General features: G+C 58.6%; 51 protein-coding genes (1 of these 51 only partly in view). 21 read left to right on the forward strand and 30 right to left on the reverse strand.

Annotated elements, in window-relative coordinates:
• Positions 1 to 143: 143 nt before the first annotated feature.
• Both AC1D2Q_RS22095 and AC1D2Q_RS22100 read left to right on the forward strand, forming a co-directional pair.
• Complete coding sequence (locus AC1D2Q_RS22095; protein ID WP_477814548.1) at positions 144 to 842, forward strand: DNA-3-methyladenine glycosylase; 699 nt, start codon at positions 144 to 146, stop codon at positions 840 to 842.
• A 100-nt stretch (positions 843 to 942) separates the two neighbouring features.
• Positions 943 to 2,259, forward strand: a complete 1,317-nt coding sequence (locus AC1D2Q_RS22100) for a bifunctional DedA family/phosphatase PAP2 family protein (protein ID WP_477814549.1) — start codon at positions 943 to 945, stop codon at positions 2,257 to 2,259.
• Between the two features lie 89 nt (positions 2,260 to 2,348).
• Here the strand turns inward: AC1D2Q_RS22100 and AC1D2Q_RS22105 are convergent, their stop codons facing one another.
• From AC1D2Q_RS22105 to AC1D2Q_RS22115, 3 genes are read right to left on the reverse strand one after another with little or no spacing between them, the layout of a single operon-like run.
• Positions 2,349 to 2,939, reverse strand: a complete 591-nt coding sequence (locus tag AC1D2Q_RS22105) for an LON peptidase substrate-binding domain-containing protein (RefSeq protein WP_477814550.1) — start codon at positions 2,937 to 2,939, stop codon at positions 2,349 to 2,351.
• A 10-nt stretch (positions 2,940 to 2,949) separates the two neighbouring features.
• A complete protein-coding gene (locus AC1D2Q_RS22110; protein WP_018925746.1) occupies positions 2,950 to 3,666 on the reverse strand; it encodes an LrgB family protein in 717 nt (238 codons plus the stop codon).
• Entirely contained in the window at positions 3,663 to 4,025 is a 363-nt protein-coding gene (locus AC1D2Q_RS22115) for a CidA/LrgA family protein (RefSeq protein ID WP_477814551.1), read from the reverse strand. The genes AC1D2Q_RS22110 and AC1D2Q_RS22115 overlap by 4 nt, the downstream gene beginning before the upstream one ends.
• Positions 4,026 to 4,213: 188 nt before the next feature.
• Between AC1D2Q_RS22115 and AC1D2Q_RS22120 the strand changes: the two genes are divergently transcribed.
• The 3 genes from AC1D2Q_RS22120 (at position 4,214) to AC1D2Q_RS22130 (ending at position 7,168) form a co-directional block, all read left to right on the forward strand.
• Entirely contained in the window at positions 4,214 to 4,669 is a 456-nt protein-coding gene (locus AC1D2Q_RS22120; RefSeq protein WP_018925744.1) for a MaoC family dehydratase, read from the forward strand.
• Positions 4,670 to 4,783: 114 nt separating this feature from the next.
• Positions 4,784 to 6,499, forward strand: a complete 1,716-nt coding sequence (locus AC1D2Q_RS22125; protein ID WP_477814552.1) for a C13 family peptidase — start codon at positions 4,784 to 4,786, stop codon at positions 6,497 to 6,499.
• A 27-nt stretch (positions 6,500 to 6,526) separates the two neighbouring features.
• Positions 6,527 to 7,168: an oxidoreductase gene (locus tag AC1D2Q_RS22130; protein WP_477814553.1), complete on the forward strand. Its 642-nt coding sequence runs from the start codon at positions 6,527 to 6,529 to the stop codon at positions 7,166 to 7,168.
• 52 nt (positions 7,169 to 7,220) lie between these two features.
• Here the strand turns inward: AC1D2Q_RS22130 and AC1D2Q_RS22135 are convergent, their stop codons facing one another.
• From AC1D2Q_RS22135 to AC1D2Q_RS22150, 4 genes are all read right to left on the reverse strand, one after another.
• Complete coding sequence (locus AC1D2Q_RS22135) at positions 7,221 to 7,505, reverse strand: YceK/YidQ family lipoprotein (protein ID WP_477814554.1); 285 nt, start codon at positions 7,503 to 7,505, stop codon at positions 7,221 to 7,223.
• Positions 7,498 to 8,130, reverse strand: a complete 633-nt coding sequence (gene ubiX, locus AC1D2Q_RS22140) for a flavin prenyltransferase UbiX (protein WP_030129554.1) — start codon at positions 8,128 to 8,130, stop codon at positions 7,498 to 7,500. The genes AC1D2Q_RS22135 and ubiX overlap by 8 nt, the downstream gene beginning before the upstream one ends.
• Entirely contained in the window at positions 8,127 to 9,476 is a 1,350-nt protein-coding gene (gene mpl, locus AC1D2Q_RS22145) for a UDP-N-acetylmuramate:L-alanyl-gamma-D-glutamyl-meso-diaminopimelate ligase (RefSeq protein WP_019581356.1), read from the reverse strand. The genes ubiX and mpl overlap by 4 nt, the downstream gene beginning before the upstream one ends.
• A gap of 187 nt (positions 9,477 to 9,663) precedes the next feature.
• Complete coding sequence (locus AC1D2Q_RS22150) at positions 9,664 to 11,577, reverse strand: sigma-54-dependent Fis family transcriptional regulator (protein ID WP_477814555.1); 1,914 nt, start codon at positions 11,575 to 11,577, stop codon at positions 9,664 to 9,666.
• A gap of 363 nt (positions 11,578 to 11,940) precedes the next feature.
• On the opposite strand from AC1D2Q_RS22150, the gene exaC reads away from it, so the two are divergent.
• From exaC to AC1D2Q_RS22200, 10 genes are all read left to right on the forward strand, one after another.
• Positions 11,941 to 13,461 (forward strand): acetaldehyde dehydrogenase ExaC, encoded by a 1,521-nt coding sequence (gene exaC / locus AC1D2Q_RS22155; RefSeq protein WP_477814556.1) that lies wholly within the window; start codon positions 11,941 to 11,943, stop codon positions 13,459 to 13,461.
• Positions 13,462 to 13,745: 284 nt separating this feature from the next.
• Positions 13,746 to 15,116 (forward strand): ethanolamine permease, encoded by a 1,371-nt coding sequence (gene eat / locus AC1D2Q_RS22160; protein WP_477814557.1) that lies wholly within the window; start codon positions 13,746 to 13,748, stop codon positions 15,114 to 15,116.
• Between the two features lie 119 nt (positions 15,117 to 15,235).
• The gene (locus tag AC1D2Q_RS22165; RefSeq protein ID WP_018925735.1) at positions 15,236 to 16,630 is read left to right on the forward strand and encodes an ethanolamine ammonia-lyase subunit EutB; all 1,395 of its coding nucleotides are present in this window, start codon (positions 15,236 to 15,238) and stop codon (positions 16,628 to 16,630) included.
• A gap of 8 nt (positions 16,631 to 16,638) precedes the next feature.
• Positions 16,639 to 17,463, forward strand: a complete 825-nt coding sequence (gene eutC / locus AC1D2Q_RS22170; RefSeq protein WP_172901165.1) for an ethanolamine ammonia-lyase subunit EutC — start codon at positions 16,639 to 16,641, stop codon at positions 17,461 to 17,463.
• 113 nt (positions 17,464 to 17,576) lie between these two features.
• Complete coding sequence (locus tag AC1D2Q_RS22175) at positions 17,577 to 18,038, forward strand: GNAT family N-acetyltransferase (protein WP_477814558.1); 462 nt, start codon at positions 17,577 to 17,579, stop codon at positions 18,036 to 18,038.
• A gap of 269 nt (positions 18,039 to 18,307) precedes the next feature.
• Positions 18,308 to 18,964, forward strand: coding sequence for a DedA family protein (locus AC1D2Q_RS22180; RefSeq protein WP_477814559.1), 657 nt, complete (start codon positions 18,308 to 18,310; stop codon positions 18,962 to 18,964).
• 6 nt (positions 18,965 to 18,970) lie between these two features.
• The gene (locus AC1D2Q_RS22185; protein WP_477814560.1) at positions 18,971 to 19,783 is read left to right on the forward strand and encodes a M90 family metallopeptidase; all 813 of its coding nucleotides are present in this window, start codon (positions 18,971 to 18,973) and stop codon (positions 19,781 to 19,783) included.
• A 113-nt stretch (positions 19,784 to 19,896) separates the two neighbouring features.
• The gene (ppa, locus tag AC1D2Q_RS22190; RefSeq protein ID WP_007933577.1) at positions 19,897 to 20,424 is read left to right on the forward strand and encodes an inorganic diphosphatase; all 528 of its coding nucleotides are present in this window, start codon (positions 19,897 to 19,899) and stop codon (positions 20,422 to 20,424) included.
• Positions 20,425 to 20,652: 228 nt separating this feature from the next.
• Positions 20,653 to 21,399, forward strand: a complete 747-nt coding sequence (locus AC1D2Q_RS22195; RefSeq protein WP_305410259.1) for a S24 family peptidase — start codon at positions 20,653 to 20,655, stop codon at positions 21,397 to 21,399.
• Positions 21,400 to 21,813: 414 nt separating this feature from the next.
• Entirely contained in the window at positions 21,814 to 23,055 is a 1,242-nt protein-coding gene (locus AC1D2Q_RS22200; RefSeq protein ID WP_477814561.1) for a tyrosine-type recombinase/integrase, read from the forward strand.
• A 1,219-nt stretch (positions 23,056 to 24,274) separates the two neighbouring features.
• Here AC1D2Q_RS22200 and AC1D2Q_RS22205 read toward each other — a convergent pair.
• The 7 genes from AC1D2Q_RS22205 to AC1D2Q_RS22235 all read right to left on the reverse strand — a co-directional run bounded on the left by AC1D2Q_RS22205 (position 24,275) and on the right by AC1D2Q_RS22235 (position 33,021).
• Positions 24,275 to 25,963 (reverse strand): restriction endonuclease subunit S, encoded by a 1,689-nt coding sequence (locus AC1D2Q_RS22205; protein WP_477814562.1) that lies wholly within the window; start codon positions 25,961 to 25,963, stop codon positions 24,275 to 24,277.
• The gene (locus tag AC1D2Q_RS22210) at positions 25,960 to 27,429 is read right to left on the reverse strand and encodes a type I restriction-modification system subunit M (RefSeq protein WP_477814563.1); all 1,470 of its coding nucleotides are present in this window, start codon (positions 27,427 to 27,429) and stop codon (positions 25,960 to 25,962) included. Before AC1D2Q_RS22210 ends, AC1D2Q_RS22205 begins: the two co-directional genes overlap by 4 nt.
• Before the next feature lie 2 nt (positions 27,430 to 27,431).
• A complete protein-coding gene (locus AC1D2Q_RS22215; RefSeq protein WP_477814564.1) occupies positions 27,432 to 28,373 on the reverse strand; it encodes an HNH endonuclease in 942 nt (313 codons plus the stop codon).
• Between the two features lie 3 nt (positions 28,374 to 28,376).
• Positions 28,377 to 30,740, reverse strand: coding sequence for an EcoAI/FtnUII family type I restriction enzme subunit R (gene hsdR / locus AC1D2Q_RS22220; RefSeq protein WP_477814565.1), 2,364 nt, complete (start codon positions 30,738 to 30,740; stop codon positions 28,377 to 28,379).
• A 144-nt stretch (positions 30,741 to 30,884) separates the two neighbouring features.
• Positions 30,885 to 32,231, reverse strand: coding sequence for an N-6 DNA methylase (locus AC1D2Q_RS22225; protein WP_477814566.1), 1,347 nt, complete (start codon positions 32,229 to 32,231; stop codon positions 30,885 to 30,887).
• 17 nt (positions 32,232 to 32,248) lie between these two features.
• Entirely contained in the window at positions 32,249 to 32,839 is a 591-nt protein-coding gene (locus tag AC1D2Q_RS22230) for a restriction endonuclease subunit S (RefSeq protein ID WP_477814567.1), read from the reverse strand.
• Positions 32,839 to 33,021: a hypothetical protein gene (locus AC1D2Q_RS22235; protein ID WP_477814568.1), complete on the reverse strand. Its 183-nt coding sequence runs from the start codon at positions 33,019 to 33,021 to the stop codon at positions 32,839 to 32,841. Before AC1D2Q_RS22235 ends, AC1D2Q_RS22230 begins: the two co-directional genes overlap by 1 nt.
• 673 nt (positions 33,022 to 33,694) lie before the next feature.
• Between AC1D2Q_RS22235 and AC1D2Q_RS22240 the strand changes: the two genes are divergently transcribed.
• Genes AC1D2Q_RS22240 through darG form a run of 3 tightly spaced genes read left to right on the forward strand, consistent with a single transcriptional unit; the run spans position 33,695 to position 36,002 of the window.
• Positions 33,695 to 34,276: a DarT ssDNA thymidine ADP-ribosyltransferase family protein gene (locus AC1D2Q_RS22240; RefSeq protein WP_018925709.1), complete on the forward strand. Its 582-nt coding sequence runs from the start codon at positions 33,695 to 33,697 to the stop codon at positions 34,274 to 34,276.
• Positions 34,273 to 34,917, forward strand: a complete 645-nt coding sequence (gene darT / locus AC1D2Q_RS22245; protein ID WP_477814569.1) for a type II toxin-antitoxin system toxin DNA ADP-ribosyl transferase DarT — start codon at positions 34,273 to 34,275, stop codon at positions 34,915 to 34,917. Before AC1D2Q_RS22240 ends, darT begins: the two co-directional genes overlap by 4 nt.
• Entirely contained in the window at positions 34,914 to 36,002 is a 1,089-nt protein-coding gene (darG, locus tag AC1D2Q_RS22250) for a type II toxin-antitoxin system antitoxin DNA ADP-ribosyl glycohydrolase DarG (protein WP_477814570.1), read from the forward strand. The genes darT and darG overlap by 4 nt, the downstream gene beginning before the upstream one ends.
• Positions 36,003 to 36,280: 278 nt before the next feature.
• On the opposite strand, the gene AC1D2Q_RS22255 is transcribed toward darG, so the two are convergent.
• From AC1D2Q_RS22255 to AC1D2Q_RS22280, 6 genes are read right to left on the reverse strand one after another with little or no spacing between them, the layout of a single operon-like run.
• Positions 36,281 to 37,087, reverse strand: a complete 807-nt coding sequence (locus tag AC1D2Q_RS22255) for a YfaP family protein (RefSeq protein ID WP_477814571.1) — start codon at positions 37,085 to 37,087, stop codon at positions 36,281 to 36,283.
• Positions 37,088 to 37,090: 3 nt separating this feature from the next.
• A complete protein-coding gene (locus tag AC1D2Q_RS22260) occupies positions 37,091 to 38,710 on the reverse strand; it encodes a DUF2300 domain-containing protein (RefSeq protein WP_477814572.1) in 1,620 nt (539 codons plus the stop codon).
• 1 nt (position 38,711) lies between these two features.
• Positions 38,712 to 43,286: an alpha-2-macroglobulin family protein gene (locus AC1D2Q_RS22265; protein ID WP_477814573.1), complete on the reverse strand. Its 4,575-nt coding sequence runs from the start codon at positions 43,284 to 43,286 to the stop codon at positions 38,712 to 38,714.
• Positions 43,283 to 43,948, reverse strand: a complete 666-nt coding sequence (locus AC1D2Q_RS22270; RefSeq protein ID WP_032833720.1) for a DUF1175 domain-containing protein — start codon at positions 43,946 to 43,948, stop codon at positions 43,283 to 43,285. Before AC1D2Q_RS22270 ends, AC1D2Q_RS22265 begins: the two co-directional genes overlap by 4 nt.
• Entirely contained in the window at positions 43,918 to 45,639 is a 1,722-nt protein-coding gene (locus AC1D2Q_RS22275; RefSeq protein WP_477814574.1) for a DUF2138 domain-containing protein, read from the reverse strand. Before AC1D2Q_RS22275 ends, AC1D2Q_RS22270 begins: the two co-directional genes overlap by 31 nt.
• A 48-nt stretch (positions 45,640 to 45,687) precedes the next feature.
• The gene (locus AC1D2Q_RS22280) at positions 45,688 to 46,479 is read right to left on the reverse strand and encodes a YfaP family protein (RefSeq protein WP_018925700.1); all 792 of its coding nucleotides are present in this window, start codon (positions 46,477 to 46,479) and stop codon (positions 45,688 to 45,690) included.
• A 508-nt stretch (positions 46,480 to 46,987) separates the two neighbouring features.
• Between AC1D2Q_RS22280 and AC1D2Q_RS22285 the strand changes: the two genes are divergently transcribed.
• The 3 genes from AC1D2Q_RS22285 to dxs all read left to right on the forward strand — a co-directional run bounded on the left by AC1D2Q_RS22285 (position 46,988) and on the right by dxs (position 50,104).
• Positions 46,988 to 47,230: an exodeoxyribonuclease VII small subunit gene (locus tag AC1D2Q_RS22285; RefSeq protein ID WP_007894317.1), complete on the forward strand. Its 243-nt coding sequence runs from the start codon at positions 46,988 to 46,990 to the stop codon at positions 47,228 to 47,230.
• Entirely contained in the window at positions 47,227 to 48,114 is an 888-nt protein-coding gene (ispA, locus tag AC1D2Q_RS22290) for a (2E,6E)-farnesyl diphosphate synthase (protein ID WP_305410264.1), read from the forward strand. The genes AC1D2Q_RS22285 and ispA overlap by 4 nt, the downstream gene beginning before the upstream one ends.
• A gap of 91 nt (positions 48,115 to 48,205) precedes the next feature.
• Positions 48,206 to 50,104 (forward strand): 1-deoxy-D-xylulose-5-phosphate synthase, encoded by a 1,899-nt coding sequence (gene dxs / locus AC1D2Q_RS22295; protein WP_477814575.1) that lies wholly within the window; start codon positions 48,206 to 48,208, stop codon positions 50,102 to 50,104.
• A 127-nt stretch (positions 50,105 to 50,231) separates the two neighbouring features.
• Here the strand turns inward: dxs and AC1D2Q_RS22300 are convergent, their stop codons facing one another.
• The 10 genes from AC1D2Q_RS22300 to AC1D2Q_RS22345 all read right to left on the reverse strand — a co-directional run.
• The gene (locus tag AC1D2Q_RS22300; RefSeq protein WP_477814576.1) at positions 50,232 to 51,032 is read right to left on the reverse strand and encodes a cobalamin-binding protein; all 801 of its coding nucleotides are present in this window, start codon (positions 51,030 to 51,032) and stop codon (positions 50,232 to 50,234) included.
• Positions 51,032 to 51,451, reverse strand: coding sequence for an MFS transporter (locus tag AC1D2Q_RS22305; RefSeq protein WP_305410266.1), 420 nt, complete (start codon positions 51,449 to 51,451; stop codon positions 51,032 to 51,034). Before AC1D2Q_RS22305 ends, AC1D2Q_RS22300 begins: the two co-directional genes overlap by 1 nt.
• Positions 51,448 to 52,065, reverse strand: coding sequence for a GTP cyclohydrolase II (ribA, locus tag AC1D2Q_RS22310; protein ID WP_018925694.1), 618 nt, complete (start codon positions 52,063 to 52,065; stop codon positions 51,448 to 51,450). The genes AC1D2Q_RS22305 and ribA overlap by 4 nt, the downstream gene beginning before the upstream one ends.
• Positions 52,066 to 52,214: 149 nt before the next feature.
• The gene (locus AC1D2Q_RS22315) at positions 52,215 to 52,949 is read right to left on the reverse strand and encodes a substrate-binding periplasmic protein (RefSeq protein ID WP_477814577.1); all 735 of its coding nucleotides are present in this window, start codon (positions 52,947 to 52,949) and stop codon (positions 52,215 to 52,217) included.
• Between the two features lie 22 nt (positions 52,950 to 52,971).
• On the reverse strand, positions 52,972 to 53,475 hold the full coding sequence (locus tag AC1D2Q_RS22320) for a phosphatidylglycerophosphatase A family protein (protein WP_018925692.1): 504 nt from the start codon (positions 53,473 to 53,475) through the stop codon (positions 52,972 to 52,974).
• Entirely contained in the window at positions 53,472 to 54,437 is a 966-nt protein-coding gene (gene thiL / locus AC1D2Q_RS22325; RefSeq protein WP_477814578.1) for a thiamine-phosphate kinase, read from the reverse strand. Before thiL ends, AC1D2Q_RS22320 begins: the two co-directional genes overlap by 4 nt.
• Positions 54,438 to 54,455: 18 nt before the next feature.
• Entirely contained in the window at positions 54,456 to 54,956 is a 501-nt protein-coding gene (nusB, locus tag AC1D2Q_RS22330) for a transcription antitermination factor NusB (protein WP_007933632.1), read from the reverse strand.
• Positions 54,953 to 55,429 (reverse strand): 6,7-dimethyl-8-ribityllumazine synthase, encoded by a 477-nt coding sequence (ribH, locus tag AC1D2Q_RS22335; protein WP_003228649.1) that lies wholly within the window; start codon positions 55,427 to 55,429, stop codon positions 54,953 to 54,955. The genes nusB and ribH overlap by 4 nt, the downstream gene beginning before the upstream one ends.
• A 91-nt stretch (positions 55,430 to 55,520) precedes the next feature.
• Positions 55,521 to 56,612, reverse strand: coding sequence for a bifunctional 3,4-dihydroxy-2-butanone-4-phosphate synthase/GTP cyclohydrolase II (gene ribBA, locus AC1D2Q_RS22340; RefSeq protein ID WP_018925690.1), 1,092 nt, complete (start codon positions 56,610 to 56,612; stop codon positions 55,521 to 55,523).
• 16 nt (positions 56,613 to 56,628) lie between these two features.
• Positions 56,629 to 57,234: the 3' portion of a riboflavin synthase gene (locus AC1D2Q_RS22345; RefSeq protein ID WP_477814579.1), read on the reverse strand. 72 nt of this gene lie beyond the right edge of the window; 606 of the gene's 678 nt are visible here — the last part of the coding sequence; its start codon lies beyond the right edge, outside the window; its stop codon occupies positions 56,629 to 56,631.

Raw genomic sequence — 57,234 nt, forward strand, 5'->3', positions numbered from 1 at the left:
TTATTTGGAATGACCAAACCACGCTTCTCGCGCCTTGCCCTGCACAACAGCAGACCCGGCGCGGCGGGGAAACTCATTGAGAACGCCCCCTTAGCATATTGTTATCATCACGACTCAATCAGCCCTGATAAACGCTGTTCATCATGACCAACCTGACTGTTCGTGCGTCCGAAACCTGCCCGCCCAAGGCGCTGCCGGATGCATTTTTCGACCGCGACGCCCAAACGCTGGCCCGGGACCTGCTGGGCAAAATCATCCGTCACCGGGTCGACGACCTGTGGCTCAGCGCCCGGATTATCGAGACCGAAGCCTATTACTGCGAAGAAAAGGGTAGCCACGCCTCCCTGGGTTACACAGAAAAGCGTAAGGCTTTGTTTCTGGATGGCGGCCACATCTATATGTATTACGCCCGCGGCGGCGATTCCCTGAACTTCAGTGCCCAAGGTCCGGGCAATGCGGTGCTGATCAAATCCGCCTATCCATGGGTCGATGAACTGAGCGGGCCAGCCAGCCTGGCGCAAATGCTGCTGAACAATCCCGACGCCCAGGGCCGCCCTCGCCCCTCACAAAAGCTGTGCGCCGGGCAGACGTTGCTGTGCAAGGCGCTGGGGCTGAAGGTGCCGGTCTGGGACGCCAAGCGCTTTGACCATGAAGTGCTGCTGGTGGAAGACATCGGGCCTGCGCCCGGCCATATCATCCAGACCACACGCCTGGGCATCCCCCAGGGGCGCGACGAACATTTAATGTACCGTTTCGTCGATGCGGCTTACGCGCCGTACTGCACTCGCAATCCGATGCGTCGGGGTCAGGTCGAAGGGCGCGATTATTTTTTGCTGACTTGAAACGTGCCCGGGCAAACGGTAATCCCAGTGGTAGCGGTCCTTTAGCATTTGGGAGATTCGTCCCTTTGAGGCCAAGTGAACATTCGATGGAGTTGTTTTTATGGGCCCATGGCTCGATAGCGTGACCGGTTGGCTGACGGTCAATCCGCAGTGGCTGGCCATGGCAGTGTTCGTAGTGGCGTGTGTGGAGTGCCTGGCGATTGCCGGGCTGATCGTACCCGGTACGGTGTTGTTGTTTGCCGTGGCAGTACTGGCCGGCAGTGGCGCGCTGTCGCTGGGTGAAACATTGCTGCTGGGTTTCCTCGGCGGCGTGCTGGGCGACATCGTTTCGTATTTCCTGGGGCGACATTTCCACCAGAACATCCGGCGCCTGCCGGGATTGCGCCATCATCCGGAATGGATCGCCGGGGCCGAAGCCTATTTCCAGCGTTATGGCATTGCCAGCCTGTTAGTCGGACGCTTTATCGGCCCGTTGCGACCAATGCTGCCGATGGTCGCAGGTATGTTCGATATGCCCTTCCCCCGCTTCGCCGCCGTCAGCCTGTTGGCCGCCGCGGGCTGGAGCGTTGCCTATCTGCTGCCCGGCTGGGCCACCGGCGCGGCGATTCGCTTGCCGTTGCCCGAAGGGTTCTGGCCAGAGGCCGGGATCGTTGCCGGCAGCATCGCCGTCATGGTGGGCTTGAGCATTACCAGCAGCATGCGCCGCCATCGCAAGGCGACGGTGCTGATCACCGGCATGAGTTTTCTAATTCTGGCGGGACTGTTCATTGGTTACCCGCACCTGACCGCCCTTGATCAAGGGGTAATGACCCTGGTGCAGGAGCACCGCAGCCCGACGCTCGATGAGGTGGCGGTGGTGTTCACGCTGATCGGCGAATTCCGCAACATGTTTATGATCAGCGCCCTGTTGACGGCCCTGCTGTTGCTGAAGCGACAATGGCGGCACGCGATCTTCGCCGGCAGCACGTTGCTTTTCACCGCGCTGGGCAACACGGCAACCAAGCACTTTTTCGCCCGCATTCGCCCGGAAGTGCTGAGCGATCCACTGACCAGCTACAGCATGCCCAGCGGCCACGCCTCGGGCTCGTTCGCGCTGTTTCTGACGCTCGCGGTGCTGGCCGGTCGCGGTCAGCCGCCGCGGATGCGCCTGACCTGGTTACTGCTGGGTTGTTTGCCGGCGCTGGCGATTGCCCTGTCGCGGGTGTACCTGGGGGCGCATTGGCCGACGGATGTGCTGGCCGGTGCGATGCTGGCGGCCTGCGTGTGTGCGGCGAGCCTGTGGCTGACGCAACGCCAGGTGCCGCTCAACGCCATGCCACCCAAGGTCTGGTGGCTGGTGTTGCCGTCGTTGGTGGCGTTGTTCGGCTTCTTTGTGTTGAGGCATTTGCCGCATGCTTTGTTGCGGTACGCGTATTGAAGATCAAAAGATCGCAGCCTTCGGCAGCTCCTACGCTGGATTGCGTACACCCTGTAGGAGCTGCCGCAGGCTGCGATCTTTAGCGGACATCAGGCGAACAACTCACCCTGCAATTCATCCAGCAACGCCTGAATCGCATCCAGCCGTTGCTGCGGATCATCGAGTTGCAGCAGGTCGATCTTGTCCACTTCGGAAAACGGCAACAGATACGCCAACTGATTGGCCAGCGACTGTTGCCCCGTCGCTTCGGTGCCCATGCTCAGGGCTTCGACCATCGGGTGTTCCGCCAAGGCCTTGAGCAGCGCGACCAGGTCGGCGTCTTCATCCTGTAACGGTTGTTCAGGCTCATCTTTGAGCCACTCGACTTCGGCGATGATCAACTGGTCGCGCTGCACCTCGGTGCGCACCACGTGGAAACGCCGCCCGCCCTTTACCCGAATGCCCAACAGGCCGTTGTCCTGCTGATGAAAATCGGTGATCAGCGCCTCGCACCCCACCCGCGCGTAGCCTTCAGGAGCGATGCCGACTTCTTCGCCCTCGAGAATGCACACCACGCCGAAGCCGCTGCCCTGTTTCATGCAACGGCCGATCATGTCCAGGTAGCGCGCTTCGAAAATCTGCAAGTCGAGGATGCAGTCCGGAAACAGCACCGTGTTCAGCGGAAAAAGCGGCAGACTCATAGACATTTCCTTACACCACCATCGACACCGCCAACGGCAGGAATACCGCCGTGGCCACGCCCATCAGACTCATCGCCAGCGCCGCGAAGGCGCCGCACTCTTCACTTTCCTGCATGGCCACCGCCGTGCCGACCGCGTGGGCGGTCATGCCCAGGGCCATACCGCGGGCCTCCGGGCTGTGGACACCGAGACGGGTCAAAAGACTCGGCCCGAAGATCGCCCCGATCACTCCGGTGATCAACACGAACACCGCCGCCAGTGCCGCGACACCACCAATCTGCTCGGCCACCAGCATGGCTATCGGCGAAGTCACCGACTTGGGGGCCATGGTCATCAGGATCATGTGTTCGGCGCCGAACCACCAACCCAGCAGCACACCCATGCCCGTGGCGACCACGCCACCTATCACCAGCGTAGTAAATATCGGCCAGAACAACTGTCGAATCCGCCGCAGGTTGAGGTACAGCGGCACCGCCAGCGCAACGGTGGCCGGCCCGAGCAAGATACTGAGGATCTCGGTGCTCTTGCGGTACTCAACGTAACTCAGGCCGCAACTGACCAGCACGCCGATGACCAGCAGCATGGAGACCAGCACCGGCTGCAGAAAAATCCAGCGGGTTTTCTCGAACGCCGCCAGCACCAATTGATACGCGCCCAGCGTAATGCCGATGCCGAACAGCGGATGATGAATCACCGACGCCCAGGCGCCGTGCCAATCGAACATCATTGGCTGTCCTCGGAATGGGCGTGACGCTTGACCATGCGCTGCATCAGCACCCCGGCGAAGGCCATCGACAGCACCAGCGACAACACCAGCGCACCGGTGATCGCCCAGAAATCCGCGGCAATGTCAGTGGCGTAGACCATCACGCCCACGGCCGGCGGCACCAGCAGCAACGGCAAATAACGCAACAGGCTGCTGGCCGCAAGGTTCAGCGGTTCGCCGACTTGACCGCGGCTGATCAGATACCCCAGCAGCAACAGCAGGCCAATGATCGGCCCCGGCAGCACCGGCAAAAACAGATGATTGAGGGCTGTGCCGAGCAATTGAAACAGCACCAGCCAGGTCAGGCCACGTAACAGCATCCATCCTCTCCCGCGCTCTCCCCCACCAAGAAGGGGCCCGACATTATAAGCACGCTATGAGTCGGCATTCGCCAAAAGCATGGTCAGTTGACCGGAGCAATTTGTCATGTTGATCTAAAGTGGTTCGCAGGGAGGTCAAGCCCCCCACTCGAAAAACTATAAATCCGATGAACCCAAGGAGAGTCTCAATGCCCTATGTTCCAGTTGCAGAGCTCAAAGATTATGTCGGCAAGGAACTCGGATGTTCCCAATGGCTCACCATCGACCAGGAACGCATCAACCTGTTCGCAGAAGCCACAGGCGATTATCAGTTCATCCATGTCGACCCGGTCAAAGCCGCGCAAACGCCTTTTGGCAGCACCATCGCCCATGGTTTCCTGTCGTTGTCGCTGATCCCCAAACTGATGGAAGACATCCTCATCCTGCCCGAAGGCGCGAAGATGGTGGTCAACTATGGCCTGGACAGCGTGCGTTTCATCCAGCCTGTGAAGGTTAATTCCAGGGTTCGACTCAAGGTCGACATGAACGACGTCACCGAGAAGAAACCCGGCCAATGGCTGCTCAAGGCCACCGCCACGCTGGAAATCGAAGGATCGGACAAACCCGCCTATATCGCCGAGCCACTGTCCCTCTGCTTCGTCTGACACGTGCCTGATTGCGAAGCAGCTCACGCTGTTTCGCGCCGTCTGCTTTTCTACCCGCTGTATAAGGACACATAGCTGCGGCATACTCGGTCGCCTAATTGCCCGGATCCCGCTATGCGCTCACTTGCACTCCTTGCCCTGACCCTGATGCTCACCGCTTGCGGCGACGGCGAATCGCTGTTGCCCCCCGACGCCCGCCTGCCGGACGGCGGACGCTATCGTGGTGATCTGGTCAACGGCTTGCTGCAAGGCGAGGGCCGCATCGATTACCCGAACGGCAGCTGGTACGCCGGTCACTTCGACAAAGGTCAATGGCATGGCCAGGGCGAATGGCACGGCAGCAACGGCGAGGTCTATCGCGGGCAATTCCAGCAGGGGCTGTTCGACGGAAAGGGCACGCTGACCACCACCGGCAGCAGCTACACCGGCGGTTTCAAGGCCGGTCGACGGGACGGTGAAGGCACCCTCAAAGAAAACGCCATGACCTACCGTGGCGAATTCAAGGCCGACCAATATTCAGGGCTCGGTCGTCTGGAACTCGAAGACGGCAGCCAGTACCAGGGGCAGTTCGCCCACGGCAAACCCAACGGCGAAGGCCAGCGCAGCGATGCCAGTGGCAATCAGTTCACCGGGCATTTCGTCGACGGCCAACTGGAAGGCAACGGCACTTTCAACAGCGCCGATGGCGATATCTACGTCGGTGGGTTCAAGAACAATCAACTGCATGGCAAGGGTCGCTACGAAAACGCCGATGGCGATGTCTGGATCGGTCAGTTCAAGGAAGGCGTGCTGAACGGCAAGGGCGAGTTGATCGGCGCCGACGGCAGTCACTACATCGGTCAGTTCAGCGACTGGCGTTTTACCGGCCAGGGCCGCTTGAACCTGGCCGATGGCAGTTTCTATATCGGCCAGTTCGACGGCGACAACTATCAGGGCAAAGGCACGTTGGTGCTGACCGATGGCACGGTGCTGAGCGGCACCTGGATCAACAGCCAGCGCGTGCGCGACGCCGACGGCAAGCTGCTGCCCGACACCCTGGAACTCGGCTTGCTGGCCCAGGGCCGCTTGCTCGACGAAGCCCTGGCCAATGTGCCGGCCTCGACTCCGGCGGTCGAACTGTACACCTTGACTCTGGGCGGTGACGGCAAGCAGAGCGTGTTCCTGCGCGAATCCGACTACGTCGCCAACATGCTCGCCAGCCGTTTCGGCGCTTTCGGCCAGATTCGCCTGGTCAACCATCGCGACCACCTCGGCGACCGACCGATGGCCACCCGGGAAAACCTGCGCCGCGCCGCCCAGACCCTGGCCGAGCGCAGTGGCCCGGAAGACTTGCTGTTCATTTACCTGACCAGCCATGGCTCCAGTGAACACGAGCTGGTACTCGACCAGCCACGCATGGAACTGGCCGACCTGCCGGCCGATGAACTCGCCGCCGTTCTCGCGCCCCTGAGGAAGCGCGACAAGATTATCGTGATTTCGTCCTGTTATTCCGGCGGCTTCATCCCTGCCCTCAAGGACGAACACACCCTGATCATGACCGCCTCGCGCGCCGACCGAGTGTCTTTCGGGTGTTCGGAAGAAGCCAACTTCACTTATTTCGGCGACGCGCTGTTTGCCCAGGCGCTGAACCAGACCGACGACCTGGAGCAAGCCTTCAAACGGGCCAGCGCCACCGTGGCCGAGCGTGAGCTGGCCGACAGCTTCGAAGCTTCCGAACCACAGATCTGGGCGCCGAAAGCCGTGCTCGCCCACTGGCAATTGTTACGCAAGCAGCAGGCACGAAAGGCGCTGCAAAGTGTCTCTATCAGCAAGGATGAAAAGAGCAACTAAGCTGAATAGTATCAAGGGGGAATTATTATGTACTTGACGCCTCAGCACGTATTGCTTGCCGGAGCTACCGGGTTAACCGGTGAGCATTTGCTTGACCGTCTGCTCAATGAGCCAACGATTGCGCGAGTATTAGCCCCCTCACGCCGGCCACTGGCCGAGCATCCTCACCTGGAAAACCCGGTCGGTGACCCGACGGTGTTTCTGCCGCAATTAAACGGTCGCGTCGACGTCGCCTACTGCTGCCTCGGGACCACGATCAAGCAGGCCGGCTCCGAGGAAGCGTTTCGCGCGGTGGACCTGGACATGGTCGTGGCCTTCGCCAAACGTGCCCGGGAAATGGGCGCACGGCACCTGATCGTGATCAGTGCCTTGGGGGCCGACCGCAGATCCTCGATTTTCTACAACCGGGTTAAAGGCGAGATGGAACACGCATTGCGCGCGCAGAATTGGCCGCAACTGACCATCTGCCGGCCTTCGCTGTTGCTGGGTGATCGCGCCGAGCCGCGACTGGCCGAACGGGTTGCCGGTCCGTTGTCGAAATTGATTCCGGGCAAATACCACGGCATCGAAGCCTGCCAACTGGCCCGCGCCATGTGGCGCCTGGCGCTGGAAGAGCAGGATGGCGTGCGGATTGTCGAGTCGGATGAGTTGCGCAAGTTAGGCAAGTAAGATCAAAAGATCGCACCTGTAGGAGCTGCCGAAGGCTGCGATCTTTTGCCTTTTACAACCCGCCGGTCGCCTGAAACCCAACCCCGATGACCGTCAACAACGACAACGGCAACAGCAGCGTGTCGAGCAAGGCACTGGCCGGCAGATCAACACCGGGATAACTCGGCGCCTCTGCGCCAAATCTGTCCATGGCGCAGCAACCGCCGTTCATCGCATACAAATCCAGACGTGTCCCCGAATACACCACCGGCGCCCCAGGCTTGGCGGCATCGAGGGTGCGCGCCGTGGCGCAGCCCGCCAGTTGCACCGCCAGCAGAATGATCAGCAGCTTATTCATCACTGCTCAAATGGTGCTCGCCCCAACGCGGCAGCATGTCTTGCGGAATGTTCAGCAGATTGAGAATTCGCGCCACGACGAAGTCGATCAAGTCATCAATGGTTTGCGGCTGATGATAGAAGCCTGGCGATGCCGGCAGAATCGTCACGCCCATGTTCGACAGCTTGAGCATATTTTCCAGATGAATGCTCGAATACGGCGCCTCGCGCGGTACCAGAATCAGCTGGCGGCGCTCCTTCAACGTCACGTCCGCCGCCCGCTCGATCAAGTTGTTGCAGGCCCCGGTCGCGATAGCCGACAAGGTCCCGGTGGAACACGGCACCACCACCATCGCCGCTGGCGAGCCGGAGCCCGAAGCCACCGGCGACATCCAGTCTTCCTTGCCGTACACCCGAATCTGCCCGGCGGCGGCGCCGGTGTATTCAGTGAGGAAGGCTTGCATCATCTGCGGCTTGGACGGCAGCGAGACATCGGTCTCGGTGGCCATCACCAGCTGCGCGGCCTTGGAAATCAGGAAGTGCACCTCGCGGTCTTCACGCACCAGGCAGTCGAGCAGGCGCAAGCCGTACTGGGCGCCCGAAGCGCCGGTCATCGCCAGCGTGATGCGTTCCGGACCATTGTTCATTGCAGCGCCTCGGCCAGTTTGCCGTGCAGGCCGCCGAAGCCGCCGTTGCTCATGATTACCACGTGAGTGCCGGGCTGGGCCTGGCTCTTCACACGCTCGATGATGCCTTCCAGCGAATCGCTGACAATCGACGGCACGGTGCACAACGCCGCCGTGGCGCCCAGGTCCCAACCGAGGTTGGCCGGCGAATACCAGATCACCTGATCGGCATCGACCACGCTTTCCGGCAAGCCATCGCGGTGAGCACCGAGTTTCATGGAGTTGGAGCGCGGCTCGATGATCGCGATCAGCGGCGCATCGCCGATGCGCTTGCGCAAACCGTCGAGGGTGGTGGCGATGGCGGTCGGGTGGTGGGCGAAGTCGTCGTAAATGGTGATGCCACGGACTTCCGCGACTTTTTCCATCCGGCGCTTCACGCTTTTGAACGCGCTCAGTGCCGCGATGCCCATCGACGGCACGACGCCGACGTGACGCGCGGCGGCCAGGGTGGCCAAGGCGTTGGCGACGTTGTGCTGACCGGTCATGTCCCACTCGACCACGCCTTGAGCGACGCCTTCGAACATCACTTCGAACTTCGAGCCATCTTCACTGAGCAGTTTGACCTGCCATTGACCGCCGGCACCAGTGGTTTGCACCGGGGTCCAGCAGCCCATCTCGATCACGCGCTGCAAGGCCGGTTCGGTGGTCGGATGGATCACCAGGCCTTCGCTCGGAATGGTCCGCACCAAATGGTGGAACTGTCGCTCGATGGCCGCCAGATCAGGAAATATGTCGGCATGATCGAACTCTAGATTGTTCAGGATCGCCGTGCGCGGGCGGTAGTGAACGAACTTGGAGCGCTTGTCGAAAAATGCGCTGTCGTATTCGTCGGCCTCGATTACGAAAAACGGTGTATCGCCCAGACGCGCCGATACCGAGAAATTCTGCGGTACGCCGCCGATCAGGAAACCCGGGCTCATGCCGGCGTGTTCCAGGACCCAGGCGAGCATGCTGCTGGTAGTGGTTTTGCCATGCGTGCCGGCAACCGCCAGCACCCAGCGGCCTTGCAATACGTGATCCGCCAGCCATTGCGGGCCGGAGACATACGGCAGGCCTTTGTTCAGCACGTACTCGACGGCCGGGTTGCCGCGGGACATGGCATTGCCGATCACCACCAGGTCCGGGGCTGGATCGAGCTGCGCCGGGTCGTAACCTTGGGTCAACTCAATGCCCTGGGCTTGCAGCTGAGTGCTCATCGGCGGGTAGACGTTGGCATCGGAGCCGGTCACGCGATGGCCCAGCTCTTTGGCCAGAACCGCCATCGAACCCATGAAAGTGCCGCAAATACCAAGAATATGAATGTGCATAGTCGACCTCGTAAAACATGGCCGCAGGTTAGCGTAGGGAGGGGAAAATCGCACTCTTTAGCTGTAACCACGCTCGTTCCCACGCTCTGCGTGGGAATGCAGCAAGGGACGCTCTGCGTCCCAAAAGCGGACGCAGAGCGTCCGGGGAGGCATTCCCACGCAGAGCGTGGGAACGATCAGTCACAACCTAGCGGGCGATGCCGTGTTTGCGCAGCTTCCGGTAGAGGGTATTGCGGCTCACGCCCAACTGTTCGGCGGTATGGGTCATGTGCCAGCGCTGCTGTTCCAGTGCGTTGAGCAATGCCAGCCGCTCGGCATCGTCCAGCGGATACTCGGACGGCTCTTCAATCGTCACCACTGTCACCGGCCGGGCCTGACGAATCATCGCCGGCAAATCTTCCAGCCCGATCCGACCGCCGTCACACAACGCCGCCAGGGTCCGCAGCACATTGCGCAACTGCCGCACGTTCCCCGGCCAGGCAAAATCCAGCAAGGCCTGCCGCGCCGCTGCATCAATCAATACCGTCTCCCCACCCGCCTCTTCGGCCAGCAGAAAATCGAGCAACTGTGATTTATCCGTGCGCTCGCGCAAGGCCGGCAATGCGACTTCCAGCCCATTGAGCCGGTAATACAAATCCTCGCGGAAACTGCCGTCCTGCACCCTTTCGAGCAGGTTACGGTGAGTGGCGCTGATGATCCGCACATTGACCGATTCCGGCTCGCCGCCAATCGGCACCACCTGACGGTCTTCCAGCACCCTTAATAGCCGGGTTTGCATGCTCAGCGGCATGTCACCGATTTCATCCAGGAATAAAGTCCCTCCATCGGCCTGCTGCAACTTGCCGCGCATGCCTTCCTTGCGGGCACCGGTGAAGCTGCCGCCGCGATAACCGAACAGCTCGCTTTCGATCAGGCTTTCGGGGATCGCCGCACAATTGAGGGCGACGAACGATTTTTCCGCCCGTTGGCTGGCCTGATGCACGGCCTTGGCGAAAGCCTCCTTGCCAGAGCCGGTTTCGCCGTTGATCAGTAACGGCACGTCTCGTTCAAATACACGCAAGGCCTTGCGGAAGTCTTCCTGCAACGCGGCGTCACCCAGGCAAATACCCGACAGCCGTGGACGCTCGGCCACTGCCGAGCTTTGCACCACCGGTGCAGGAATGCTGCGCGGCTGCCCGCGCAACACCGCAAACAGCCGCCGCCCGTCGCGGGTGCGCAACGGCCAGCTGGCGCTGGCATTGGCGCTCGCGCGGCCGAGCAATTCATCCAGCGAGCAATCGAAGAACGCCTCCACCGGCTGGCCCAACAGCCCGCCGCGAACATGCCCCAGCAAATTCAACGCACTCTGGTTGACCGCACAGATCCGCCCTTCCCCGTCGAACGCCAGCAGCCCTTCGCTGAACAGTCCGACGGATTCGGCCTGCAAGTGAAAACGCAGCAACCATTGATTGTCGAAGTAACGCAGGAAATAACAGCTCTCGATCATCTTCGCCGACAGATTGACCAGGGCCATGGTGTGGAACTGGCTCTGCCGCGAAACCTCGTGACGCGCCGAAGACACGTCGAGCACCGCCAACAGTTCACCATGGGGGTCGAACACCGGGCTTGCCGAGCAGGTCAGGCCAGTGTGGCGGCCGCGAAAGTGTTCGTCCTGGTGGATGGTCAGGGACTGGCGCTCCACCAGGCAGGTGCCGATGCCGTTGGTGCCTTCGCAGGCTTCGCTCCAGTCGGCGCCAAGCCAAAGGCCGGCACGTTCGAAAATCTTCCGCTCGGCGGGCGCGGTGACGCAGTTGAGGATCACCCCGCGAGCGTCGGTCAGCAGCACCGCGTGGCCGGCGCCGGAGAGTTGCTGGTGAAGGCTGGTCATTTCGTTGCCGGCGATCTGCAACACTTGCTGCAAACGTTCGCGGCTTTCCAGGATGCGGCCATGTTCCAGCACCGTCGGCGCCATGGTCAGGGCCGGGTCGAGGTGATAGTCCTCAAGGCATCGCAACCAGGAACGGGCAATGGACGGATCGCTGCCGGGACCGTGCAGGTGGGATTTTCCCTGGGTCACGGTCAACACTTGCTGGGCATGGCGACTCAAATGGTTGTCGTGCATTTCTTATTATTCTCCCGAGCGGTTTACACCGCCCCCGTAGGAGCTGCCGAAGGCTCCTACAGGGGTTATGCAGCAGCCATCAAATCCCTGTGACTTAGTCATGCGAGCACCGAGCATCCTCCAGCCTGGCCTCCAATGCAATGCTGGCAAGACCCATCGGTCACAGGCTGTGCCACAAGCGGTACAAAGTGTCACACGGGTTGTACCGCAAGCGTCACAAGCACCGCCCAGCCGTCCGACAAAAAACACACAAGCCCTTGATTTACCTGCCCTGCAAGGCGCTGGCCCGACCTTTGCTCTACGCTTATGCAGCGCTCTGGCGCGTCCTCCCTTATAAGCACAAAAGCCAAGGAGAAACCCATCATGCGTTACGCTCACCCCGGTACTGAAGGCGCTATCGTTTCGTTCAAGAGCAAGTACGGTAACTACATCGGCGGCGAGTTCGTCGCGCCTGTCAAAGGTCAGTACTTCACCAATACTTCGCCGGTCAACGGCCAACCGATTGCCGAATTCCCGCGCTCCACGGCCGAAGACATCGAAAAAGCCCTGGACGCCGCCCATGCCGCCGCCGATGCCTGGGGCGCCACGTCCGCCCAGGCACGCTCGCTGGTGCTGCTGAAAATCGCCGATCGCATCGAACAGAACCTGGAACTGCTGGCGATCACCGAGTCCTGGGACAACGGCAAGGCCGTGCGTGAAACCCTCAACGCCGACATCCCGCTGGCCGCCGACCACTTCCGCTACTTCGCCGGTTGCATCCGCGCCCAGGAAGGCAGTGCCGCCGAGATCGACGGCAATACCGTGGCCTATCACATCCATGAACCGCTGGGCGTGGTCGGGCAGATCATCCCGTGGAACTTCCCGATTCTGATGGCCGCCTGGAAACTCGCCCCGGCGCTGGCCGCCGGTAACTGCATCGTCCTCAAACCTGCCGAGCAAACCCCGCTGGGCATTACCGTGCTGATGGAGCTGATCGGCGATCTGTTGCCACCTGGCGTGCTCAACGTGGTGCAAGGCTTCGGCAAAGAAGCTGGTGAAGCCTTGGCCACCAGCAAACGCATCGCCAAGATCGCCTTCACCGGTTCGACTCCAGTCGGCTCGCACATCATGAAATGCGCCGCCGAAAACATCATTCCGTCCACCGTGGAGCTGGGTGGCAAGTCGCCGAATATCTTCTTCGAAGACGTCATGCAGGCCGAACCGTCCTTCATCGAGAAAGCCGCTGAAGGTCTGGTGCTGGCATTCTTCAACCAGGGCGAAGTTTGCACCTGCCCGTCCCGCGCCCTGGTACAGGAGTCGATCTACGACGAGTTCATGGAAGTTGTCATGAAAAAAGTCCTGCAGATCAAGCGTGGCGACCCGCTGGACACCGACACCATGGTCGGCGCCCAGGCGTCCGAGCAGCAATTCGACAAAATCCTTTCGTACCTGGAGATCGCCAAGGGCGAAGGCGCCGAGCTGCTGACCGGTGGCAAGGTAGAAAAACTCGAGGGCAGCCTGGCGACCGGGTATTACATCCAGCCGACCCTGCTCAAGGGCACCAACAAAATGCGCGTGTTCCAGGAAGAAATCTTCGGCCCGGTAGTGAGCATCACCACCTTCAAGGACGAAGCCGAGGCCCTGGCCATCGCCAACGACACCGAGTTCGGCCTGGGTGCCGGCCTCTGGACCCGCGACATCAACCGCGCCTACCGCGTGGGCCGCGCCATCAAGGCCGGTCGCGTGTGGACCAACTGCTATCACCTGTACCCGGCACACGCCGCGTTCGGCGGTTACAAAAAGTCTGGCGTCGGCCGTGAAACCCACAAAATGATGCTCGATCACTATCAGCAGACCAAAAACCTGCTGGTGAGCTACGACATCAATCCGTTGGGCTTCTTCTAAGCCGACGGATCTGAATCTGGCGTAGGAGCTGCCGCAGGCTGCGATCTTTTGATCTTCGCTTGTCGGTAGCTCCCGTCGCCCGGTTGAAAAGATCGCAGGCTTCGCCAGCTCCTACAGGATCGCGCAATACCTGTAGGCAGCATGGCTTGCCAGCGAAGGCGCCTCCATTGACACCACCCACAGCGCCCTGCCGGTCTGGCATGGGCTTTGCGTGCCCGCTCTACACCTGAAAGCCACACCCGAAAGTCCAACAGATCAAACAATAAAAAAGACAGAGAGGACTTATGACTTCTACTACAAAGCTCAAACCCACACTCGGCACCCTGCATCTATGGGGCATTGCCGTTGGCCTGGTGATTTCCGGCGAGTATTTCGGCTGGAGTTATGGCTGGGGCACTGCAGGTACCCTGGGTTTTCTCGTCACCGCATTGATGGTGGCGACGATGTACACCTGCTTCATCTTCAGTTTCACCGAATTGACCACCGCCATTCCCCACGCTGGCGGGCCGTTTGCCTACAGCCGTCGGGCCTTCGGCGAACGAGGCGGACTGATCGCCGGCATCGCCACCCTGATCGAATTCGTCTTTGCGCCGCCGGCAATTGCCATGGCCATCGGCGCCTACCTCAACGTGCAATACCCCGAGCTGGACCCGAAGGTCGCCGCCGTTGGTGCCTATTTCGTGTTCATGACCCTGAACATCCTCGGCGTGAGCATCGCGGCCACCTTCGAACTGGTGGTCACCGTGCTCGCCGTCGCCGAATTGCTGGTGTTCATGGGTGTGGTCGCACCGGGCTTCAGCTTCAGTAACTTCGTGCTCAACGGCTGGTCGGGCGCCAACGAATTCAGCATGGCCTCGATTCCCGGCATCTTTGCGGCCATCCCGTTCGCGATCTGGTTTTTCCTCGCCATTGAAGGCGCAGCCATGGCCGCCGAAGAAGCCAAGGACCCGAAACGCACGATTCCCAAGGCTTACGTCAGCGGCATTCTGACCCTGGTGTTCCTCGCCATCGGCGTGATGGTCATGGCCGGCGGTGTCGGCGACTGGCGCCAACTGTCGAACATCAACGACCCGCTGCCTCAGGCGATGAAAGCCGTGGTCGGCAACAACTCGAGCTGGATGCACATGTTGGTGTGGATCGGTCTGTTCGGTCTGGTGGCGAGCTTCCACGGCATCATTCTGGGCTATTCGCGACAGTTCTTCGCCCTGGCTCGCGCCGGTTACCTGCCGGCCTCCCTGGCCAAACTGTCGCGCTTCCAGACCCCGCACCGGGCGATCCTGGCGGGCGGCGTGATCGGCATTGCGGCGATCTACAGCGACGGCCTGGTCAACCTGCAAGGCATGACGCTGACGGCTGCAATGATCACCATGTCGGTATTCGGCGCCATCGTGATGTACATCATCAGTATGCTGAGCCTGTTCAAACTGCGTAAAACCGAGCCAAACCTGGAACGCACCTTCCGCGCGCCGGGCTACCCGATCGTGCCAGGAATCGCGTTGTTTCTGGCGGTGGTGTGCCTGGTGGCGATGGCCTGGTTCAACGCGCTGATTGGCTGTGTGTTCCTCGGTTTCATGGTGGCCGGTTACCTGTATTTCCAACTGACCGCCAAGCAACGCGCCGATGCGCCGGCGGATGCGATGCTCGAAGGTGTCTGAATTGCACCGGCGCCGGGCTGATTCCCGGCGCCTGCCATATAGAAGTGCACCAAAACCCGCTCCCACAGGGGTTTAGTGGGGCATTTGAGATATTTATTGAATCAGGAGGACACCGCCCCATGGCCGTATTTGCCCATACCGTCGGCGCCCAGACCTACCGCTTCGACAGCCTCAAGGAGGTCATGGCCAAAGCCAGCCCGGCGCGCTCCGGGGACTTTCTGGCCGGCGTTGCAGCCCTCAACGATGGCGAGCGGGTGGCCGCGCAAATGGCCCTGGCCGACACCCCGCTGGCCCACTTCCTGGAGGAAGTGCTGATTCCTTACGAGGCCGATGAGGTCACCCGACTGATCATCGACACCCACGACAAACAGGCTTTTAAAGCGGTCAGCCACCTCACCGTCGGCGGTTTCCGCGACTGGCTGCTCAGCGAAGCCGCCGATGAACAGAGCCTGCGCGCCCTCGCCCCCGGCCTGACCCCGGAAATGGTCGCCGCCGTGTCGAAGATCATGCGCGTGCAAGACCTGGTGCTGGTGGCGCAGAAAATCCGCGTGGTAACGAAATTCCGCGGCACCCTGGGCCTGCGCGGTCGGCTCTCGACGCGCCTGCAACCCAATCACCCCACCGACGAACCGGCCGGCATCGCCGCCAGCATTCTCGACGGCCTGCTGTACGGCAACGGCGACGCGATGATCGGCATCAACCCGGCCACCGACAGCATCGCTTCGATCTGCGCCATTCTGGAAATGCTCGACGCGATCATCCAGCGCTACGACATTCCGACACAGGCCTGCGTGCTGACCCACGTCACCACCTCCATCGAGGCGGTCAATCGCGGGGTTCCGCTGGACCTGGTGTTCCAGTCGATTGCCGGCACCGAAGCGGCCAACGCCAGTTTCGGTATCAACCTCAACGTTTTACAGGAAGGCTACGACGCGGGTTTGAGCCTGAACCGCGGCACGCTGGGCCAAAACCTGATGTATTTCGAGACCGGCCAAGGCAGTGCCTTGTCGGCCAACGCCCACCACGGCATCGATCAACAGACCTGTGAAACCCGCGCCTATGCCGTGGCACGGCATTTCAAACCGTTTCTGGTGAACACCGTCGTAGGCTTCATCGGCCCGGAATACCTCTATAACGGTAAACAGATCATCCGCGCCGGCCTCGAAGACCACTTCTGCGGCAAGCTGCTGGGCGTCCCCATGGGCTGCGATATCTGTTACACCAACCATGCCGAAGCCGACCAGGACGACATGGACACTCTACTGACCTTGCTGGGCGTGGCCGGGATCAACTTCATCATGGGTATCCCCGGCTCCGACGACATCATGCTCAATTACCAGACCACCTCATTCCACGACGCCCTCTACGCCCGGCAAACCCTGGGCCTGAAACCGGCTCCGGAGTTTGAACAGTGGCTGGCGAACATGGGCATCTTCACCCAGGCGGACGGCAAAATTCACTTCGGCAACAGCCTGCCACCGGCGTTCCGCCAGGCATTGGCGCAACTGGGATGAGTGTTTATATGGATAAGCCCCCCGTCGATCCGCAAAATCCGTTGCTGGAACTGCGTCGCCTGACCCCGGCGCGCATTGCACTGGGTCGCACCGGCACCAGTATGCCGACCAGCGCACAACTGGATTTCCAGTACGCTCATGCCCAGGCCCGGGATGCGGTGCACCTGCCTTTCGATCACTCGGCGCTCAGTTCGCAACTGACCGAGCGTGGTCGTGAGAGTTTGCTGCTGCACAGTGCCGCCACGGATCGGAACAGCTATTTGCAGCGCCCCGATTTGGGGCGCAAGTTGAGTGACGAGTCGGCACAGACACTGCGCGATTACGCGCGAGCCCATCCTGGCGGGGTGGATCTGGCCGTGGTGGTGGCCGATGGCCTCTCGGCACTGGCCGTTCATCGCCACACCTTGCCGTTTCTGGCACGCATGGAAGAACAGACAGCCATTGAAGGCTGGTCCCTGTCGCCGGTGATTCTGGTGGAGCAAGGCCGGGTTGCGGTGGCTGACGAGATTGGCGAGCTGCTGGGCGCAAAAATGGTGGTCATTCTGATCGGGGAACGCCCTGGATTAAGCTCTCCAGACAGCCTTGGGCTGTATTTCACCTATAATCCCAAGGTCGGACTGACAGATGCCTACCGCAACTGCATCTCGAATGTCCGGCTCGAAGGCTTGAGTTACGGCATGGCGGCACACCGTTTGCTGTATTTGATGCGCGAAGCCTGTCGGCGGCAGTTATCAGGGGTCAGTCTGAAGGACGAAGCCCAGGTTCAGACGCTGGAGTCGGACACAGGAGCAGGTTTGAAAGGTAATTTCCTACTCAGCCCGTCGGATGCCTGAACCGTTTCCGCATTGCGTTTCTATTCCGGTTTAAGGCAGGATCGATGCACGGCCGCCAAGGGTTTCCTATCGCCGTCACCATGTAAGACAGCCACTTGAAGACGAGACCTACCATGCGGATTATTCAAGCGACCCTCGAACACCTGGACCTGCTGACCCCGTTGTTCGTCAAATATCGCGAGTTTTACGGTTCCCTGCCGTATCCGGACTCGTCCCGGGCGTTCCTCGAAAAGCGCCTGCGGCGCAAAGAGTCGGTGATCTATCTGGCCTTGGCCGATGACGACAACAACAAACTATTGGGTTTCTGTCAGTTGTACCCGAGCTTTTCGTCTCTTTCGCTCAAACGCGTGTGGATCCTCAACGACATCTACGTCGCCGAAGACGCTCGCCGTCAGTTGGTGGCCGACAACCTGATCCGCACCGCGAAGAAAATGGCCAAGGAAACCAATGCCGTGCGCATGCGCGTTTCCACCAGCAGCAACAACGAAGTCGCGCAGAAAACCTACGAATCCATCGGGTTCAGGGAAGACACCGAGTTCAAGAACTACGTGTTGCCGATCAGTGAAGAGCTATAAGGCCCCCCATAAAGATCGCAGCCTTCGGCAGCGCCTACATTGACCGGGGCGACCTCGAACCTGGAGGAGCTGCCGAAGGCTGCGATCTTTTCCGACAAACTCCGCAACACATCGACATTCCTCGCTACAAACTCGACGCGTTTTTCACTTTTCACCCCGTATAATGCCCACACCTCACGGCTCGTAAGAAAAATCACACCCCGCTGTAGTCTTACGTGAAGCTATCCGCACAGGCCTGCTGAGTCGGGCCATCACCACAGGTGCTTTCCATGGATTTCAACCCGATCGACGTTATTCTGCATCTCGATGTTTACCTCGAGATGCTGGTGAACAACTACGGAGCATGGATCTACGCCATCCTGTTCATGGTGATCTTCTGCGAAACCGGGCTGGTGGTGATGCCGTTCCTGCCGGGCGATTCCCTGCTGTTCATCGCGGGCGCCGTGGCGGCCGGCGGCGGCATGGATCCGGTACTGCTGGGCGGCCTGCTGATGCTGGCGGYGATCCTCGGCGACAGCACCAACTACGTGATCGGCCGCACCGTCGGCGAACGGCTGTTCAGTAACCCGAACTCGAAAATCTTCCGCCGCGATTACCTGCAACAAACCCACGATTTCTACGACAAACATGGCGGCAAAACCGTGACCCTGGCGCGTTTCATGCCAATCATCCGTACGTTTGCCCCGTTCGTCGCCGGCGTTGGCAAAATGCCTTACCCGCGCTTCTTCGCCTTCAGCATTTTCGGCACCTTCCTCTGGGTCGGCGGCCTGGTAACCCTCGGTTACTTCTTCGGCAACGTACCGTTCATCAAGAAAAATCTGTCGCTGCTGGTGGTGGGCATCATCCTGGTGTCGCTGCTACCGATGATCATCGGCGTGATCCGCAGCCGCCTCGCTAATGCCGCGTCCAAAGCCGAACCCCGCTGACTGACGATGTGGTCCCTTAGCGCCTGGCGACGCCGGCGCACCCTGGCCAGGCATCCGATTGCCGACGACATGTGGCAACGGGTGCGCCATCACCTGAGTTTCCTCGATGGCATCAGCGCGGCCGAAGACCAGTGGCTGCGCGAAGCCAGCGTGCTGTTCCTGCAAGACAAACACCTGACCGCACTGCCCGGCGTCGAACTCCACCAGGAGCAGCGCCTGCTGCTCGCCGCCCAGGCCCAACTGCCGCTCATGCATTTGGGTGATCTGAACTGGTATCAGGGCTTTCACGAAGTCATCCTCTACCCCGACGATTTCCTCAGCCCCCAGCGCCATCGCGATGCCAGCGGCGTCGAACACGAATGGGATGGTGAACACAGCGGCGAAGCCTGGCAGCAAGGCCCGATCATCCTCGCCTGGCCCGGCGTGATGGCCAGCGGTGGCTGGGAAGGCTACAACCTGGTGATCCACGAACTCGCGCACAAGCTCGACATGCTCAACGGCAACGCCAATGGCCTGCCACCGCTGCACGCCGATATGCGCGTCAGCGACTGGGCCAAGGTCATGCAGGAAGCCTACGACGACCTCGACCGGCAACTGGAGCGCAACCCGGACGCTGAAACCGTCATCGACCCGTACGCCGCGGAAAACCCCGCCGAGTTCTTCGCGGTCACCAGCGAATACTTCTTCAGCGCCCCGGATCTGCTGCACGAGGCTTATCCACAGGTCTACGAGCAGTTGAGGCTGTTTTACCGGCAGGATCCCTTGGCAAGGCTTAGGCAACTTCAGGCCAATGATCCGGTCTATCAGGCTCACGACTAAGGTCTACACGACCTCTGGCACATAGCAACGGTGGCGGAATATGCCTATAATCGCCGCCACTTTTTGGTCAATCCGGCCAAGTGTTTTTGGTCAACTAACGGGGGCACCGCCCAATGAGCTACAGCAAGATTCCGGCTGGCAAAGACCTGCCGAACGACATCTACGTCGCGATCGAGATCCCGGCCAACCACGCGCCGATCAAGTACGAAATCGACAAAGACAGCGATTGCCTGTTCGTTGACCGTTTCATGGCCACCCCAATGTTCTACCCGGCCAACTACGGTTACATCCCGAACACCCTGGCTGACGACGGTGATCCCCTCGACGTGCTGGTCGTGACTCCTTATCCGGTTGCTCCAGGTTCGGTGATCCGCGCGCGTCCAGTCGGCATCCTGAACATGACCGACGACGGTGGCGGCGATGCCAAAGTCATCGCAGTTCCACACGACAAGCTGTCCCAGCTGTACGTGGACGTGAAGGAATACACCGACCTGCCAGCCCTGCTGATCCAGCAGATCGAGCACTTCTTCGCGAACTACAAAGACCTCGAAAAAGGCAAATGGGTGAAAATCGAAGGCTGGGACGGCGCAGACGCTGCCCGCGCCGCGATCACCAAGTCGGTTGCCGCCTACAAAGGCTGAGAAGCAACGGTTAGTTTCTAGCCTCACGCTTCAAGGAAAACCCCGGTTGATCCGGGGTTTTTTGTGCCCGCCTGGAACGCTTTTAACAATGAGTTTTGAGCATTTCGGCCTGGGTGTTTGCCTGTTTATTTTTTACGAAAAGCGTCTTACATCCGGTCTTAAATTTCCCTCGAAATTTGAACGGGTCGTTTATTCAAACCCCCATCCTGCGCCCGTAGACTCGTGTTTATGAAAAAGAACACTAGCGGCCCACGGTTCAGAGCGCTCCTCGAAGCAGCCAACATCACAACGACAGGATTTGCCGCTTTCTTCGACACGGAAGCGCAAAATATCCATAACTGGTACACCCGTGGTGTGCCCGCTTATCGCATGGAAGAAGTCTCCCGACTTCTGTCTGTAAACAGTGACTGGCTGAAAACCGGCGAAGGCCCGAAAGAGTCCTCACGCCTGCGTGTGCTCGACGAGTCCGGCAACACCTTCGACGCCCAGGCCATCCGGGGCATCTACACGGTGATCGAGCCCATCGACGTCGAACTGCCCTTCTTCAAAGAGACCGCCACCGCCCCAGGCTCCAACAAAACCCACGTCGTCGAGGACCCCGGCCAATCCATCCGCCTGCCCCACAGCTACCTCGACTCCCTGGAAATCAAACATGCCAATGCCATCTGCACCCACATGATCGGTAACAGCATGGCCGAAAAGATTGAAGACGGTTCTGTCCTCGCCATTGATCGCGGGCTTACGCAGATTATCGATGGCGAGATCTATGCGATCGAACACGACGGGATGTTGCGGATCAAGTACCTGCACCGGATGCCGGGAAATGCGCTGCGACTGCGCAGCCACAACCGTGCTGAGTATCCGGATGAGATCTTCAGCGCCGAGCAGATCGACAAGCAGAACATCAGGGTATTGGGGTGGGTGTTCTGGTGGTCCACGCTCAACAAACGCAGACCGTCCGTACCGTTCCTGTAAATACGAAGCCCCGTAGCCTCAGCGCAAAGCTCTACCCCGCACGCCAAGCTGGGAATTCCTCAAAAAAATCAGTATGCTGCGCCCCACATTTGCGCATCGACCCTTTCCAAGGCTCAGATCGCACCGACAAGGCAGATCACTTTCTCGCCAAGTCCCACAGCCGGACGCAAGATCCGGGTGTACGTTTTGAAGGCTGGCGCGGTTTACCAAAAATAAACCAAGCCAGTCCCCGAGAAGCCGGCCACAAGCCGGCTTTTTAATGTCTTTTTGAAAGCCACTCTCATCTAATGAAAACCGCGAGAGCCTTGCTAGATCAAGGGTTTCAGCCTATTTTCGTTCCCGTGACTTCCGTTTTGATCCGAGGCGTTCCACACGTAAGTGGGGGAACAAGTGGGGGAACAGAGGACAAAAAAAATGGGCAAACTGACCGCCAATCAAGTCAAAAATCTGGTTGAGGCTGGGACGTATGAAGACGGTGAAGGACTTCGTCTTTTGGTGAAACCCTCAGGACGAAAAACCTGGGTGCTCCGCTTTCAATTGAACGGCAAACGCAGGGAGATGGGTCTGGGGAGCTACCCTCAGCTCGACCTGAAAAAAGCCCGCGCAGCCGCCTATGAAAATAAAGCTCAGCTACTCAACGGCACTGATCCGCTCGCGAAACGACAGGCTGAACAAACCGCTCAGCGGGAGGCAGAGCGCCGAGAACTGGCACAGCTGATTACCTTCGAGAAATTGGCCACCGACTATCGAGATGCCCACGGCTCGAGCTGGTCGGAGAAATGGCGCAAGGGCTGGCTGAGGAAACTCGAGCTCTATGCATTCCCTACGGTAGGGAAACTTTCAGCTGACCAGATCGAGACCAAGCATCTGATCAAGGCCCTCCAGCCACTATGGTCAACCAAAACGCGGACGGCTGACGAAGTACGTGGGCAAATCGAACAGATACTCGATGCCGCCAGAGCCCGCGGCCTCAGGACCGGAGAGAATCCAGCACGCTGGCGCGGCCACCTGGAAAACCTGCTCAGCCGGCATGAGAAGAAGAAAGCACGAAAACGCATCCACCATCCGGCACTACAGTGGCAGGATCTTCCCAAGCTGATGCAGACCTTGAGCAAGAATCCGAGTCACGTCTCAGTGGCGGCTCAGCTTCTGATTCTGACCGGAGCAAGAACGCATATGGTGCGGCTTGCGCGCTGGGATGAGTTTGATCTGGACTCTGGCCGCTGGTCCTTGCCCGACGAACGCATGAAGACGCGACAAGCCTTCGCGATTCCGCTAGCGCCGGAAGTCGTCTCACTTTTGAAAGGCCTTCCGAAGATCGACACCAAGAGCCCTTACGTTTTCCCCGGTCACGGCCGAAGCGGCGTGATGCACGCTAATGGCATTCGCAATCTGCTACATGCATTGGGTTATGAGCACATCACTCGTCACGGCTTCCGCTCAACCTTCCGGGACTGGGCAGGTGAAATGACGCCTTTCCCAAGAGATATTTGCGAGCTCGCGCTGGCCCATGACGAGCGCGGAGAAACGGAAAGCGCGTACTCTCGATCAGATTTTTTTGATAAGCGACGGGAGCTGATGAACGCATGGGCCATCTACGCTACATCCACATCTGAACGCGCTGATGAAGCTCAACGCGAAACCTCGGGAGATTGATGAGGCCGCAACCACTGAGTGCGTAGAACCTTGAGGCGCACACATCAAGGTGATAATCCCGCAACCACGGCGCAACCAACATCGGTGTAAGGCCACAAGGTCTCTGGTTACCGACTTTCAAGCCGGGGTCCATCCAAACAGGGCTGCAAAGCCGCCCTGTTTGGATGGACCTCACTTAAAAAACCTAAAACCCATGCAACTATCTGCGCAAAACCACTGATTTCCACCGGTGGATAATTACATCCACAGCCGCAGAACTCCCGAAAACTCGAGCCTTGACCAAAATTATCCACAGGCGTAGAAAAGATCGGGCAAAGCGCTGTCGTTGACAGCAACCCAGGTAGCCAGAACCTTTAAGGTTACGCCACACCGTGGTGGTTCCCCCAAAGTGCGATTAGCGTCCGGCGGCTCGCGCGCTCACAGCAATGTGATGGATGCCTACTTCTACCAGAGTGCCCACTGCGGCAACTCATACCCCTTTATAGCTGCCCTGCAGCAACCTCTCCGCTTGGCCATTTCCTTGCGCCAACCTGCGCCCGTCTCTTTCTTCCGGAAAGAGACGGGCGCTCCTACCGCTGCTGCAGCCCACCTCGTACAAGGCTTTGCGGCATTTCCCCTCGTGACAATCGGCGTGACAAACACCGAAGTCACCAGCAACAGCGATGCAGATGATGGTGCCGCAGTCCACGGAATGGACTTCACCTGACTGACAGTCAGGCATGCCCCGGTCATCGCTTCACTGCCTTAACCCGACTCAGGATCTCGCGGCGCTGGTCTCGTCAGCCAGCGCAGCCTCCACCCGCCCACTTCTTCGGAAGTGCTCAGGAGGCCGGATCATGAGATGCCCAAGCTCCCGGTCGTAAGGAGCCGCCAGTCCCGCGTTAGTGGACACCCCTCACAGGTCGCAGGGGCCTTGATCCCTGATAACACTCAACATTCTTGGCGGGATGACGTGGGGAAGGGTTTTAAAAGTTTTGGCTTCGAGATGTGTTCGATCATGGCACTGGTAGGTAAACGTCACGGGCGCAATTTTGACTCTAGCCGGTAACTGAATTATGCCGAGACCGCGGGGCTGCTTGTGTCTGGCCTTGATCTCACGCAAGAGCTGGGTAATTTCAAGACGCTTGGTTTCAGGACACCAGACTGCGCCCAGTACCATGGATTCTGGACATCATTCTCAGGTGGCAGGACTCGTCGCAGTAGATATTGGATGTTGCGCTCATCTCGCCACTGCCTGTTTGACCAAGGTGCTGGCCAGCTGTTCGTTAAGTTGGCGGCCCTGGCTTAGGCAGTTCTTTAGTTGGTCGCAGAGGGCCATCAGTTGATCGGCTTTGGCTACGATGCGAAGTTGTTCGGCGAGTGGCGGCAAGGCAATTGGATAGTCATTCATTGCTTTGAGGCCAAGATTCATTATTGTGGTACCCGTCGCGCTTTTGAAGGCGTACTCCATAAATCCAGGAGCCTCAATTAATAATCTGACAAAGTATTTGGACACCTCGCTAGCAAGGTTGAAATAGCAGGCACTTTTCCCAAGTACTATTTTTTCTGAATCATAGAATGCAACGTTGCCGATAGTTCCGTTTATTGAAACGAGAACAGTTTGCTTATCCAAAGGCTTTTTATGCTTGAAGTATTCGCTTTCACTAACAGTCCTGGTTTCGGGTTTAATGACAATTTTACCGCCTTTCAAATTATTTCCATTTACAAAGTAATACTCACCACCAGGGCTATAGGTTGGCGTCCCATGCAGGCCATCGCCTAATTGCCGCGCTATTTGCGAAAGCCTTACCCATTTCCAGCCATTGGGCGTTTCAAACGCTTCTTCCTCGGTAGTAATAGGTTCTACGGGCTTTGGCTTTCTTATTTTGCCTTCAAAATGAAGCAGCGCTATCTCGTGAACTATTTTTTCCAATAACTTGCTAGCCGGCTCATCGTAGGGGTCTTGCGGCACCAATTTACCCATCACTGCCAGTTGCAGCAGGGTTTTCTTGAGGGCGTCGATGCTGGGTTCGGAGGTGAATAGGGTGTGGAAGTTTTCGGCCAGGCGTTCCCAATTGGCGGCGAAATCGGAGGCGTCGCTGACTTGGATCAGACTGTCTAGCAAAGCCTGCACCAGTTGGGCGTGGGCGCTTTCGGCGTCAAACTGCTGAGTTTCTAGGCGGTCGCACAGGGCCATTAGTTCATCGACTTTGGCGACGATGCGATGTTGTTCAGCGAGCGGTGGAAGCGATATGAGTAATTGATCCCAATTTGTTCGGTTAATAATGGGTGTAGCTGAACCTGTTGCCGCACTTCTAATAGAGTCTTGGAATTTTGGGCCTGACATAGCATTGAAAACGTATCGAAAACTAGCAAGTAATATCGCTACACTGTTTATCTGCTGATTGAATGCAAGCTCCCGATCAGCAATGGCTCCCTTACCAATAGAACCGCCAATGCAGACCATAAAAATATCTCCTGGCTTGGCAACCGTTGTTTCAGGTCGAGCGAGCTCGGTAAGCCATTTCTCAGGATCAGAAATTTGGCCGGCACCATTAATTTGCCCAGGCCCAATAAACGGCAAGTCGCCACCAAAAAACTCAGGATTTCCTGTGCTCGGCGTTCCTCCAGTAGCTGTTACTCCGATAGCAGCGAGCCTTGTCCAGCTCCAGCTAGGGGGCAAGTCAAAGAGCCTTTCCTCTTCCGAAATCTCCGCCAGCGGCTTCTGGTTCTTGATCTTCCCCTCAGCCACCAACCGCGCCTTTTCCTCGGCTATGCGCATAAGTAACTCACTGGCCGGCTCATCACTCGGGTCTTGCGGCACCAGCTTGCCGCGCACCGCCAGTTCCAGAACCAACTCACGCAGCTTCTTGATGCCATTGGGCGCACCGGCTAGCAGCGGCAGGTTATCGGTGAGCAACGCCGTCATATCTGGCGCTCCAGAGCTTCAGCCAGCACGGCCTTGAGCTGATCGCGCAGGTCGCTGATTTCGCCTTGCAGCGTGGCGTAGTTACGCAGCAGTTCGTCCGGGTCGTGGCTGATTTGCTCGCCGATATGTGGGTTTTTGCAGTCCAGGTTCCAGTTGCGCGCTTGCAGGTCTTCGACACTGACCTTCCAGGCGAATTCGTTCTCCACCCTTGCGGTAAATCCGTCGGCCTCACTGCCCCACCAGGCTTCCTCTACGGCAAACTCTTCGATGCGCATGGGGCGGGTCTTGGAGTAGTTCTTTACCCCTGTCGGGTACTGGTGTTCGTAGAACCACACCTGTTTGGTCGGCATGCCTTTGGTGAAGAACAGCAGGTTAGTCTTGATACCGGTGTAGGGGTTAAACACGCCATTGGGCAGGCGAACGATGGTGTGCAGGTTGCATTCGGTCAGCAGCTTTTCCTTGATGCGGCTCTTGATGCCCTCGCCAAACAGGAAGCCATCAGGCAGCACCACTGCGGCCCGACCACCATCCTTGAGCAGCTGCATAATCAGCACCAAGAACAAGTCAGCTGTTTCACGGGTACGGAATGCGGCAGGGAAGTTGGTTTCAATGCCGTCTTCTTCCATTCCACCGAAAGGCGGATTGGCGACGACGCAATGCACGCGTTCACTCGGCCCCCAGCTGATCAGCGGCTTGCTCAGGGTGTTGTCGTGGCGGATCTGGCTGGGCACCTCGATGCCGTGCAGGATCATATTGGTGGTGGCCAGCAGGTGCGGCAGCGGCTTTTTCTCCACGCCAAAAATACTGGCCTGTAGGGTGCGCTCATCCTCGGCGGTTTTCACGTAGCGGCTGCGCTTATGCTCGATTGCGCAGGTAAGGAAGCCACCCGTACCGCAGGCCGGATCCATGACCTTTTCTTCCAGCTTGGGGTCGACCATGCGCACCATGAACTCAGTGACCGGACGCGGGGTATAGAACTCCCCAGCATTGCCGGCGTTCTGCAAGTCGCGCAGTAGTTGCTCGTAGAGGTTACCGAACTCGTGGCGCTCCTGGGCCTTATTGAAGTCCACGCCCTCCTGAATCTTATTGATCACCTGGCGCAGTAGTTGGCCGGACTTCATGTAGTTGTAGGCATCTTCAAACACGCCACGCACCACGAAAGCTGAAGGTGTATTGCTGTACTCATGTAGGTTTTGCAGCTGCGGAAACAGATTGTTGTCGATAAAGCTTTTGAGATCATCACCGGTCATGCCTTCCGCATCGGCGGCCCAAGTACGCCAGCGGCAGCTCTGAGGTATCGGTGATCGGTAGTTGTCATCCATCAACTCCCATTCAACCTCTCGGTCATCAAAGATTTTCAGAAACAGCAGCCAGACCAACTGGCCGATACGCTGGGCGTCGCCATCCACGCCTACGTCTTTGCGCATGATGTCTTGGATGGATTTGATGGTGCGACTTATCGACATGCTTAGATCCTGAACAAATTGTCGCGATGCCAAGCCAGATAGGGGAGAAGAGCGGGGGTCATCTGGCGTAGGCGCAAATTAGGGGTTATACCCAGCAAGGTAGCAGTTTGGCTGTCCAGCGCAGTGCTGATAAGAATTGCTCCAACGTCATCAAAGCTGATTAACCCTTGGTCGAAAGCCTGATCGAGGTTAGGAACAAGCAGCAGACCGTTGAAAGGGTCAAGTCGCTCTGCTGGCGATGACACATGCCACGGTTTTGCATGAGAGGCCCGCAGCATAGCCAGATTCGAACAACCGGTCACGGCGCAACCACCCCAAAAGCTAAACAACTGTGTACGGTAGGTTCCTTGCCCTATACGTACTTTGTTCAAAGCTCTTCGTTCAGTTTCGGTCACCGCGACGTCTTCCCGTGCATCACGGAGAGTTCCGAACATTTGGTTTTCCCGCTGAATCGATGCACTCAGCGGTGACACCGATGGGGTGCATGCATCGCCCAATATCTCAATGGCACGGATCAAAAAACCACCGGTGCCGCAGACTGGGTCATGAAGGTGAGGTTGTTCAACTGCAGCAGGTGGAGGGACCCTCAGCATTGTGTCCAGAAATGTAGTTAGTGTGGCGCTGTCTGGAAAGCCTATCCCAATACCGTACTCGATCTCGCGACGTCCCCGATGCAAGCGTTTTGGATATCCTCGTAGGTTGCTGTTGTGAACATACCCACTGGATCGCTGGACTCCCTCAGTGCTCAACAATTCGCCCATTTCTGTCTCAGAATTAGGATGCAGAACCAATGGAGTTGTGTCCCTGATACCTGCGCTTTGCTTCAGAAATACGGGCTCGCCAACGCGCTCATGCTCAAAGCGTCGGACCTTTAATTCGGATTGTGGTGGGCAGTGGAAGCCATAGTGCAAAAGCGCTTGGGCTATTTCGTCAGTGGATAGCATGGGTTATCCGTAAAGTTCGTTTTCCAGCTCACGTAATGCTTTGTTGTAGCCATTTTTACCGCCAAAGGCCTCTACTAGTTCAACGAATACTCCGATCTGGGTAAACGGGGCGAGTTGAAGAATTTTTATGTCTTCGATGTGCTCAACGCCAGTGTCGGCATATTTGTCGAGCAACGCCTCAAGCACTTGGCGCGCGGAGCCTGAATACTTCCCGAAGTAGTTGCGTTTTTTCACCTGCTCGGCGCGTTCCTTGCGGGAAAGCGCGGGCTGATCGAAGGCCACATGGCAGATGAGATCGAACGGGTCGAGGGCTTTGCCCTGTTTCTCTGCCACTTCTTCGGCCAGGGCTTCCCACATCACGCCTTGGGCTGCCATCTCGTCGATGATGGCCTTCTTCTGCTCCGAACCACTCCAGCGACGCAGGAATTCATCCAGCGAGGCGAATTGCTTGTGTACGCAGGCGCGCGTGTAGTCGTGTAGCGATTCAGTGATCAGTCGGCCGTCCGGGCCGTAATACTGGACACGTTCGGCGATGACATAAATCGGGACGTTGTCGATGACGTACTTGATGCGTTTTTTACCCTCATCTTCGCCGGTAAAATCCAGGTCATCGCCTTCGTTATCGTTGCCTGCGCTGATGCCATCTTCGTCGGCAAGCGGGTCATCCGGTGGTACGGGAGAGTCATCACCCTCTGGGGCGTAGATCACCACTGGGTCACCGTCGAAGGCAGGGTCGGCAAACAGCTCGGTGGCCTTTTTGAAGTCCATGATGGTGAACCAGTATTTACCGAAGTCCTCGTTGATGCGGGTGCCGCGACCGATGATCTGCTTGAACTCGGTCATCGATTTGATGTGTTGGTCGAGCACGATCAGTTTGCAGGTCTGCGCATCGACTCCGGTGGTCATCAGCTTGCTGGTAGTGGCAATGACTGGGTAGCGCTCTTCCGGGTTGATAAAGTTATCTAGCTCCGCCTTGCCTTCCTGGTCATCCCCTGTGATGCGCATGACGTACTTGCGATTCTCGGCAACGCGATCGGGGTTTAAGTTGACCAAGGCCTGGCGCATACGCTCGGCGTGGTTGATGTCATCGCAGAAGACTATGGTTTTCTGGAACGGATCGGTAGCCTTGAGAAACTCTGTGACTTTCTGCGCGACCAACTGAGTGCGGGCTTCGATGACCAGCGTACGATCCATATCCCTGAGGTTATAGATACGGTCTTCGATCAGCTCACCATTCTTATCGAGCATGCCCTTGGGCGGCCGCCAGCCTTGCAAGTCTTTGTCGAAGTCGATGCGCACCACTTTGTAAGGAGCGAGAAAGCCGTCTTCGATGCCTTGCTTGAGGGTGTAGCTGTACACTGGCTCGCCGAAGTAGGTAATGCTGGAAACCTCCTTTGTCTCCTTCGGCGTGGCAGTGAGGCCGACCTGGGTGGCGTTGGTGAAATAGTCGAGAATCTCGCGCCAGGCTGAATCTTCTGCAGCGCTACCACGGTGGCATTCGTCGATTACGATCAGGTCGAAGAAGTCGCGCGAGAACTGCTTGTAGACATTCATTTCCTCTTCAGTGCCGGTCACAGCCTGGTAAAGAGACAAGTAGATCTCGTAGGAGGTGTCGATCTGCCGTTTGGCAATCTTGGTCATTGCCTGGCCGAAGGGCTTAAAATCGTTGTTCTTGGTCTGATCAACAAGGATGTTGCGGTCAGCCAGAAAGAGGATACGTTTCTTCTGCTTGGACTTCCAAAGCCGCCAGATGATCTGAAAGGCTGTGTAGGTCTTGCCGGTACCTGTGGCCATCACCAACAGGATACGATCCTGCCCACGAGCAACAGCCTCAATCGTACGATTGATCGCATTCGATTGATAATAGCGCGGCATACGCCCCGAACCATCATCGTAATACGGAGCCTCAACTGTTTTTCGGGCAGCGCCCTCAAGCCCTTTCCACTGGCAGTAGCGTTGCCAAAGCTCGGCTGGGGAGGGAAACTGCTCAAGTGTCAGTTCGGTTTCCACCTGCGCGCTTGTTCCGCTGCGATCATGAAAAAGAAAGCCATCCCCATTGCTCGAAAATACGAACGGGACATCTAGAGACTCGGCGTAATCCAATGCTTGCTGCATCCCCGCACCAACAGAATGCTTGTTGTCTTTAGCCTCAATAACGGCAATCGGCAAGTTAGGCTGGTGGTAAAGAATGAAATCTGCACGTCGCGACTTGCCTCGACTGTGAAGCTTGCCCCGGACAATGACCCGCCCCTTGGTAAAGGTCACCTCTTCACGCACCTGCTTTTGAATGTCCCAACCAGCCAGTTGGACAGCTGGAGAGATAAACTTTGTACATATATCCCGTTCAGAAAGCAGCTTTTTGTCCATGAAGTCCTTTCCACCTCAAATAAAATGCCGAGCTTCAACGCCTAATCAGCCATATCTTAATACTATTGCGCCACCATACCGCGCGGCCGGACCCGAAAAAAGCCCTACGTGACAGACATCTTGTTCTGATAGTGCTGGTCAGCTCTAAATAGCGGAAAGAAGCCTCCTCATTTCTTGCTGCAAAAAGCCTAGTTCCTGCTCTAATTGAGTTTGCCGCTCAGACAAAAAATCCAGCGACTCATTCGACACCGAAGGTGCTGGAGCGACATACTTAGAAACTGTCAGATCCCAGTCATTGGCTTCTAATTCCGTTAAGGAAACACAACTAGCCACACCATTGAGGGTTTTTCTCTCAGAGTACAAACCAAAAAGCTGTTCAATAGCACTGATATCTAAACGATTAAGCCGTTGACTCTTTGCAAAAAAACTTGAAGCATCAATAAAAAGCACTTCGTCGGAGGCGCATCGTTTTCTCAAAAATAAAATATTCGCAGGAATAGCGGTGCCATAAAAGGACATTGGTGGAATTGAAACAACCGCCTCAACATTATGCTCCCTGAGCATCTTTTCCCTAATCGCCTTTTCGCTCCCAGCTCTGAAAAGAACTCCCATGGGAACAATTATTGCTGCACGCCCTTCCTCATTCAAACTGAACAGTAAATTTTGGATGAATGCGAAATCTGCGCTAGCCTGGGGAGGTACACCATATCGAAGAAATTCACCCGACTCGCCACTATCCCACTTTCGAAGCGAGAAAGGAGGATTCGCCACAGCTAGATCAAAACGACCATAGATTTTAGTATTATACTCCCCCCCTGAGAGTCCACTTTTTACTTCTATACAACTTTCGACCACACCATGGACAAGTACATTTGTCTTTGCCACGAAAGCTACGCTGGGAGACATTTCTCGACCCAAAACAAACAAATCACCCTTAGGAGAAGTCCGTCGCACATGATTAATAGCCTCTACGAAAAACTCCCCTGACCCACATGCTGGGTCATAGATTTTCTCTCCAGCCCTAGGATCAAGAATTTTTATCATTAAACTAACTATTCCACTTGGCGTGAAAAAATACCCTCCGCGCCCCATATTTTCTTCTGCAAAAAACGACAAAAACCACTCAAAACACTCACCTAACGATCCTTCTCCATTCTGACCATCAAATGGAAACCTAACAAACTCATCCCAAAGCTCGACTAAGACACGCCCTCGCCTTGCGTCAGAGGCCATCGTTAAATCAATCTTTTGCCAAACCTTTAACAAATAATCTTTAAACACTGAAGAGCCATGATCTTCAACAGCCCTCTGAAGCACCGCCTCTAGTGACGCTGAGCGATTACCCTCTCTAAAGTTTTGCCCATCCATTACCGCGTCATATTGCCACCTACAAAACATAAGCAACAACAAGCTTTCCACCACATCAGACTCATTGACATGCAAACGCAGCTGTTCGAACTTTGACACAACCAGTTTCTTGAAATCATCCATCGAAGAACTGTTCACCCTCACCCCCTGCTTAATATTTTATGGGCGGCACTCGCCACAACTTTCTCACCATTGCGCAGCATTTCATGTAAAGCTTCTTTCTGCATACGCCAATTATGGTAAATCGCAACGATACTTTCTTGACTGTCGAAATCAGGTACCGGCAACTTTATCTCAGCCAAATTTTTGACACTAATATTTGGAATAGTTGCTGTAGTCCGTATCGACTCAAGGGCAATACTCCCCATAGCCGAATTAAAAAACCAGTGGAGATAATCCAGACTTACCAATCCCACCCTAGGCCTAATTATGGCAACCTGATTTGTAGTCGTTACCTCACCCGATGAGTTCGCCCCCCTAAATATCATCGCTTCAGTCCGAGTCCCCCTTAGCGGCAAGAGCAAATCACCTGCGAGCAGCTTCACCTTAAGCTTTGACGGCTCGATATCGGCATACGGAAGACTCGCAACATCTCGTAACTCTCCTTCACGGACATCTTTTATCTGGATTAATCTAATGCCATTTATTGAATTATCAGTCTCTGCTCGCTCGCGAAAAGTTTGCCCAAGTGACACATCAGCAATATCAGAGAGTTTCTGCTTCGAGCCCATTACTGTGCAAGCTCCCCAGATTTAGTCTTCTTCAGCTCTATCTGGATGCTACTAGTTGCTGCCCCATCGCTCTGCACCTGGGAAGAGCGGCTAAAATCGATATGGATATCGGGGCTAAGGGCGAGGTAGACCGCAAGGGTTACAGATGTCATCGAAGCGGCTTTAGATTGATTTTTTTTCATTTTTTGCTCCTTGCGTGTCAGCTAGAGGTGGATTCGCTTTGCCAGAACAGCAGAATGCTCACATACTGCTGACAGAGCGAAGATTAGCGCTCCTGTCGCGACACGTCAATACAGTATGTGCGCATTCTGCAATCTTCTTTCTTAGCGTAGCTATGTTTCAGCGGACCATCCGCTCTCTGCCTTCCCATCTAGAGGCAGCGATCGTGCGCCCCACTCACGCACGAAGCGACTGTCTTCGGGCCCCTCTATAGCTAAGCCGATGTACGGGAGTACACGCTCGACAAAAATGCTACGTAGATACCTTCAAAAAAAGCCGGCCAAATGCCGTGCAAAAACTACAAAAAAGTGGGGGAACAAATGGGGGATCAGAGCGCTTTTCAAAACACCTAAAGCATTGTTTTTCAAAAACATAAATCGATAAAAAGCTAACCACAAGCCGGCTTTTTAATGCCTGAAAGAAAGTCACCTTTAGAGGTCCTCTGGAAAATCCCGCAGTTCAACCGATCTGGGTACTACGGAATTCTCTGTTCACTCTCCGTCAGCGCGCTCCATGTTTGTGGCTTTATGTGATAGCACACTAGAATCATGGTGTACGTCCTACTCTGAAGGTCGCTGCTTACACGGACTAGGACTGAAGCCAGCGTAGACAGATGTGCAGGTCAAGGAGACCACCATGCCGGACGCCAGAAATATCAAGGAACAAAAGCTTCTCTACCACCTCACTTCGGTTGAAAATCTGGATGGCATTTTTCAGGAAGGCCTGAAACCTCGCGCCGATATCACTGATTTTAAAGACGTAGCAGACAGTGAAATCCTGAAAAAGCGTCAAGCCCTAAAACTTGACCGCTACGTACCCTTTCATTGGTTTGCTGCAAATCCATTTGATGGAAGCGTGCAGCGCCATAGACCCGATGCCAAATTTGTCCTGATCTCGGTTTACAGATCAATTGCGAAACAAAATGGCTGGAAAGTCATTCCGCGCCATCCACTGGCTAGTGATTCAATCCAGTTACTCGATTACGACGAGGGTTTCGAAGCCATCGAGTGGGAGGTCATGAATACCCGCGAATATCAGGACGCTCATTGCAAGAGTATCTGCATGGCGGAATGCCTAGCCCCTGGCGTTGTTAAACCCAACGTCTTCTTCAAAGTTTTCACTCCTAACGAGGAGGTTGAAGCACTCTGCGCGGCTAAAATGCGCGAGGCCGGTGTTACTGTACTCACCGGCGTGAATCAGAGAATGTTTTATCAATGAATTACAGCAGACTGAATCCAGAGAAGGCTCTGATCTGGCGTATCGTCCACCGCGATAACCTGCCCTGGATTCTGGACAACGGTCTGCATTGCGCCAGCTCCGATGTGCAGGCACCGCAGTACGTGAATATCGGCAACGTCGACTTGATCGACAAACGCCGATCTCGCCACGTGCCCATTGCTCCAAGGGGGGTGTTGGCCGACTACGTGCCCTTCTACTTCACGCCCTTCTCTGTGATGATGAAAAACATTCACTCCGGGTGGAGCGTTCAGCAGCGTAACAACGATGAAATCGTGATTCTCGTCTCCAGCCTGTACCGCGTCGAACAGCTTGGCCTACCGTTTGTCTTCACAAACGCACATGCCTACCCGGATTGGACAGACTATTACAGCGATCTGGCGAATCTCAGCGAGATTGATTGGTCTATCCTTCAACGACGCGACTTCAAACGTGATCCTGATGACCCTCGAAAGATGGAGCGTTATCAGGCCGAAGCACTGATTCACCATCACCTACCGATTACAGGACTCCTTGGCATCATGTGCTACACCGATGCAATGAAAGAACGCATAGAGCAAGACGTCGCCGCTAGAGGCCTGACGTTATCTGTCCATGCGCGTCCGGGATGGTATTTCCAATGATCCGATTTACCCAAGGCAACCTTCTGGAAGCCAAAACCGAAGCCCTCGTCAACACGGTGAATACCGTAGGCGTGATGGGCAAAGGTATCGCGCTGATGTTCAAAGAGCGCTTCACGGAGAACTACCGCCTGTATTCAGCGGCCTGCAAGGCTGGCGAGGTAGAGACAGGCAAGGTTCACGTAACGGCAGTCAACGAACTGGAAGGTCCTCGCTGGATCGTAAATTTCCCGACCAAACGTCACTGGCGATCGCCTTCGCAGATGGTATGGATAACGGAAGGCTTACACGATCTGCGTCGCTTTTTGATTGAAAACCATGTGAAGTCCGTTGCGGTTCCACCGTTAGGTGCCGGTAATGGTGGTTTGAAATGGCCTGAGGTCCGCGAACAGATTGTTGCAGTCTTGAGTGATCTGGATGTAGATGTGCTGGTGTTCGAACCTTCCAATCAGTATCTGAATGTCGCCAAACGTAGCGGAGTGGAGAAGCTCACGCCTGCTCGCGCGCTCATTGCCGAGCTGGTTCGACGCTACTGGGTTCTGGGCATGGAATGCAGCCTGCTTGAGATTCAGAAACTGGCCTGGTTCCTTGAGCGCGCCATAGAAAAGTTACCAGACACCGAAAACCCGCTGAATCTCCAGTTTGTTGCTCATAAGTACGGGCCGTATGCCAATCGGTTGGAGCATCTGCTCAATAATCTTGATGGCAGCTATCTGCATTGCGACAAACGAATTAGTGATGCGGGTATCAGTGATGTGATTTGGTTCGATGAAGAACGCAAAGCCTTTTTGCAAACCTACCTCAAGACAGAGGCCAAGCACTTCTTGCCAGCCTTGGAGCGGACTGCCGAGCTAATCGACGGATTTGAATCGCCCTTCGGTATGGAATTGCTGGCTACGGTCGATTGGTTGCTGAGTCAGGAAGGAGTTTCCCCAACTGTGCCTGCTGTACGTGAAGCGCTGAGTCGTTGGGATGGCGGAGCCGGTGCAGCAGCTCGCAAAAGCAAACTGTTCGATGATCAGGCGCTTGATATCGCACTGAAACGTCTTACCTCCAGTAGTTTCAGGCCTGAAATGGCGGTCTGTTAACTTCTCCAGCGATCCTGCACACGTGCCTATTTGTCGCAGCAGTGCTGCGACTTTTGTCTGCTCCTGGCAACAGGTCGAGCGTTAACCTATCGGAACCGGAAATTGTGTCAGCAGTGCTGTCACAAAAAGAGGCTTCCAGCTCTTTCATGGAGGCTCGAACCATCTGCTGATACTGAGTCAGCAGCCTGCTGACTAACTCTGCTCGCCTCACCCAGGCAATTGGGCAGCAAACTGTTGCCCAATTGAAATAGTCTCAGCACTGCCGAGACGATCTCCCCTCACGGATAACTAAACCCTTTAACCAACGTCAACTCCCCCACCGCCCGCATCGGCACCAGGAACGTCTCCATTTTTTCATCAGGCGTCCCCTCCTCCGTAATCACCGTCACTTGCGCGGTGGTCAGCGGCTGAACCGCATCCTCCTGCCCTTCGTCATCACCGCGATACCCGCCGCCGTAGTAGTTCACGTACACCAGGTATTGCCCCTTGATCGGCGCGGGCATGGCGAAGATTTCCGGGCCGTAGCCGGTGGTCACGTCCACATCCAGCGCCGCACCATTGGGCGCGACACGATCGCCGTACCAGATGTGTGCGCCATCGGGGGTGATGAGGTGCAAGTCCAGGTCCGTGCCGTCGCTGTCCCAGGCCAGCAGCACGCGCAATTTGGCTGGGGTGGCTCCGCCGTTGGCATTGAGGAACTGCGTGCGGTGGCGTTGTTGGCCATCGGGGCTGCGGACTTCAACGCTGTTGCTGCCTTTGGGGAATGAGAACGGGCGGTCGAAGCGACCGGCGGGGTCGATCTTCAGTGGCATGCTGACGCCGTTGACGATCAGCTTGCCGGGTTCATTGCTCTTGGGGGTGGATTGGATCTGGCCGGTAATGCGCGCCGTGTTGGCCTGGCCCACCGGGGTGTTAACCGACGAAGCCGGGTAATTGACCGTCTGACGAAAGCTTTCGCCTTCGCCTTCAGGGGCGCCGGTACGCCAGCCGCCAATGGGCGTATCAAGTTTGACGGCGGCAAATGTCGCTGGCAGTACGCAAAAAGCGCAAAGCAACAGCAAGACCTGTGGATAACGGAGTTTCATGGCCTATTCCAGCAAGAGGTGACGGGCGAGCCCTTCGATGTAGGTTTCATCCTGGCCGTTAGGGTGTGCTTCGAAGGCCAGGTGCAGGTATTCGTGGGTCAGGTCGAGGCGGTCTTGCAACGACAGCACGCCGCGCACGTAGATGCGCTGGCGTTCGCGGTCGACAAACGGACGACCAAAGGCCAGGCGGCAGACCGCAAAGGTGCTGACTTCGTTGTAGCCGACTTCGCTTTCGAGCCGTTGGCGCCAGCCGCGGCGCTGGTTTTGCAGCCAGTCCTGCGCGGCGGGCAGCGCTTCGCAGGAGGCGACGGGGTTGTCCCAGCGACTGAGGCTGGCGCGCGGGTAGGCATGCAGCAGGATGGCGTCGTAGCGTTGACCGGCATTGGCTTGTTCGACGGCTTGCTGCCAGGAGAGTTTGTCCGGCCCCGGTTGGTCGGAGTGATAGGTGACGTTGCTGCCGGCGAGAACCAGATCGCTGGTCCACGAGGCGATATTGCGCGACTCAGTGGCGGCCGGACGTGGCGCGACGCGCTGTCGACTGCTGCTGTCGTCGATGCTCAGGCAGTCGCCGTTGCGAGTGGCGTTTTGCAGCAGGTAGGTGCGGATCGCGACGGCCAGGGCTTTGGCCGCTTCGACGGGTTCAGGCCTGGCTTCACGCTGCAGGACCCGGGCGACGTATTCTTCACGATCGAGGCGGGCGACGAGTTTGTCTTTGAGCAAGAACAACTCGCCATCGCTGTGAATATCGAGTTGATTGCCGTTGGCGAACTCGACGCGATAGTCGCCTTGCAAAGGGCCGGGCGCTACAACGCGGTCCCCCGACAGCACGCGTTTCAGTGGATAACGCGCGAACAGACCGACCTCAACGCACTTCCCTGCCTCGGCTGGCCACGACGAGGGCAGTACCGTCGCCAGCGCCTGCCCATAAGTGCGCAAGACCATCTGACTGGTGCCGCGCCCACCGGCCCAGATCGGTGTGCCGTCTACCGTCCAGCCCGCGAATCCGCCTTGGCGCGACGAGGGATCCTGATCCCCCAGCCAGCTCCAGGTTTTCACCCGCAACCGACCGCCGAGTTCACCCACGACATCGCCGTCCGCGGCATTGAGCACCACATCGAGCAACACCCTTCGGGCCTGATCCTGCGCGGGCATTACAGCCAGTACCTTCAACAACTCAGCCACCGAAACCCGGGTCTGCGGTTGCAACGACGGCAAATCCAGTAACCACTTCGGCGCTTGTCTGGCCTGCCAATACTCGCGCCACTGTGCGCCGGCAATGCCCAGGCGTGCAGGCTCAAAGTACAACCCGCAGGACTTCACCAACGCCTGATCGCGCCCGATCGTACCGCCCGCCGTGCAGCAATAAACTTCTTCCTTCGATTGCCCGCGACATTCATAAGCGGGCTCGCGCGCGCCGGTGTCCACCAGCCAGCCGTAGACAAACAGCTTCCACAAGCTGCCCAACGGCGTCTGCAAATCATCAGGCAATGGCTCACGCGAGATCACCTGAGTCTGGCTCAACGCAAGCAGCTCACCCTTGAAACCCAGGCGCAGCGGCTCGTCCTGCGCTGTCGCCAGCGCAGGAATCAAACACAGCAACCACCAGACCAGACGCCAGGTCATGTCAGTTGACCGTGACCTGACCGAGTGCCGGTTTCTGTTCCTGAGCCTGATGCTGTGGCGCGTAGACCTGCGTGAAACGCACCGGCGGCAGGTTGAACTGGCCTTTTTGCGAGAAGCGCACCAGATGACGCAGGCGCAACTCACCGCTCAGCGCATCCACTGGCACCGCATACGCCATTTGCCCCGGCTCGAAACGGGCCTTCTCCAACGCAGTCGGCTCGGTGCCGACCTTGCCCATCAGCTTGATGCCCCACGTGGTGCGCTCGACGTCCGCGCCCGGTGGCAGCGGCACTTCGAGCATGCCGTAGCGCAGCGGTTTCGCCGCTTTGCTGGTGATGATCACTTCGTCCAGGTACAGGCTGTCGCTGGACAACGGCTTGGTGCCGACCGCTTCGAGTTTGAATTCGAACGCCTCATCACCCGGCACCAGACGCGACAGGCGACGGGTGATGGTCACAGCCATCGGATCGATTGCCGGTTGTTTGGTCTGGAAGCTCAACATGGCGCGTAGCGGGCGCTCTTGCGTCCCGGTCAGCGACAATACCGCCGGCACTGGCGAAGAACCCTGCCACGTCCAATACATCTCACCGGTATCACTGTAACGTTTCTTCCAGCCCTCACCCGGTGCCAATGCGATGGTCGGAGAGGCCTGCTCGATGCTGCGTTGCAACCAGGTCAGCGCCAACGCGCGTTCCAGGGTCGATTGCTGTGGCAACAGGCGTTGCAACAACGCTTGCGCATGAGCCTGATCGAAAGCTTGCAGTGACAGGTTCAGGGCTTCGACAAACGGTTGAGCGCTGGCGGCCACTTGCTGTTGCGCAGCATCCACTTGACGACTGAACGCCGGCGGCAGATTGACCTTGGCCTGACGCGCCAAAGACGCGGTCAACACCCGAGCACTGGCCAGCCCCAAGGCCGAATCCGGATCGTTCATGACCAGGCTCTCTGCGCCATCGTCCATCACGCTCGCCGCTTTGCCCTCGCCGGCTTTCGCCAGATCATCCATCAAACCGCTGAGCAGCGTGTTCACCGGCAATTGCATCTGTTTGGCAAACGACAGAATCAACGCCCGCTGCAACAGTGGTGTGTTCTGCGCCTGTTTCGCGTACACCTCCAACACCCGCTGCCAGTGCTCCGGCGGCAGGCTCAGTTCCAGCACTTTGCTGGCGTGCCAGTCGGCGTAATAGGCGTAAGCGGTGAGGAATGCATCCGGCTCGCCGTCAAAGCCCCACCAGGTGAAGCTCGCCGACGGCCCGGCCATTTGCACCAGACGCAGGCGGCTGTTCTGCATGATCAAACGCAAGCGATCACGGATCTGCGGGTTCGACGACAGCGTTGGATAGGCGATGCTCAGCGGCAGCAGACGGCTGGCGGTTTGTTCGACGCCGCCATACGGATAGCTCAGCAGATCGTCGAGAGCCGAACGGAACACCGCTTGCGGGCTGTCATCCAGACGCAGGCGAATATCCGTGGCGTCCGTCGGCAAGGTCAACGGCGTGTCGCCGCTGACCGCGTCCAGGCTTTGGCTCTGGGTCACCTGCCAGCCTTCGCCAGTCGCGGTCAGGCGTACGGCCAAGGCGTCAGCGGTTTTGCCATCCTGCACCAGCTCGGCGGTCCAATCGCCATTGGCCAATGTGAATGCCGGCAATGGGACGTAGTTGACGCCGTTGTTCAGTGTGACCGGCACACGTTGCTCGGCACCCGCGTAATGAATCACCAGCTCAGCCTTGACCGGTTTCTCGGCCTGACTGAAAGCGAATACGCCAAGATCCGGTTTGTCGCCGTTGCGGAATTTGGTCGGGCCGCTCCACTTCAGGTACAGCGGTTTTTCCGAGCGCACAAATTGCTTCTTCTGCCCGACCTGACCGTCATCGGCGATGGCGCGGGCGGTGATGCGCCAGCGGGTCAAGGAGTCCGGCATCTTGAAGGTGAAGCGGGTCTTGCCGTTGGCGTCGGTGATCAATTCCGGCTGCCACGCAGCGGTGTCGACGTCCTCACGACGCGGCCGCTCCAACACTTTCACCCCACGCTCGCTGCGGTTGGCTTTGCCCGGCGCGCCCGGGCTGCCCGGCAGTGCCACGTCGTAGCTGATGAACGACAAACTGGCGCTGGTGCGCACGTTGTTGCGGCGCGGGTGATAGAAGAACTGGTCGATGGTCGGCGCCACTTCCGGCTGCAGCGCGTAGATCATTTCGTCGACCACGCTGACCGTCAGGTGAGCCGGAATCGGCTTGCCGGCGAACTGCGTCGTGAGGTCCACGGACACCGTATCGCCCGGCTGATACGCCTCTTTGTCAGTGCTGATCGCCACATCGATCTGTGGTGCGACGACTTTGATACCGGCGTTCTGGAAGCTGTACTGACCGCCCTTGGTGTAGAGCACAGAGAACGTCATGTTCGGCGCGAATGGGTCTTTCACCGGGATCCGTGCGCGGTATTGGGTGTCGCTGAGTTTTTCCATCTTCAGCCAGTCGCCGCCCTTGGACAGCAACGCCGTGGCCTCGACCTTGTCGCGCTCGAGCGACAACAACGCATCGCTGATCGGCTCGGGGAAAGTGATCAATGCGAGGGCTTCGTCGCCAGCCTTGTACTCGGGTTTGTCGAGGACGATTTCCACGGTGCCAGGCACCGCTTTGACGCCATCACCGGTGACCGAATGACCGGTCGCGCCCAGAACGCGGCCATGATCATCTTTCAGCGTCAGGTTGTAAGTACCCGGACGGTCGAAGGCCAGGGTGAAGCCTTTGTCTTTGGCGGCAAGTTTGCCTTCGCCAGTGGTCTGGTCTTCGAGTCGCACCCAGCTGTAGCTGCTCGGGTTGACCGCTTTGCTTTGCTCGCTGCCACCTTCGTTGGCATAGCTGAAGGCAACCTTGCCGCCCACCGCGCTGAACCGTTGCGGCGCGCTCAGGCGGAAACTGGCGGCGCCCCGGTCGATGAGGATTTCCTTGGTGGTCTTGACCCGGTACGCCGCGCCATCACTGGCGAACACGGTGAGCATGTAGCGGCTCGGTTTCTCGGCGGCGGGCAGGTCAAGCGTCGCGTTGCCCTTGGCGTCGGTGGTCAGTTCGGCGCTGGTCAGCTCCACCGGGAATTGCCCCAGGTATTGCAGTTCGTTATCGACCATCGACAGTTGTTGGGCGCGCAGGCTCAGGCTCACCTTGGCGTCGGCCACCGGTTTACCGTCCGGGTACAACAACACCAGGCTGCCTTTGACCGGTTCGCCGGTACGGTAATCCTGCTTGGCCAGGTTCAGGGAAATCTCGAAGTGCGGCTTGATGTACTCAGCCACGCGGAAGGCGCTGCTGTAGGCCTGATCCTTGTAGCTGAAACGCAGCTCATAACCACCTGCCACCGCATTGTCCGGCAACTGGAAACGGCCCTGAGTACCGGCCTTGGAATCGAGCTTCAACGCCAACGATTGCAGCGCCGTGCCGGTGGCATCGAGCACCGTCACATTGACATCGGCAGCGGTCGGCGCCACGGAATCCCGGGCATTCTTGAACTCGCGACCGACGATTTTCAACGACACCCAATCCCCCGGCCGGTACAGCGGCCGATCGGTAAACGCATAGAGTTTGGTGTCGTAGATTTCGCTGTCGTAATAGAAGTTCTCGGAGACGAACACCCCGCCCTCTTCGTCTTCGCCGATCACGAACGAACGCTCGGGGCTGACGTGTTTCAGGCGCAGCAAGCCATCGGTATCGGTAGCGCCACTGCTCATCACGCCCAGGCCGTCGGTCCATAGCACATTAACCTTGGGCACCGAACTACCTTCGTGTTTGCGCGCAGCCCACACCAGCAATTCATCACCGGCAATCTTGCTCACGGCCACGGTGTTGGATACGAACACCATGGTGGTCGCGCGGTACTTGCCGATCAGCGCTTCCACCAGATACAGGCCCGGTTTCAGGTTGCCCAACGGGATGTACACGTTGCCCGGCGAGACGCTGACGAACTCGCTGGAAGAACCGACCAGCTTCACGCCTTCGGGCGGCTGGATCGGTTTGGCTTGCCACAGCGGATAACGGAATTGGCTGACCACCGGCAGGCCCGGAATCAACGCGAATTGTGGCTGTGCGTCGTAGGGCGTTGGCGCGGCGATGGCGGTGCCCATCTTCAGTTCCGGCACTTCCTCGGTGACTTGTTTACGCGACTCGTAGGAAAACGCCCGCTGCATCACCCGACGGGATTTGCGGTACCAGTTGTCCCACAGGTACGCGAGGGTGTTCGACAGGCCTTCGCCCTTGAACTGGCCGTCGCTGACCACACGGTGCAGGTTCTTCTGGCGCTTGAGGAAATCCAGCGGCTTGTCGATGCGATACACCCGAATGTCCGCACCGCCGTAAGGCTCCATGCGGAACCGGCGATAGTCACGACCCGGAGCTTCGAGGCGTACCACCGCCTGTTCATCGCTGGCGAAACTACTGTCGGCCAACAGGAAAAAACTTTCACCGGCCACCGGCGTATAGCCGCTCGGCTCGACGGTGTCTTCGGCGTTGACTGCCGACAGCGGCAGAACCAACGCAAGCAAAAGAGGCAGTTTTGAGCAAATGCGCAACATGCGGGCACCGATCATTGGGAGAGAAAGTTCAGTCGATAGACGCCGATGAAGTTGGGGTTGGCTGCGTCGGGTATCCATCGGGTGTCCTTCCATGTCATGAGTTGCTGCAGGCTTGCGGAGCGCATGCCGTTGTCGGTGGGGGTAGTGGTGCCGGTGTGATAGGCGATGAAGCGGCCCATCCAGATCATCAGGTGCTGGTCATCGCCCTGATCGAAAAACATCAAATCGCCGGGCCGGGCCTGGGCCAGATCGCGGCCGACCAGATGGCTGTTGAACTGAATCAGTTTGATCGCGTTGACGTAGGGCCCGACCTTGCCGCCGCCCTGCTGCCATTGCTGGGCGAGGCCGCGTTGGGCGTCACTCAGTTGCAGCTCCGGCGGCAGGTAGCGGTTGGACAGGCCATTGCTGCGCAGCCATTTGTCGTCATGGACTTTCAGCGCTTCGTTGGCGGCAAACCGCACCAGCCCGGCGCAGTCCTGCTGGTACCAGCGCGGGCTCGGGCCTTGGGTCAATTGTTCCTGGGCGATGCGCACGAACCAGGCGCGGAATACCTGGGATTGCTGCGGGTCGAGCGCGGCGGCTTCGCTGGCGAATGTGCGCGTCCCCAGCAGCAACGCCAGCAAGCCGAGGCCTCGGATGAGCGCGGTCACAGAGCTTTCCACTCCAGCGGCAGCCATTGCCAGTGGCCGTCGGGCTCGCTGCCTTTGGGCAAGGTCAGGGCGTATTTGCCGTAGCCGCCGAGGGTGCGCAGTTTCGGGATCAGGTAGGTTTGCGCTGCGTTGTAGAACACCGGCTCCATGTCTTGCGGCAGGCTGTCGAGGGTTTCCTGCTGCATCAGTTGCGCCATGGAGTCGGGGCCGAAATAGATCGGCATCAGCAGGTCTTTGGGCAGCACGTCAGCCAGCGGCGGGAAACGTTTGTCGAGGGTGCCCAGCGCTTTGTCGACAAGTTTGTCGTCAAGGGAGAACAGCAGCGTCGAACCGTGGCGCGCCAGGCTGACGCGCATGAAGGCTTTGCCGGTGATCGCGTCTGGCTGCTCGGCATCCTTGGCCTTATAAGGACCGAAGTTGGAACTGACCTGACGCTGCCACTGATGGGTTTTACCGTCCTGTTTCTCGACCACCGGGAATGCGTGTTCGGCAACATTGCCTTCGTAGGCACCGACCATCGAGCCGAACAGGTTGCCCAAGTCACCATCGAGTTTGGCACTGTCATCATCATTCAGGCTGGCCACCAACAGCGGCGTGTACAGCCGCGAATCGGCATACCAGCACAGGCCGGCGGCACCGGCCATGTGTTCAGTCAGGGCTTGGGCCACGGACTCTTCGGCGCCGAGTTTCACCAGTAGCGGTTTCTGTTGTTCGGCGGCCAACGGCAAGGCCACGCAAGCGCTGGCGCCCATCGGCATGGCTTGCCAGATCGGTTTGAAGTCGAAGTCCGGCTGGTTGTCCAGTTCGTCCATGGCCAGGAAGCTGTGCCAGCCCTTGTCGTCCATGTCGAAACGCAGGCCGGCGAAGTTCGGGATGAAGCGCTGATAACCCATGGCCAACACGCTGGAGTTGACCGAAAGGCGTTGTTTTACCTCGGGCGCACGTGGCGGCAGGCCGAAGGCCTCGGGGAATAGTTTGTCGCCGTTGAGCAAGGCGGCGATCGCCTTGGTCGAAACGCCGCCGGTTTCCTCCAAAGCCCCGTTATCCGGGTCGTAGAGTTTGGCCGGATTGGACAGCACCACCAATTTGTCGCCATGGGAGGCGAACACCAACGACTTGCTGGCGTTGTAGTTGAGCTGATAGAGGGTGACGGCGTCGGCACCGACTTTCACTTCACTGAGCTTGCTCAGTTGCGAATCATCCAGCGCCACTTTCGCCAGCGGCTCCAGCACCTTGGCCAGCCCTCCGCGATCCATCACCAACAGGAAATCCTTGAGACGCCCATCCGCCCCACGCCACAGCGCCACATCCGCCGGTTGGTCGAAGAGCTGCTCGATCAGGCTGTCCTGCAGCTTCAGGTCATGCTCGTAAATAATCCGCCGCAGACTGCCAATCAAACCGAGACGGTCGGCGTGAGCTTCGTAATAGAAGACGAAATCTTCGGTCAGGGTTTCCTTGAGGAACGGCACGGCCAGCAAATCCTTGGGCAGCTGACTCAAGGAATGGGTTTCGAGCAGACCGTCCGGCCGGCTCATGCCCAGTTTGTCACTGGCCAATTGCGCAGGCGGGGCCTTGGGTTTGTGCAGGAGCCAGCCCAATCCGCCTGCCACGCCGGCTACCAGGCATAGCCCGATCACCAGCGCTGGCCAGCGGCGAGGAGGTTTGGCAGCGGGTGCGGCGGCCGGGGAAGCTGCTGGTGGAATCGTGTTATCACTCATGTTCACGCTCATTTTCACAAGGCTGAATTCAACCGTGGTGCGGGATGTTTAATAGTTGAAAGTCTTGACCAGCAGCAGGTCGCCGATCGCCCGCAAGGGCACGATGAACGTCTCGCGTTTTTCGTCGACGGTGTTTTCGTTGAGCACCAGGTTGATTTGCGAGGTGATCACCTCGTTCTGGTTGCTGTTCTCATCGAAGTTATAGCCGCCGCTGCCGTAGTTGCCCCAATAGTTCACATAAACCAGATAGGTGCCGTGCATCGGCGCAGTCATGGTGAACATTTCCGGGCCGGGGCCATCGACACCGTCCGGGTCCAGCCCACCGCCGTTGCTCATCGCCGGACTGGCCCAGAACGCGTGCTGGCCATCGGGGGTAATGATGTGCAGGTCGAGTTCGGCCTTGGGATCGTCCCAGCCCAGCACCACGCGAATCCGCGCCGGGGTGCGCAGGTTATTGGCTTCATAGAATTGAACGCGCTTGAGCGACTTGCCCTCGGAACTGCGCACTTCGACGCTGTTGGAGCCGGCGCCGAACGCATACGGCCGGGCAAAACGCCCTTGGTCGTCGGTGTACAGATTCAGGGGATTGCCGTTGACCGCCAGGCTGTGGGGCGGGCGGAGCGTGCCGAGGGCCTTGAGCTGGCCTTCGATCATCGTGCGATTGCGCTGCACACCCCGGTCGATGGGCGGCGTGGGGTAGGCGACGCGAGGATTTTCACTGCGGTCCAGCAAGCCGTGATAGCGCCAGCCGCCCACCGGTTCCGATAGCTCGGCCGTGGGCTCGGCCCGCGCAACTTGAGCGCAAACCAGCGTAATCAGCAGTGAAAGAACCCAACGCATGTGACGCCTCCTGCCATGCATAACGAAACCTGGCGCCCGATCCTCGGCGCGTTACAGATCAAAAAAACTGCGTTTCGTCAGAAGACCCTGAATATAGGGTCGTTGAAGGCGCGAAGATTAGCCATTCGGCAGTTTTTTAACAATCGGATACATCTATATTTGCGGTGAGAATCACGGTGTTTGTTGGGCGTGAGCCGAATAGCGATCTTATTCGGCTCATAAAGTGAGCCGAATAATCCACACAACCTATATAGACGACATACATCTGTGGCGAGGGAGCTTGCTCCCGCTGGGTAGCGTAGCGGCCCCAAAACCATACATCGCGTTTATTCAGGCCTACCGCGTCCAGAGGCTCGCGACTGCTGCGCAGCCGAACGGGAGCAAGCTCCCTCGCCCCAAGGTGTGTTGTCACCCCGGAACTGCTGCTCCAAATGGCCCAGCTCATTTGCCCATACCCCCCATGTCTGCTAGTGTCGCGCCGGTTTAACGTCAACCGGAAATAGCCGCCATGGCCCGCAAAAAAGCTGCACTGGATTTCGAACAATCCCTCGCCGACCTGCAAACGCTGGTGGAGCGTCTGGAGAACGGCGAATTATCGCTGGAAGACTCGCTGACCGCTTTCGAGCAGGGCATCGGGCTGACCCGTGATTGCCAGGCGGCGCTGGCCCAGGCCGAGCAGAAGGTTCAAGTGCTGCTCGAGCGTGATGGCGAGTTGGCCGAGGAACCCTTCGACGCGGATCAGCCAGAATGATTGCAGCGTATTCGGCAGCCAGCCAGGCCCGCGTCAATGCAGCACTGGAAACCCTGTTCAACCCGCCGAGCCCTGAGCTCGCCCGCCTCTATGAAGCCATGCGCTACAGCGTGATGAATGGCGGCAAGCGCGTACGTCCGCTGCTGGCCTACGCCGCGTGTGAAGCGCTGGGCGGCAAGGCCGAGCAAGCCAACGGCGCAGCCTGCGCGGTTGAGCTGATCCATGCCTATTCGCTGGTGCACGACGATTTGCCGGCCATGGACGATGACGACCTGCGTCGCGGCCAGCCGACCACCCATAAGAAATTCGACGAAGCCTGCGCGATTCTCGCCGGCGACGGTTTGCAGAGCCTGGCCTTCAGCGCCCTGCTCGACCCACGCCTGAGCTCGTCGGATGCCGAAACCCGGCTGCAGATGGTCAGCGCCCTGGCGCTGGCGGCAGGCCCGGCGGGCATGGTCGGCGGGCAAGCCATCGATCTTGGCTCGGTGGGTCTGAAGCTCGATCAGAATGCTCTTGAATACATGCATCGGCACAAGACCGGCGCGTTGATCGAAGTCAGCGTCAAACTCGGTGCCCTGGCCAGTGGCCGTGCCGAAAAGGACGAACTGAAGTCGCTGCAAAGTTATGCACAGGCCATCGGCCTGGCATTTCAGGTCCAGGACGACATTCTCGACGTCGAAAGTGACACCGCCACCCTGGGCAAACGCCAGGGCGCCGATATTGCCCGGGACAAGCCGACCTACCCGGCCCTGCTTGGTCTCGACGCGGCCAAGGCCTACGCCCTGGAACTGCGCGACCAGGCCCTGCACGCGCTGCGACCGTTTGACGCGGCAGCCGAGCCCTTGCGCGATCTGGCCCGATACATCGTTGACCGCCGCAACTGACGGCGTATCCGCCAAAAAAGACCAACGCGTGGGCAGGGGGCGATGCATCAGGTAAACTGCCGCATCTTTTATACCTATAACGATTCGCCTGATGCCCACGACGTTTCATGAGATTCCCCGTAAGCGCCCGACCACGCCCCTGCTCGACCGTGCCAACACGCCGGACGGCCTGCGCCGGTTAGGCGAAGCCGAGCTGGAAACCCTGGCTGATGAGTTGCGCCTGGAATTGCTCTACACGGTCGGCCAGACCGGTGGGCATTTCGGTGCCGGCCTGGGCGTGATCGAGCTGACCATCGCGTTGCACTACGTTTTCGACACCCCGGACGACCGGCTGGTGTGGGACGTGGGTCATCAGGCCTATCCGCACAAAATCCTCACCGGCCGTCGCGCGCGCATGAGCACCCTGCGCCAGAAGGATGGCATCGCCGCCTTCCCGCGTCGTTCCGAGAGCGAGTACGACACCTTTGGGGTCGGCCACTCCAGCACCTCGATCAGCGCAGCGCTGGGCATGGCGATTGCCGCCCGCCTGCAACACAGTGATCGCAAGGCGATCGCGGTGATCGGCGACGGCGCACTGACCGCCGGCATGGCCTTCGAGGCGCTGAACCACGCGCCGGAAGTGAACGCCAACATGCTGGTGATCCTCAACGACAACGACATGTCGATCTCGCGCAACGTCGGCGGGCTGTCTAACTATCTGGCGAAAATCCTTTCCAGCCGCACTTACGCGAGCATGCGCGAAGGCAGCAAAAAGGTCCTGTCGCGCCTGCCCGGCGCCTGGGAAATCGCCCGTCGCACCGAAGAATACGCCAAAGGCATGCTGGTCCCTGGCACGCTGTTCGAAGAGCTGGGCTGGAACTACATCGGCCCGATCGATGGCCACGACCTGCCGACCCTGATCGCCACCCTGCGCAACATGCGCGATCTGAAAGGCCCGCAATTCCTGCACGTGGTCACCAAAAAAGGCAAAGGCTTCGCCCCGGCGGAAGTCGACCCGATCGGTTACCACGCCATCACCAAACTCGAACCACTGGACGCTCCGGCCGCCGCGCCGAAAAAAGCCAGCGGGCCGAAGTATTCCGGTGTGTTCGGTGAGTGGCTGTGCGACATGGCGGCGGCCGATCCGCGCCTGGTCGGGATCACCCCGGCGATGAAGGAAGGCTCCGACCTGGTGGCCTTCAGTGAACGCTTCCCGACGCGCTATTTCGACGTGGCGATTGCCGAGCAACACGCCGTGACCCTGGCAGCCGGCATGGCCTGTGAAGGCGCCAAACCGGTGGTGGCGATCTATTCGACCTTCCTGCAACGCGGTTACGACCAGCTGATTCATGACGTCGCGGTACAAAACCTCGACGTACTGTTCGCCATCGACCGCGCCGGCCTGGTGGGCGAAGACGGCCCGACGCACGCAGGCAGCTTCGACCTGTCGTTCCTGCGTTGCATCCCCGGCATGCTGGTGATGACCCCGAGCGACGAAAACGAACTGCGCAAAATGCTCAGCACCGGCCACCTGTACAACGGCCCGGCGGCAGTGCGTTACCCGCGTGGTACCGGCCCGAATGCACCGATCGCGAAAGACCTCGAACCGATTGAAATCGGCAAGGGCGTGGTTCGCCGTCAGGGCAGCAAAGTCGCCCTGCTGGTGTTCGGCGTGCAACTGGCCGAGGCACTGAAAGTCGCCGAGAAGCTGGATGCGACGGTCGTCGACATGCGTTTCGTCAAACCGCTCGACGAAGCACTGGTTCGCGAAATCGCCGGCAGTCACGAGCTGCTGGTGACCATCGAAGAGAACGCGATCATGGGCGGCGCCGGTGGCGCGGTCAGCGAATTCCTCGCCCGGGAAAACATCCTCAAGTCGGTGCTGCACCTGGGCTTGCCGGACGTTTATGTGGAGCACGCCAAGCCTGCACAAATGCTCGCCGAATGCGGGCTGGATGAAGCCGGGATCGAAGAGGCGGTGCGTCAGCGCCTGCAATTGCTGAACGTCTAATCCTCAAACATATGCAAAACCCTGTGGGAGCGGGCAAGCCCGCTCCCACATTGGTTTTTTGCAACCTTCAAGAATATGTTCGCTTTAAAGTGCCAACGGATCGCCGATGAAACTCCCTCGCCACAGGTTAGAGGTCAGGCGCGATCAACTGGCATAACTTGGCCGTCGCTTCGATCATCTGCCCACTCGGCCGTTCCAGGCCTTTATCCGTCACCAACAGCAATTGCCCCTGCATCACTGCTGTCACCTGGGGCCAGGCCTTCCACGCATCGAGCTGCGCCTGATCGCTGGCCAGAATCACCTGGGGATTGCGCTGCAACACCGCCTCCACACTGACCTGCGGTGCAGGCTGCGGCAGGTCGGCAAATACGTTGCGTGCTCCGCAAACCTGTAGCGCATCGCTGATGATCTGCCCGCCGCCCACGGTGTACAGCGGCCGATCCCAGACTTGATAAAACACCCGCAGCGGCTCATCCCTTCGATAGCGCTGGCGCAGGGAGTCGAGTCGCTGACGCAGTTTTTTGGCCAATGCAACGCCCCGCTCTGCTCGCCCGAGTTGCGTGGCTATCGCTTCGATCTGCACGGTGAGTTGTTCGAGGTTATGCGGCTCGGCGACATAGGTGGGAATGTTCAGCCGTTTGAGCTGTTCACGCTGAGCCGGCCCCACACTGCCCGGCCAGAGCAGCAGTAAATCGGGTTTGAGGCTGAGCAATCGCTCCATGTCCAACTGACCGTAGCGGCCCACCGAAGGAATGTCTTTGAGCTCGGCCGGACGCTCACCGGCATCCAGCACACCGACCAGCAAGTCAGCCGAGTTCAGCTCAACGACGATTTCAGAAAGCGACGGTGCCAGGCTGACAACCCGCTCGGCCGCAGCTGCCGGACCACCGATGGCCAGCAACAGGACTGCCAGCCAGACGCAGCGCATCAGCCGAGTTGACGCGGGATACGGTAGAGGTAGAACAGCACCGCCGTCGACAACGCCAACAGCATCAGCGGCACGGCTTCCAGACCAACGAAGACTGCCAGTGCGCCGATCCAGGCGGGCAGGCCAGCGACCAGAAACGCAGTGCGGCGTTTCGCGGCCAGGGCGATCCAGGCGGCGGGTTCTTCAGGGGTATCGAGGGCTTTTTGGGTGGCGATCAGCGCATGTTTGTAGCCGCCAAAGAACTTCAGGCTGACAAACATCGACGCCACACCGGCAATGAAAAACGGCATGGCCAGCACCGGCAGAATCGCCTCGCTTTGACCGAATACGCCGTTAATAACGAACAACGGCAGCAAGGCCAACGCCAGATATTGCCACCAGCTGACGGACAGTCGCCGCCGTACCTGACCGCGGGTCACGCCCGGTCAGCCTCGCCCTGGTGCTCGTTGCCCATCATGTGGTCGAGCTTGCTGGCCTTGGTCGCCAGGTAGAGTTTGTTATGCGGGTTGTGCCCGGTGTGCAACGGCACGCGCTCGGCCACCACGATGCCCATGTCGGTCAAGGCTTTGACCTTGCGTGGGTTATTGGTCATCAGTCGCAGGGATTTCACGCCCAGATGCTCCAGCATCGGCAGGCACATGGCGTAGTCGCGCTGGTCGGCGGCGAAGCCCAGACGTTCGTTGGCTTCAACGGTGTCGGCACCACCATCCTGCAATTCATAGGCGCGGATCTTGTTCAGCAGGCCAATGCCGCGACCTTCCTGACGCAAGTAGAGCAACACGCCACGGCCTTCACGGGCGATCGCCTGCAACGCCGCCTCGAGTTGCGAACCGCAGTCGCAACGCTGGCTGAACAAGGCATCGCCGGTCAGGCATTCGGAGTGCAACCGGCCGAGTACCGGAGCACCGTCGGCGATCTCACCCAGGCTCAGCACCACGTGCTCGCGCCCGTTTTCTTCATCGAGAAAGCCGTGCATGGTGAATTGCGCAAAAGGCGTTGGCAGCTTGGAAGCGGCGACAAAAACGACAGGCACCGGTGTGCTCCTGATCTATAAGTACTGAAGATTCGCAGAGGCGGCATTGTAACAGCACGTTCCTACAGACGCTTAGGCTGAATTATCGGCCATAACGATCAAAAAGTTTGATATCGAGCCCGCCTGCCCTCCCACAATGGATCGTGCGTTCAGGGCGCCTTAAACGGATAAGGCTGCTTCCAGCGTTCGAAAATCGGTTTCAACCGGCCGTTTTTTACCAATACTTCCATGCGCTGATCGAACAATGCCATCAATTGCCGGGCCCGAGGGGTATCGGCGAAGCACAGGTACAGCGGCAAATCCGCGATGTGCGTGCGGCGAAACTGCGACGGATCCTTGGCTCGGCTGACGATAGAGTTAACCTCGTCCAGCGCGTCAATGTAATAGTCGACGTGGTTGTGGATCAGCATCGGCAGAATCCCGGTACGCCGCGCGACTTCGTTATAGCGCTGCACGTTGGGCAGGTAAGCCTGGTACTTGTAGCCGCGTACCCAGGCCAAACGGTAATTGCCCAGATCTTCCGGGGTCGGTGCCGGATGGGTGGCCAGGCCCAGTGCATAGATCGGATCGGTATCGAAACTCCAGCGCGGATAGAGCACGTCACTGACTTCATCCCGATAAGCACCAACACACGCGTCCACTTCGCCACGCTGTGCAAGGCCCGTGGCGCGGGTATACGGTTCGATTCGAATATCCAGTTTTACACCCGCCGGCTCGAACACTTCGCGCAACACGTCCCAGCCCAAACCCTGGCCATCGGCGGCGGTAAACTCTTCCCACGCTTCACTGGCCAGGTGAATCACGGACGGCGTCGTCGGTTCATCCCCCGCCTGGGCGAGCGAGCAAAACGTCGCGAAAACCATCATCATCAACCAGCGAGCCATCTTTCGTCCTCGACTGCTGCCTTCAGGCGAAAAGCCAAACCAGCCCTTGCATCGCCAACCACGCAAACACCCCGGCCAACACGTCGTCGAGCATGATCCCGACGCCACCGTGCACATGCCGGTCGATCCAGCGAATCGGCCACGGTTTGAGGATGTCGAAGAAGCGGAACATCAGGAACCCCGCCAGCAACCAATACCAACCTTGCGGCACCAGCCACAGGGTGATCCACATCCCGACCATTTCGTCCCAGACGATGCCTTCATGGTCGTGCACGCGCAAATCGTCGGCGACCTTGCCGCACAGCCAGAAGCCGAACAGCATGGTGATGCCGAGCATCAGCCAGTAGCCCCAGTCGGGCAGCATCTGCCACAACGGAATAAAGGGTAACGCCACCAACGAACCCCAAGTGCCCGGCGCCTTTGGCAGGGTGCCCGAGCCGAAGCCGAACGCCAGGAAATGCCATGGATTGCGCCAGACCGACGGCGGTACGAACTCCGACGGGACCTGTTTGGGATGATCTGTCACGGTGTCTCCCGAAAATGTTGATAACCCCGAATTGGCGGGGTGATGTCGTGTCCGTCGGTGTCCAGCAGAATCACGCCCTGCCCTGCAACCACCTGCCCGAGCACATGGATCGGCCAGCCGTCCGCCAGTAACGATGGCAACTCGGCAGGCGGCAAGGTGAAGGCCAGCACGTAATCGTCACCGCCACTCAGGGCAGCCTGCTCAGCGCCGGATTGACCGAGGAAAGCCAGCAGCGCCTTCGACAACGGCAGCCTGCTGCGCTCAACCCGAATCCCGACTTTCGACGCCAGGGCAATATGCCCGCAGTCGGCGAGCAGGCCGTCGGAGATGTCCAGCGCGGCGGTGGCCTTGCCACGCAAGGCCTGGCCCAACGCCAGTTGCGGTTGCGGCGACCAGTAATGGGCCAGCAATGGATCGGCGATGGCCGCTTCGGCAGTCCGCTGGCCGAGCACCAGCGGCAATGCGCCCGCGCCGTTACCCAGATCACCGCCCACACAGAGTAAATCGCCCGGCTGTGCGCCGCTGCGGGTCAGCGCCAGACCGGTCGGCACCCGGCCGAACACGGTCATGGTCAGGCTCAACGGCCCGCGCGTGGTATCACCGCCCACCAGTGCCACACGGCAATTCTGCGCCATGAGGTTCAAACCACGTGCGAACGCTTCCAGCCAATCGGAAGTCCCGGCTGGCAAAGTCAGGGCAAGGGTAAAGGCAACGGGGGTGGCGCCCATGGCGGCCAGGTCACTGACGGCCACTGCCAGCGCGCGCTGGCCGAGCAGAAACGGGTCGCAGGGGTCGGCGAAATGCACACCGGCCACCAGCGTATCGGTGGAAATCGCCAACTGCTCCCCGGGAGGAACAGCCAGCAAGGCGCAGTCGTCGCCGATCCCGAGGGCAACACCTTCGCCGCCTTGCGCACAAGGCGCGGCGGCGAAGAAGTTGCGGATCAGCTCAAACTCACCCATAGCGATTGCAAGCGCCAATCAGCGCTTGAACGCCTTCACTTCAGCTTCACGCAGACGCGGAGCCAGCTTGTCGAGCACACCGTTGACGAACTTGTGGCCGTCGGTGGAGCCGAAGACCTTGGCCAGTTCGATACCTTCGTTGATCACAACACGGTATGGCACGTCGACACGCTTGAGCAGTTCCCAGGTGGACAGGCGCAGAACCGCCAGTTCAACCGGGTCCAGTTCTTCGATGGTCAAGTCCAGGCAAGGCTTGAGCGCGGTGTCGATCTCGGTCTTGAACTGCGGAACCCCGTGCAGGATTTCGCGGAAGTACGCGCCATCGACATCGGTAAAATCGTTATCGACCCGGAACTGCGCTTCGATCTCGTTCAGCGACTGCTTGGCCATATGCCATTGGTACAGCGCCTGGGTCGCGAGCTGACGGGCTTCGCGACGCTTGGCGCTTTTCGATGGCTTGCCGGCATCCGCAGGCTTTGGATCGCGCGGGTTGAAACGATCGCTATCGTCGCTAATCACTTGGCCTCCAACTGCGCCAGCAGGCTGACCATTTCCAGAGCGGACAGGGCAGCTTCAGCACCTTTGTTACCGGCCTTGGTGCCGGAACGTTCGATGGCTTGTTCGATGGAATCAACGGTCAGTACGCCGAAAGCGACCGGTACGCCGAACTCCATGGACACCTGGGCCAGGCCCTTGGTGCATTCGCCAGCCACGTATTCGAAGTGCGGAGTACCGCCACGAATGACCGCGCCCAGGGCGATGATTGCCGCGAACTCGCCCTTCTGAGCGACTTTCTGCGCAACCAGCGGGATTTCGAAGGCGCCAGGCGCACGGATGATGGTGATGTCGCTTTCGCTCACGCCATGGCGAACCAGGGCATCAACTGCACCGCTGACCAGGCTTTCAACCACGAAGCTGTTGAAACGGCCCACTACCAGAGCGTAGCGGCCTTTAGGGGCGATGAAGGTACCTTCGATGGTCTTCAGGGTCATTCGTTAGATCTCTTAAAGAGCCGGGACGCGTTTTCTACGCGTCCCTCAGTGATGTGTTAGCCGCGAATCAAGGACAGGAAACAACCGGTCATTATTCGGAGGGCACGTATTCTACAACTTCCAGATCGAAACCGGATATCGCATTAAATTTCATCGGCGCAGACATCAGGCGCATTTTACGCACGCCCAGGTCCCGAAGGATCTGCGAACCGGCACCAACGATGCTGTAGGTGGTCGGCTTTTTCACTGCGCTGTGATCGGCGGTTTCGCGGATGTGCGCCAGCAAGACGTCGCCATCGAGCGGGTGACCGAGCAACAGCACCACACCGCTGCCAGCCTCGGCAACCGCGGCCATGGCGGCGCGCAGGCTCCAGCGGCCCGGTTGCTTGACCATCAGCAGGTCACGCAGCGGGTCCATGTTGTGCACCCGAACCAGGGTCGGTTCTTCGGCGCACACGTTGCCCAGGGTCAGGGCCATGTGCACGTCGCCTTCCACCGAATCACGATAGGTCACCAGGTTGAACTGGCCCAGTTCGCTGTCCAATGGCTGCTCGGCAATCCGCTGAACGGTACGTTCGTGGATCATCCGGTAGTGGATCAGGTCGGCAATGGTGCCGATCTTGATGTTGTGCTCGGCGGCAAACGCCTCGAGTTCGGCGCGACGGGACATGGTGCCGTCGTCGTTCATCACTTCGCAGATCACACCGCTCGGCTCGAAACCGGCCATGCGCGCCAGGTCGCAGGCCGCTTCGGTATGGCCGGCGCGGGCCAGGGTGCCGCCGGCCTGGGCCATCAGCGGGAAGATGTGGCCGGGGCTGACGATGTCTTCAGCCTTGGCGTCTTTGGCGGCAGCGGCTTGTACGGTACGCGCACGGTCGGCCGCGGAGATACCGGTGGTCACGCCTTCGGCGGCTTCGATGGACACGGTGAACTTGGTGCCGAAGCCGGAACCGTTGCGTGGCGCCATCAATGGCAGCTTGAGCAGTTCGCAGCGCTCGCGGCTCATCGGCATGCAGATCAGGCCACGGGCGTGCTTGGCCATGAAGTTGATGTGTTCAGCCTTGCAGCACTCGGCGGCCATGATCAGGTCGCCTTCGTTCTCGCGGTCTTCGTCATCCATGAGGATGACCATCTTGCCTTGGCGGATGTCTTCGACCAGTTCTTCGATGCTATTGAGCGCCACAAGGCACCCCCTTGAGTCAGGATTTGAGATAGCCGTTTTGGGCCAGAAAGCTTTCAGTAATAGTGCCGCCAGACTTTTGTGGAGAGCCAGGCTCAGCAGCCTTGTCGCCCAGCAGCAGGCGCTCCAGGTAACGTGCCAGCAAGTCCACTTCCAGGTTCACCCGGCGACCTGGCTTGTAAGAAGCCATGATGGTTTCGCTCAGGGTGTGCGGAATGATCGTCAGCAGGAATTCGGCGCCATCGACCGCGTTCACCGTCAGGCTGGTGCCGTCGACGGTGATCGAACCTTTATGGGCGATGTACTTGGCCAGTTCTTTCGGCGCGCGGATGCGAAATTCCACGGCGCGGGCATTGTCGGTGCGCGAGACCACTTCGCCGACACCGTCGACGTGACCGCTGACCAGATGCCCGCCCAAGCGGGTGGTCGGGGTCAGGGCTTTTTCCAGGTTGACCGGGCTGCCGCTCTTGAGGTCATTCATGGCGGTGCAGTCGAGGGTTTCGCGACTGACGTCCGCCGCAAAGCCATTGCCCGGCAGTTCAACCGCCGTCAGGCACACGCCGTTGACGGCAATGCTGTCGCCCAGTTTGACGTCGCTCAGGTCGAGCTTGCCGGTTTCTACGTA

This window comes from Pseudomonas sp. P1_A1, assembly GCF_056406935.1.

What these genes read in the sequence shown, in the direction of transcription:
- AC1D2Q_RS22165 (WP_018925735.1), top strand. Translation starts at nt 15,236, where the DNA reads ATGGCCGTATTTGCCCATACCGTCGGCGCCCAGACCTACCGCTTCGAC.
- thiL (WP_477814578.1), bottom strand. Translation starts at nt 54,437, where the DNA reads ATGGGTGAGTTTGAGCTGATCCGCAACTTCTTCGCCGCCGCGCCTTGT.
- AC1D2Q_RS22205 (WP_477814562.1), bottom strand. Translation starts at nt 25,963, where the DNA reads ATGACGGCGTTGCTCACCGATAACCTGCCGCTGCTAGCCGGTGCGCCC.
- AC1D2Q_RS22240 (WP_018925709.1), top strand. Translation starts at nt 33,695, where the DNA reads ATGCCGGACGCCAGAAATATCAAGGAACAAAAGCTTCTCTACCACCTC.
- hsdR (WP_477814565.1), bottom strand. Translation starts at nt 30,740, where the DNA reads ATGGACAAAAAGCTGCTTTCTGAACGGGATATATGTACAAAGTTTATC.
- ppa (WP_007933577.1), top strand. Translation starts at nt 19,897, where the DNA reads ATGAGCTACAGCAAGATTCCGGCTGGCAAAGACCTGCCGAACGACATC.
- AC1D2Q_RS22125 (WP_477814552.1), top strand. Translation starts at nt 4,784, where the DNA reads ATGCGCTCACTTGCACTCCTTGCCCTGACCCTGATGCTCACCGCTTGC.
- AC1D2Q_RS22255 (WP_477814571.1), bottom strand. Translation starts at nt 37,087, where the DNA reads ATGAAACTCCGTTATCCACAGGTCTTGCTGTTGCTTTGCGCTTTTTGC.
- AC1D2Q_RS22275 (WP_477814574.1), bottom strand. Translation starts at nt 45,639, where the DNA reads ATGAGTGATAACACGATTCCACCAGCAGCTTCCCCGGCCGCCGCACCC.
- ribH (WP_003228649.1), bottom strand. Translation starts at nt 55,429, where the DNA reads ATGACCCTGAAGACCATCGAAGGTACCTTCATCGCCCCTAAAGGCCGC.
- eutC (WP_172901165.1), top strand. Translation starts at nt 16,639, where the DNA reads ATGGATAAGCCCCCCGTCGATCCGCAAAATCCGTTGCTGGAACTGCGT.
- AC1D2Q_RS22315 (WP_477814577.1), bottom strand. Translation starts at nt 52,949, where the DNA reads ATGGCTCGCTGGTTGATGATGATGGTTTTCGCGACGTTTTGCTCGCTC.
- AC1D2Q_RS22285 (WP_007894317.1), top strand. Translation starts at nt 46,988, where the DNA reads ATGGCCCGCAAAAAAGCTGCACTGGATTTCGAACAATCCCTCGCCGAC.
- AC1D2Q_RS22235 (WP_477814568.1), bottom strand. Translation starts at nt 33,021, where the DNA reads ATGAAAAAAAATCAATCTAAAGCCGCTTCGATGACATCTGTAACCCTT.
- AC1D2Q_RS22105 (WP_477814550.1), bottom strand. Translation starts at nt 2,939, where the DNA reads ATGAGTCTGCCGCTTTTTCCGCTGAACACGGTGCTGTTTCCGGACTGC.
- AC1D2Q_RS22215 (WP_477814564.1), bottom strand. Translation starts at nt 28,373, where the DNA reads ATGCTATCCACTGACGAAATAGCCCAAGCGCTTTTGCACTATGGCTTC.
- AC1D2Q_RS22200 (WP_477814561.1), top strand. Translation starts at nt 21,814, where the DNA reads ATGGGCAAACTGACCGCCAATCAAGTCAAAAATCTGGTTGAGGCTGGG.
- AC1D2Q_RS22115 (WP_477814551.1), bottom strand. Translation starts at nt 4,025, where the DNA reads ATGCTGTTACGTGGCCTGACCTGGCTGGTGCTGTTTCAATTGCTCGGC.
- AC1D2Q_RS22270 (WP_032833720.1), bottom strand. Translation starts at nt 43,948, where the DNA reads ATGGCTGCCGCTGGAGTGGAAAGCTCTGTGACCGCGCTCATCCGAGGC.
- AC1D2Q_RS22280 (WP_018925700.1), bottom strand. Translation starts at nt 46,479, where the DNA reads ATGCGTTGGGTTCTTTCACTGCTGATTACGCTGGTTTGCGCTCAAGTT.
- AC1D2Q_RS22100 (WP_477814549.1), top strand. Translation starts at nt 943, where the DNA reads ATGGGCCCATGGCTCGATAGCGTGACCGGTTGGCTGACGGTCAATCCG.
- AC1D2Q_RS22195 (WP_305410259.1), top strand. Translation starts at nt 20,653, where the DNA reads ATGAAAAAGAACACTAGCGGCCCACGGTTCAGAGCGCTCCTCGAAGCA.
- AC1D2Q_RS22225 (WP_477814566.1), bottom strand. Translation starts at nt 32,231, where the DNA reads ATGGATGATTTCAAGAAACTGGTTGTGTCAAAGTTCGAACAGCTGCGT.
- eat (WP_477814557.1), top strand. Translation starts at nt 13,746, where the DNA reads ATGACTTCTACTACAAAGCTCAAACCCACACTCGGCACCCTGCATCTA.
- AC1D2Q_RS22210 (WP_477814563.1), bottom strand. Translation starts at nt 27,429, where the DNA reads ATGTCGATAAGTCGCACCATCAAATCCATCCAAGACATCATGCGCAAA.
- AC1D2Q_RS22300 (WP_477814576.1), bottom strand. Translation starts at nt 51,032, where the DNA reads ATGCGCTGCGTCTGGCTGGCAGTCCTGTTGCTGGCCATCGGTGGTCCG.
- dxs (WP_477814575.1), top strand. Translation starts at nt 48,206, where the DNA reads ATGCCCACGACGTTTCATGAGATTCCCCGTAAGCGCCCGACCACGCCC.
- ispA (WP_305410264.1), top strand. Translation starts at nt 47,227, where the DNA reads ATGATTGCAGCGTATTCGGCAGCCAGCCAGGCCCGCGTCAATGCAGCA.
- darG (WP_477814570.1), top strand. Translation starts at nt 34,914, where the DNA reads ATGATCCGATTTACCCAAGGCAACCTTCTGGAAGCCAAAACCGAAGCC.
- AC1D2Q_RS22150 (WP_477814555.1), bottom strand. Translation starts at nt 11,577, where the DNA reads ATGCACGACAACCATTTGAGTCGCCATGCCCAGCAAGTGTTGACCGTG.
- AC1D2Q_RS22265 (WP_477814573.1), bottom strand. Translation starts at nt 43,286, where the DNA reads ATGATCGGTGCCCGCATGTTGCGCATTTGCTCAAAACTGCCTCTTTTG.
- AC1D2Q_RS22185 (WP_477814560.1), top strand. Translation starts at nt 18,971, where the DNA reads ATGTGGTCCCTTAGCGCCTGGCGACGCCGGCGCACCCTGGCCAGGCAT.
- darT (WP_477814569.1), top strand. Translation starts at nt 34,273, where the DNA reads ATGAATTACAGCAGACTGAATCCAGAGAAGGCTCTGATCTGGCGTATC.
- exaC (WP_477814556.1), top strand. Translation starts at nt 11,941, where the DNA reads ATGCGTTACGCTCACCCCGGTACTGAAGGCGCTATCGTTTCGTTCAAG.
- AC1D2Q_RS22110 (WP_018925746.1), bottom strand. Translation starts at nt 3,666, where the DNA reads ATGATGTTCGATTGGCACGGCGCCTGGGCGTCGGTGATTCATCATCCG.
- ubiX (WP_030129554.1), bottom strand. Translation starts at nt 8,130, where the DNA reads ATGAACAATGGTCCGGAACGCATCACGCTGGCGATGACCGGCGCTTCG.
- AC1D2Q_RS22260 (WP_477814572.1), bottom strand. Translation starts at nt 38,710, where the DNA reads ATGACCTGGCGTCTGGTCTGGTGGTTGCTGTGTTTGATTCCTGCGCTG.
- AC1D2Q_RS22120 (WP_018925744.1), top strand. Translation starts at nt 4,214, where the DNA reads ATGCCCTATGTTCCAGTTGCAGAGCTCAAAGATTATGTCGGCAAGGAA.
- AC1D2Q_RS22135 (WP_477814554.1), bottom strand. Translation starts at nt 7,505, where the DNA reads ATGAATAAGCTGCTGATCATTCTGCTGGCGGTGCAACTGGCGGGCTGC.
- AC1D2Q_RS22175 (WP_477814558.1), top strand. Translation starts at nt 17,577, where the DNA reads ATGCGGATTATTCAAGCGACCCTCGAACACCTGGACCTGCTGACCCCG.
- AC1D2Q_RS22230 (WP_477814567.1), bottom strand. Translation starts at nt 32,839, where the DNA reads ATGGGCTCGAAGCAGAAACTCTCTGATATTGCTGATGTGTCACTTGGG.
- AC1D2Q_RS22095 (WP_477814548.1), top strand. Translation starts at nt 144, where the DNA reads ATGACCAACCTGACTGTTCGTGCGTCCGAAACCTGCCCGCCCAAGGCG.
- AC1D2Q_RS22130 (WP_477814553.1), top strand. Translation starts at nt 6,527, where the DNA reads ATGTACTTGACGCCTCAGCACGTATTGCTTGCCGGAGCTACCGGGTTA.
- mpl (WP_019581356.1), bottom strand. Translation starts at nt 9,476, where the DNA reads ATGCACATTCATATTCTTGGTATTTGCGGCACTTTCATGGGTTCGATG.